31 protein-coding genes and 1 pseudogene (1 of these 32 running past the window's edge) are annotated in these 57,671 nt (G+C 67.4%); 13 read left to right on the forward strand and 19 right to left on the reverse strand.

What is annotated here, in order from left to right; translation table 11 throughout:
- Positions 1 to 127: 127 nt before the first annotated feature.
- A complete protein-coding gene (locus LAO51_01350) occupies positions 128 to 6,259 on the forward strand; it encodes a choice-of-anchor D domain-containing protein (protein ID MBZ5637382.1) in 6,132 nt (2,043 codons plus the stop codon).
- Between the two features lie 548 nt (positions 6,260 to 6,807).
- The gene (locus LAO51_01355; GenBank protein MBZ5637383.1) at positions 6,808 to 7,833 is read left to right on the forward strand and encodes a methylated-DNA--[protein]-cysteine S-methyltransferase; all 1,026 of its coding nucleotides are present in this window, start codon (positions 6,808 to 6,810) and stop codon (positions 7,831 to 7,833) included.
- Between the two features lie 126 nt (positions 7,834 to 7,959).
- Here LAO51_01355 and LAO51_01360 read toward each other — a convergent pair whose 3' ends face one another.
- From LAO51_01360 to LAO51_01395, 8 genes are all read right to left on the reverse strand, one after another.
- Entirely contained in the window at positions 7,960 to 8,601 is a 642-nt protein-coding gene (locus tag LAO51_01360) for a hypothetical protein (GenBank protein MBZ5637384.1), read from the reverse strand.
- A 266-nt stretch (positions 8,602 to 8,867) separates the two neighbouring features.
- Positions 8,868 to 9,089 (reverse strand): zinc ribbon domain-containing protein, encoded by a 222-nt coding sequence (locus LAO51_01365; GenBank protein MBZ5637385.1) that lies wholly within the window; start codon positions 9,087 to 9,089, stop codon positions 8,868 to 8,870.
- A gap of 209 nt (positions 9,090 to 9,298) precedes the next feature.
- Entirely contained in the window at positions 9,299 to 9,862 is a 564-nt protein-coding gene (locus tag LAO51_01370) for an energy transducer TonB (protein ID MBZ5637386.1), read from the reverse strand.
- 163 nt (positions 9,863 to 10,025) lie between these two features.
- The gene (locus LAO51_01375; protein ID MBZ5637387.1) at positions 10,026 to 11,489 is read right to left on the reverse strand and encodes a S1 RNA-binding domain-containing protein; all 1,464 of its coding nucleotides are present in this window, start codon (positions 11,487 to 11,489) and stop codon (positions 10,026 to 10,028) included.
- A gap of 107 nt (positions 11,490 to 11,596) precedes the next feature.
- Positions 11,597 to 11,986, reverse strand: coding sequence for a hypothetical protein (locus LAO51_01380; protein ID MBZ5637388.1), 390 nt, complete (start codon positions 11,984 to 11,986; stop codon positions 11,597 to 11,599).
- Positions 11,979 to 12,374, reverse strand: a complete 396-nt coding sequence (locus LAO51_01385; GenBank protein ID MBZ5637389.1) for a hypothetical protein — start codon at positions 12,372 to 12,374, stop codon at positions 11,979 to 11,981. Before LAO51_01385 ends, LAO51_01380 begins: the two co-directional genes overlap by 8 nt.
- On the reverse strand, positions 12,371 to 12,961 hold the full coding sequence (locus LAO51_01390) for an RNA polymerase sigma factor (GenBank protein MBZ5637390.1): 591 nt from the start codon (positions 12,959 to 12,961) through the stop codon (positions 12,371 to 12,373). The genes LAO51_01385 and LAO51_01390 overlap by 4 nt, the downstream gene beginning before the upstream one ends.
- A 120-nt stretch (positions 12,962 to 13,081) precedes the next feature.
- Entirely contained in the window at positions 13,082 to 13,567 is a 486-nt protein-coding gene (locus LAO51_01395) for a periplasmic heavy metal sensor (GenBank protein ID MBZ5637391.1), read from the reverse strand.
- 224 nt (positions 13,568 to 13,791) lie between these two features.
- On the opposite strand from LAO51_01395, the gene LAO51_01400 reads away from it, so the two are divergent.
- The 8 genes from LAO51_01400 (at position 13,792) to LAO51_01435 (ending at position 21,610) form a co-directional block, all read left to right on the forward strand.
- On the forward strand, positions 13,792 to 14,253 hold the full coding sequence (locus LAO51_01400) for a hypothetical protein (protein ID MBZ5637392.1): 462 nt from the start codon (positions 13,792 to 13,794) through the stop codon (positions 14,251 to 14,253).
- Between the two features lie 247 nt (positions 14,254 to 14,500).
- Positions 14,501 to 14,923, forward strand: a complete 423-nt coding sequence (locus LAO51_01405; GenBank protein MBZ5637393.1) for a DUF5668 domain-containing protein — start codon at positions 14,501 to 14,503, stop codon at positions 14,921 to 14,923.
- A complete protein-coding gene (locus tag LAO51_01410) occupies positions 14,916 to 15,671 on the forward strand; it encodes a cell wall-active antibiotics response protein (GenBank protein MBZ5637394.1) in 756 nt (251 codons plus the stop codon). Before LAO51_01405 ends, LAO51_01410 begins: the two co-directional genes overlap by 8 nt.
- Before the next feature lie 3 nt (positions 15,672 to 15,674).
- Entirely contained in the window at positions 15,675 to 16,799 is a 1,125-nt protein-coding gene (locus tag LAO51_01415; protein ID MBZ5637395.1) for a histidine kinase, read from the forward strand.
- On the forward strand, positions 16,789 to 17,550 hold the full coding sequence (locus LAO51_01420) for a response regulator (protein MBZ5637396.1): 762 nt from the start codon (positions 16,789 to 16,791) through the stop codon (positions 17,548 to 17,550). Before LAO51_01415 ends, LAO51_01420 begins: the two co-directional genes overlap by 11 nt.
- Positions 17,551 to 17,702: 152 nt before the next feature.
- Positions 17,703 to 19,043 carry an efflux RND transporter periplasmic adaptor subunit gene (locus LAO51_01425; protein MBZ5637397.1) on the forward strand — a complete coding sequence of 447 codons (1,341 nt, stop codon included), beginning with the start codon at positions 17,703 to 17,705 and terminating at the stop codon, positions 19,041 to 19,043.
- Between the two features lie 16 nt (positions 19,044 to 19,059).
- The gene (locus LAO51_01430) at positions 19,060 to 20,343 is read left to right on the forward strand and encodes an ABC transporter permease (GenBank protein MBZ5637398.1); all 1,284 of its coding nucleotides are present in this window, start codon (positions 19,060 to 19,062) and stop codon (positions 20,341 to 20,343) included.
- A 13-nt stretch (positions 20,344 to 20,356) separates the two neighbouring features.
- Entirely contained in the window at positions 20,357 to 21,610 is a 1,254-nt protein-coding gene (locus LAO51_01435) for an ABC transporter permease (protein MBZ5637399.1), read from the forward strand.
- A 16-nt stretch (positions 21,611 to 21,626) separates the two neighbouring features.
- Here LAO51_01435 and LAO51_01440 read toward each other — a convergent pair whose 3' ends face one another.
- The 3 genes from LAO51_01440 to LAO51_01450 form a co-directional block, all read right to left on the reverse strand.
- Positions 21,627 to 25,496 (reverse strand): hypothetical protein, encoded by a 3,870-nt coding sequence (locus LAO51_01440; GenBank protein MBZ5637400.1) that lies wholly within the window; start codon positions 25,494 to 25,496, stop codon positions 21,627 to 21,629.
- A 57-nt stretch (positions 25,497 to 25,553) separates the two neighbouring features.
- The gene (locus LAO51_01445; GenBank protein ID MBZ5637401.1) at positions 25,554 to 29,315 is read right to left on the reverse strand and encodes a hypothetical protein; all 3,762 of its coding nucleotides are present in this window, start codon (positions 29,313 to 29,315) and stop codon (positions 25,554 to 25,556) included.
- A gap of 123 nt (positions 29,316 to 29,438) precedes the next feature.
- Positions 29,439 to 30,281, reverse strand: a complete 843-nt coding sequence (locus LAO51_01450; protein ID MBZ5637402.1) for a helix-turn-helix domain-containing protein — start codon at positions 30,279 to 30,281, stop codon at positions 29,439 to 29,441.
- A 506-nt stretch (positions 30,282 to 30,787) separates the two neighbouring features.
- Here LAO51_01450 and LAO51_01455 point away from each other — a divergent pair.
- Both LAO51_01455 and LAO51_01460 read left to right on the forward strand, forming a co-directional pair.
- Positions 30,788 to 32,485 (forward strand): serine/threonine protein kinase, encoded by a 1,698-nt coding sequence (locus tag LAO51_01455; protein ID MBZ5637403.1) that lies wholly within the window; start codon positions 30,788 to 30,790, stop codon positions 32,483 to 32,485.
- Positions 32,482 to 32,892 carry an FHA domain-containing protein gene (locus LAO51_01460; protein ID MBZ5637404.1) on the forward strand — a complete coding sequence of 137 codons (411 nt, stop codon included), beginning with the start codon at positions 32,482 to 32,484 and terminating at the stop codon, positions 32,890 to 32,892. Before LAO51_01455 ends, LAO51_01460 begins: the two co-directional genes overlap by 4 nt.
- Before the next feature lie 20 nt (positions 32,893 to 32,912).
- Here the strand turns inward: LAO51_01460 and LAO51_01465 are convergent, their stop codons facing one another.
- The 7 genes from LAO51_01465 to LAO51_01495 all read right to left on the reverse strand — a co-directional run bounded on the left by LAO51_01465 (position 32,913) and on the right by LAO51_01495 (position 51,178).
- Positions 32,913 to 37,040, reverse strand: a complete 4,128-nt coding sequence (locus tag LAO51_01465) for an acyl-CoA dehydratase activase (protein MBZ5637405.1) — start codon at positions 37,038 to 37,040, stop codon at positions 32,913 to 32,915.
- A 129-nt stretch (positions 37,041 to 37,169) separates the two neighbouring features.
- The gene (locus LAO51_01470) at positions 37,170 to 37,484 is read right to left on the reverse strand and encodes a hypothetical protein (protein MBZ5637406.1); all 315 of its coding nucleotides are present in this window, start codon (positions 37,482 to 37,484) and stop codon (positions 37,170 to 37,172) included.
- Positions 37,485 to 37,596: 112 nt separating this feature from the next.
- Positions 37,597 to 38,019: a hypothetical protein gene (locus LAO51_01475; GenBank protein MBZ5637407.1), complete on the reverse strand. Its 423-nt coding sequence runs from the start codon at positions 38,017 to 38,019 to the stop codon at positions 37,597 to 37,599.
- A gap of 79 nt (positions 38,020 to 38,098) precedes the next feature.
- A complete protein-coding gene (locus LAO51_01480; protein MBZ5637408.1) occupies positions 38,099 to 39,901 on the reverse strand; it encodes a DUF4153 domain-containing protein in 1,803 nt (600 codons plus the stop codon).
- A 147-nt stretch (positions 39,902 to 40,048) separates the two neighbouring features.
- Positions 40,049 to 48,484, reverse strand: coding sequence for an Ig-like domain-containing protein (locus LAO51_01485; GenBank protein ID MBZ5637409.1), 8,436 nt, complete (start codon positions 48,482 to 48,484; stop codon positions 40,049 to 40,051).
- Between the two features lie 28 nt (positions 48,485 to 48,512).
- Positions 48,513 to 50,387 carry a recombinase family protein gene (locus LAO51_01490; GenBank protein MBZ5637410.1) on the reverse strand — a complete coding sequence of 625 codons (1,875 nt, stop codon included), beginning with the start codon at positions 50,385 to 50,387 and terminating at the stop codon, positions 48,513 to 48,515.
- A gap of 332 nt (positions 50,388 to 50,719) precedes the next feature.
- Entirely contained in the window at positions 50,720 to 51,178 is a 459-nt protein-coding gene (locus LAO51_01495) for a helix-turn-helix domain-containing protein (protein ID MBZ5637411.1), read from the reverse strand.
- 504 nt (positions 51,179 to 51,682) lie between these two features.
- Between LAO51_01495 and LAO51_01500 the strand changes: the two are divergent.
- Positions 51,683 to 52,933: pseudogene (locus LAO51_01500) on the forward strand (ISNCY family transposase).
- 981 nt (positions 52,934 to 53,914) lie between these two features.
- Here LAO51_01500 and LAO51_01505 read toward each other — a convergent pair.
- On the reverse strand, positions 53,915 to 57,671 hold the final stretch of the coding sequence (locus LAO51_01505) for an RHS repeat-associated core domain-containing protein (GenBank protein ID MBZ5637412.1). Its footprint extends 4,307 nt past the window's final position; the window shows 3,757 of its 8,064 coding nt (coding positions 4,308-8,064); its start codon lies off the right edge, out of view; its stop codon occupies positions 53,915 to 53,917.

The following is a 57,671-nucleotide window of genomic DNA, read 5'->3' on the forward strand; positions in this document are numbered from 1 at the left end:
CGCGTCGATGAACGGCAAGTGCGTCAGCAACGGCCGGCTCAACGCCTTTTTCACCATCGCCGCTCCGGACACCGTGCCGCCCGGGGCGATCACCGACCTCGCGACGATCGACCCCGGATCGAACACGATGGGGCTGACCTGGACGGCCACCGGGGACGACGGGAACGTGGGAACCGCGAGCTACTACGAGGTGCGGTACTCGGCGTCCGCGATCAGCGAGGCCAACTGGGCCTCGGCGACGCGGGCCGGCAACGAGCCGACCCCGCAGGTCGCGGGATCTCCTGAGAGCATGGAGGTCCACGGCCTCGACGCCAGCACGTTCTACTACTTCGCCGTCAAGGCGTTCGACGAGTGGGGCAATCCCGGACCGCTCTCGAATCTCGCGTCCGGAACGACCCTGCCTCCGCCGACCGGCAACGTGGATCCGAACTCCGTCACCGCGGACCTGCTCACCGGCCAGCAGACGGACCGCACGGTGGTGCTGAGCAACATCGGCACCGGGACCCTCGACTTCACGATCCCGTCGCCGGCGCTGGGTGAACCATTCAGCGTGCCGCAGGATCCCGTCATCTACGGGAAGGACCAGATCGATCCCCGCCAAGGTCCGCCGATCGCGCAGGGCAGCGGCGGTCCGGACGTGTTCGGCTATCGCTGGACCGACAGCGACGAGCCGGGCGGTCCGGCGTTCTCGTGGACGGACATCTCTGGGACGGGGACGGCGGTCGCCGGCGTGACTAGCGACGACTCCACCAGCGCTCCGATCGCCCTGGGCTTCAACTTCCCGTTCTACGGCACGCTCTTCAGCTCGATTGAGGTCTGCTCGAACGGCTGGCTCTCGTTCACCAGCTCGGCGACCTCGTACTCCAACCAGCCGCTGCCGAATTCCGGCGCGCCCGAGAACCTGATCGCCCCGTTCTGGGACGACCTGAACCCCGGTGGCGCCAGCCTGATCTTCTTCCAGTCGTTCGGCAACCGCGCCATCATCCAGTGGAACAACATTCCGCACTACGGCACCACGGAGCCCGGCACCTACACCTTCCAGGCGATCATCGACCAGAGCGGGGAGATCACCTTCCAGTACCTGACGGTCGCCGGCACGCTCAACTCGGCGACGATCGGGATCCAGAACGCCGCCAAGACGACGGCGTTGCAAATCGCGTTCAATCAGGCGTACGTGCACGACAACCTGGCGGTGCGGATCGCGGCCATCCCGCAGTGGCTGAGCGCGGCGCCGACCTCCGGAAGACTCCGGGGCGGCGAGTCCAAGCCGATCGTCCTCCACATGGACGCATCGGGGCTCGAGGGCGGCCACTACCCGGGCACGGTCAACATCATGACCAACGACCCGGCCCACGCGGTGCTGCCCGTGAGCGTCGTGCTTCACGTCACCGGGGCGCCGGAGGCCAACGTCCAGCCCTCCGCCCTCGCCTACGGCGACGTCTTCGTCGGCGTCGCCACGCCGCAGAACGTGATCGTCGCGAACGCGGGGACCGACACCCTGGTCGTGACGGACATCACCCCGAGCGGCCCGCAGATCTCGGTGACTCCGCGGGTGTTCAACGTCGCGCCGCACAGCTCGCAGAACGTGGCCGTGACGTGGACTCCCGCGACGCCCGGCGCGTTCTCCGGATCGGTCACGATCCAGAGCAACGACTCCTCGAATCCCAGCATCATCGTTCCGGTGACGGGCAACGGCCTCGTGGCCCCGCAGATGGTCTACGACCCGACCTCGTTCGCCCAGACGCTCTTCACCGGCCAGCAGGCCAACCTTCCTCTGACCGTGTACAACACCGGCGGGTCCAGCCTGATCGTCAACGCCGGGGCCGACCTCGGCAACGGGGATGTCGTCTACGCTTCCGAGGAGGGCGCGCTGGGCCACGGCGGCCCCGACGCCTTCGGATACCGCTGGAAGGACTCCGACGAATCCGGCGGCCCGACGTTCGACTTCGCCGACATCAGCGCGACGGGGACGACGATCTCGTTCTCGAGCTCGGACGACGCGCTGAGCGCCGCGATCAACATGGGAATGACGTTTCCCTTCTACGGGAGCAACTTCACCCAGCTCAAGGTCGGCACCAACGGGTTCCTGACGTTCGACACGACCGACACCGCGACTCGCCTGACCAACTCCACTCTGCCCAACACCAGCGGCGCCAAGTTCATGCTGGCCCTGCTCTGGGACGACCTGCACCTCCGGTCGGGCAATGTCAAGTACCAGTTCGATGGCGCTCGGTTCATCGTGCAGTACACGAACGTCGAGAAGTTCTCCCCGAGCGGGAACCCCATGACGTTCCAGGTGCAGATCTACCCGAACGGCAAGATCCTCTACATGTACAAAACCATGCCCACCGGCGGCACCTACAACTCGCTCACCATCGGAATCCAGGACGGAACGAAGACCATCGGTCTCGCGGCGGACTTCAACGCAAACTACGTCCACGCGAACATGGCGATCCAGTTCAGCCGCACTCCCGACTGGCTGGTGGTGACGCCGTCGTCCGCGACCATTCCCGCCGGTGGGAACTTCGTCTTCAACGTGAAGTTCGACTCCACCGACCGGCTCGGCGGCGTGCTGAACGGCGCGGTGGTCCTCACGAACAACCTCCCCGAGACCAAGCGGGTCCCGGCGCAGCTGACGGTGATCGGTGTGCCGATCGCCACCTTCGCGCCGGCCTCGTATGCCTTCGGCACCCAGTACGTCGGGTACCCACACCTGACCACGTTCCAGCTGGTCAACTCCGGGACCGACGTGCTCCACGTGACCGACGTGACGACCAACAACGGGACGCTGACCGTGCAAGCGCCGGCGACCGGACAGGTCTTCAGCCAGGCCGCGTTCGACCTCGCGCCCGGAAGCTCGCGGGTGTTCAACCTGAGCTGGTTCCCGACGCTTCCCGGAGCGTTGCCCGCCAACGCGGCGGTCCAGGTCCACAGCGACGATCCGGTGAACCCGATCAAGTCCATGCCGGTGAGCGGCACGGCCATCCTCGTTCCGGTCGCCGTCTGGTCGCCGCCGTCGTTCAGCGAGTCCCTGCTGGCGGGCGACTCCGTCCACCGCACGCTGCACCTCGAGAACCAGGGCGGTAGCGACCTGACCTACAGCACCGACGTTCATCTCACCACCGGCGCCGTGGTCCAGGCCTACCCGCCTCTCGACCTCAAGAAGGAAGAGCCGGATCCGCGGCCGGGCATCCTCGGCTCGGGCGGACCGGACACGTTCGGCTACCGCTGGCGCGATTCCGACGCGTTGAACGGGCCGACGTTCTCCTGGCAGGACATCTCCGGCATCGGGACGCCGGTCAACTTCACCAGCGGAACCCGTGACGACGGCAACGCGCCCGGCATTCCGCTCGGCTTCAGCTTCCCGTTCTACGGCGGCGCGTTCACGACCGTGAACATCTGCACGAACGGGTGGCTGTCGTTCACCAACTCCAGCACGAGCCTCTCGAACAGCCCGCTGCCGGGCACCGGCTCCCCGGAGAACATGCTCGCCGTCTTCTGGGACGACCTGGATCTGCGCACGAGCGGCAACGCCTACTACTACAGCGACGGCAGCCGGTTCATCGTGTCGTACGTCGCGGCACCGCATTACTCGTCGGGCGGGCCGTACACGTTCGAGGTGATCCTCTATCCGAACGGCCGGATCGTCTTCCAGTACCTCGACATGCAGGGGACGCTGCTCGATTCCGCGACGATCGGCATCCAGAACGCAACGATGGATGACGGCCTGACCGTGGACTACAACGCGAACTACGTCCACAACGGGCTCGCGGTCGAGTTCCAGCCGCCCGCGGGCTGGCTGAGCGTCGGGCCGCGCACCGGGACGATCCCGGCGGGCGGGTTCATGGATCTCGACGTCGCGATCGACTCGAGCACCCTGATCGGCGGCGACTACGCGGCGACCGTCGACATCACCACCAACGACCCGGCTCACGGCGTGATCTCGGTGCCGGTGGGTCTCCACGTGACCGGCATCCCGCTCGTCGGCGCGATCCCGGCGTCGCTGACCTTCCCGATGACCTACGTCGGCTACCACAGTACGCTGCCGCTGACGATCAAGAACGTCGGGACCGACATCCTGCACCTCAACAGCTACTCGGTCTCCGGCGACTTCAGTCTCAGCGGGCTGAGCACCCCGGTCGACATTCCCGTCTTCGGCTCCATCCCGGTGACCGTCGAGTTCTCGCCGACCACCGCGGGGAGCCTCGGCGGGAGCATCAGCATCGTCAGCAACGACGCGACGCACAACCCGTTCGTGATCCCGCTCGCCGGCACCGCGCTCATCGCACCGGTGATCGAGGTCGCGCCGGCTTCCATCGACGCCGTCCTCCCGCCGAACTCCACGACGACCCGGCCCCTCACGGTGTGCAACACCGGAGGCTCGGACCTCGTCTGGCAGTCCGGGACGAACATCATCTCCGGCGGCTCGGCGGCGAGCTACGGCACGATGGATCTCGGGAAGGACGAGCCCGATCCGCGGGTCGGTATCCTCGGATCCGGTGGCCCGGACCTCTTCGGCTACCGGTGGACGGACTCCGACGAGCCGGGCGGCCCAGTCTTCAACTGGGCGGACATCACCGGCGTCGGCACCCCGGTCGGACTGAATTCCGACGACCAGAGCGTCACCGGCATCCCCATCGGGTTCCCGTTCAAGTTCTACGGGAACACCTTCTCGACCGTGGCCGCGAACTCCAACGGGTGGCTGTCGTTCACCAGCACGGTCTCGAGCGGGCTCTACTCCTATGACAACCAGCCGCTGCCGACCGGTGGCACGTCCTACCCGGAGAACCTGCTCGCCCCGTTCTGGGACGACATGAACTTCAGCTCCAGCGCGGGCAGTGCCCAGGCGTTCTACTACAACGACGGTCTCCGGTTCATCGTGGAGTACGTCAACGTGCCCCACTACACCGGCGCCGGGCTCACCGGGCTGTACACCTACGAGACGATCCTGTATCCCGACGGCAAGATCGTCTACCAGTACCTGTCGATGACGGGCACGCTCGACTCGGCCACCATCGGCATCCAGAACGCGGCCCGGAACGACGGGCTGACGGTGGTCTTCAACTCGGCCTACGTCCACGACAACCTGGCCGTTCAGATCGCGTCCATCCCCGAGTGGGCCAGGCTCACGCCGGTCAACGGAACGGTGCCGGCGGGCCAGTGCCAGGACGTGACGGTGTCGATGGATTCCACCGGCCTCGGCCACGGGCCCCACGACGCCACGTTCGACTTCACCAGCAACGACCCGGCCAACGCCCATCGGACCGTCACGGTCCACCTGGCCGTCGACCAGAAGCCCACGGCCGTGGCGGGCGCGCCGCAGCAGGGCGAGTGCACCGGGAACCTCAGCGCCACCTTCACGCTGAGCGGCTCGGGAAGCGACCCCGACGGCGATCCTCTGACGTTCCTCTGGAGCGCTCCCGGGATCACCTTCGACGATCCGACGAGCCCGACGCCCACCGCGAGCTTCCCGCTGGGATCCACGGTGGTGACGCTCGTGGTCAACGACGGCTTTGAGAACTCGGATCCCGCGACCGTGACCATCACGGTCGTGGACACAGAGCCTCCGGTCATCTCGGCGATCTCGAGCCCCAGCGTGCTCTGGCCGCCGAACCACCGGATGGTGACCGTCAACAACGCGGTGATCGCCACGGACGTCTGCGATCCGAATCCGTCGATCATCCTAACGGCCGCGACCTCGAACGAGCCCGACGACGCCCAGGGCGGTGGGGACGGCACGACCACCAACGACATCCAGGGCGCCGCGATCGGCACCCCGGACTTCCAGATCCTGCTCCGCGCCGAGCGCGACGGCCAGGGCTCGGGGCGCGCGTACACCATGACCTATCGGGCCTCGGACGTCTCGGGGAACGCCTCCAGCACGTCCACCCAGGTCTCGGTGCCGCACGACATGCGTGACATGGCGGTCGAGCCGCTGAGCCTCCTCCTGCAGGATCGGAACAACACCAAGGTGATCTGGGGCCCGGTCGAGGGTGCCCAGAGCTACGACGTGGTCCGAGGCGACCTGGCGAACCTGAGAGTTTCGGGTTCGAACATCGACCTCGGCCAGGTCGTGTGCATCGACCACGCCACCACGGCCACGACGACCGCAGGATTCGAGGACACGGCGGTTCCGGCGCCAGGGCACGTGTTCTTCTACGCCGTGCAGTACTTCGACGGCATCCAGAGCAGCTCCTACGGATCGGAATCGACCGCGAAGGCCCGCGTGGTCCTGCCTGGCAACGGAGACTGCCAGTAGGCATTCCGAAAGGAGGGTGACGCCTCCTTTCCGACACGACCCTCTGGTTCGGCCCGCTCGGCCCAACGGCCGGGCGGGCCTTTTTTTTCATGCTCAGGTTCAACGGCTAGGCGTATATTCACGCCGTCGTTTCGCGGCGGTCGGCGGGCAGTCCGTGTCCCCGGAGCGGAACAGGAGCTTCTCCGACCGCCGGAGGAGGGTTTCGCATGAAGTTCATCGTTGCCCCGACGAGAGGGAGAGGCGGACCGCCCAAGCACACGCTTTGCGCTCAGTGTTCCGAGGATCCCCGTTTCTGCGGAGACCCGATCTGACGAGGCGGAGTCTCACGCCAGATTCACGGAGATCCGATCCTGGGGCGCGCCGATCCGGGGAGCGCGCCCCGGGACGCCATCGCCCACGAATCCGCCGCCAGCGCGCCCGGGGGCTCCCGTACGGCAAGACCGGGAGGCCGCCAGGGGAATTCCTCGTCTGAATTCCGGTTGCCCGTTTCGTCCGGGCCGGTATTCTCTCTCGTCATGAACGCACGAACGCTGCCCGACGACGAGACGATGTATCGCGCCCTGGTGCGGAAGGACCCGGAGTACGACGGGGTCTTCTTCACCGGCGTCCGGACGACGGGGATCTTCTGCCGCTCCGTCTGTACCGCCCGAAAGCCGAAACGGGAGAACGTGGTCTTCTTCGCGGGCGCGCGGGAGGCGCTCCTGGCGGGCTACCGGCCCTGCCGCGTCTGCCACCCGCTCGACGCCCGCGGTGCGCCGCCGGAGGGGATCAAGGCGATCCTCGACGAGATCGAGGCCGAGCCCGCGCTTCGTCTCAGGGACGCCGAGATCCGTGCGCGCGGCGTCGATCCGGTCGCCCTCAGGCGCTGGTTCAAGAAACACCACGGCTTCACGTTCCAGTCCTACCTCCGCGCGCTACGGGTCGGCGCGGCGTTCGGGAGGATCGCCCACGGCGACCGGACGATCGACGCGGCATTCGCGGCGGGATGGGAATCGACGAGCGCCTTCAGCGACGCCTTCAAGAGAATCGCCGGCATCGTGCCTTCCGGGGCCCGCGACGGAGCGCTCGTCAAAGTGACGAGGATCCCGACGCTGCTGGGCCCGATGGTGGCCGGCGCGACCGCGAAGGGGATCTGTCTCCTGGAATTCGCCGACCGGCGCATGCTGCCGACGCAGCTCGACCGCGTGCGGCGGCGCTTCGGCGCGGCGATCCTCCCCGGGACCAGCCCGTTCTTCGAGCGCCTCGCGGACGAGGTGGAGCGGTACTTCGGCGGGGCGCTCACGTCTTTCACCGTTCCGCTGGACGCCGCCGGGACGGAGTTCCAGCAGAAGGTCTGGGCGATGCTCCGGACCATCCCCTACGGCGAGACCCGGTCCTACGGAGAGCAGGCCCGGCTGATCGGAATGCCCGACGCCGTGCGCGCGGTGGCCCGCGCCAATGGCGACAACCGCATCGCGATCGTCATCCCGTGCCACCGTGTCGTGGGGGCCGACGGCAACCTAACGGGGTACGGCGGCGGCCTGTGGCGGAAGAGGTGGCTGCTGGAGATGGAGCGGGGACAGCGGACACTGTGAGAGGTCGGCGGGTCGAAGCGCTCGGCTTCGCACCGCCGGCGTCGCGGGCGACCGCTGCTGCCGCTCCCGAGGGAGAAGCGCGGTCCCGAAGAAGTCGGAGGCCGGTGCCCGAGCGCCGGACGCGGATCAGTCCACGCTTCGCACCTGGCGTAGGTCGGTCATGGCGAGGTCGTACCGCACGGACCCGCCGTGAACGAGGCGCTCGATCGTCAAGGCGTTCGGCTTCACGGCGACCAGCTTCCCCCAGACCGAGCCCCCCGCCTTGGCGACGAATCGCAGGTCCTCGCCGACGTGGCGCGGGAGGTCCCGTGGCCTGATCTCAGAGGGGTCGGCGAGCTCGGAAGAGGCCTCGGGTAGCCCCCGCCCCCCCCCCGCGCCGGCGAACCGGCCCTTAAGATTGCGGTCCCTCGAAGACGGGCTCGCCGCCGGTTCGACCACGGCGGGGCGCGCCACCAGGCGAGGCCGCTCCGTTCCCGGCGGGCTCGGGTCCGCCAGCTTCGCGAGCTGGGCCTTCGCCGCGGACGCGATCCCGATGCTGAGCACGAGGTATCCTGCGACTGCGATGCCGGAGCCCGCGAGCCCGACGAGGAACCCGCGCTTCGCCAGCGGCCAGAACTTCACGAGGAACACCAGGCCCGCGAACGGCACGAGCAGCACGAGAAAGCCCCACATAAGGCTGACACGGAACGCCGCGATGGCGAACATGACCGTGCCGGCCAGCGAAACGACGGCCGCGACCACGACGAGGAAGATGCCCAGTCCCAGCATCGGAGCCCCCTTTCGCCGACGGACGGAAACGTCGCCGGACGGTCCTCGCCCTGCCGTCGAATGTAGGTTCCGGGCCGGGCACCGGCAATCACCCCCGCGCGCCGGGGGCCGGGCTCACGCGCCGTGCGCCAGGATGGCCCGGTAGCGGACCTTTCCGGCGATGAGCCGATCGCGGACCTCGTTGACACGGTCGAGCGGTTAGTGCTCCAGCACCGGCTTGACCTTCCCGGCGGCCGCGAGGTCCGGGCATCGGCCGGAACGGTGGCTCAGTGGCAGGTAGAGCAGGAGCCGCGCTTGCAGCCGGAGCAGCCTCCGCCGCCGCCGGCGTGGGCGGCGGAATCCCCGCCGCCGCCGATTCCGAACGCGGAGGGGACGCGATCGAGCTTCCGGCTGTCGCACGCGGGGCATGCCGGGCGAGCGGACGCGCTCATCACGATCTTCTCGAAGTGCTCGCCGCACGCGCGGCACCGGTACTCGTAGATCGGCATCAGAGGTCTCCGCCGGGCTGGCGCGGGATCGTAGCACCGGCGCCGCCACGACGGCAATCGGCTTCACGCACGCACGGCGACACCCGGTGATCGGCGCCAGTGTTTCGCGTGCTGCGGTGCGTCCACGCCCCCTGGACATGAAACGACCCGATCGCGGAGACAGGCCCACGCCGATCGGGTCGCTTCGTCAGTCGATTCTCACCCGAGCTTCACTTCCTCGGGCCTTGCGTGTCGCGGCCGGTCGGCGGCCGCTGCTGGTTGCCGACGATCGGGGGCTGCAGGCCCCACGGCGTCACGAGGACGACATCGGGTCCTCCGGGCGACGTCCCCGGCGCGGGCCGCCATCCCGGGGGAGCCAGGTCGAATCGGACCTCGATCGGGACGCAGACCGCCACCGGCTCGCCTCGCCGGTAGGCCGGCTTGTACATCCTCAGCTTGACGGCTGCCACGGCAACCTCGGTGAAGATCCGGTTGGGCTTGATGACTCGAACCTCCGTCACCTTCCCGCTCGCGGCGATCACCGCCTCCACCTCCACTCTCCCGGTGATGCGGCCTCTCATGGCCAGCTCCGGGTACGGCGGAGAGCCCGCGTAGAGCAGCACGGGGAGGGTGATGCAGTCGTTGTCCGGGCTCGGCACGGCCCCTTCGGGGCACCACTCCTGGGGTGAGGGTCGGAGCACTTCCCCGGCCGGGACGGGCCGCCCGGGTTCTGCCGCCAGGGCCGGGACGAGAAGCACGCCGACTGCAAGGGACACAACCAGTTGCTTCCGCATGGCCTGCCCCTCCTTTTCGCGGTTATACCTAGCTTGTACTCCGGGCGGGGCGAGGAAGCAAGCACAATTCGCGATTCAACGCAAGCGTTTTCCGGGGCCCCAGGAAAGCGCGAGGAGGCGCGGTTTTCGTCCGAGGGCGGCCGACGGGACGGGGGTCTCCCGATTACTTTCCGAGTGCCGCGCGGAGCTTGTCGGCGAGCGAGGCGCCGAAGGCCTCGCCCTGCGGGCCCTCCTGCCGGTCCGCGTATTCCTTCGCCTCGCTCTTCTCCTCGGCCTCCAGTACCGCCCGGCGGCTCAGGCGTATCCGGCGAGTCGCGGCGTCCACCTCGACGACGGCCACTTCGACCTCCCCGCCGACGGGGAACGCTCTCCTGAGGTCCGCCTCCTTCTCGACCCCGGTCTCGCCGAGAGGGATGAGGCCGGTGCGGCCCGGAGCGAGGAACACGAACACGCCGAATTTCTCGAGCCGCTCCACCTTTCCCTTGATGCGAGCGCCCGCGACGATCTCCGGCTTCGGCTTCGCCTCCGCGGCCCGCGAGGAGCCCGCCTCGAGCATCGCGACGCCGATCCGCTTCCGGTCGACGTCCACGCTCAGGATCTCGAAGGCACCGAGGGTCCCCGGCGGGACCGAGGCCTTCCAGCCGTCCGCGGTCCCGGTGGGCGGAAACGTCGAGACGTGCGCCAGCGCCTCGATCCCCGGCTCCAGCTCGACGAACGCGCCGAAGGTCGCGATCCGGGTCACGCGGCCCTCGCTCACCTGGCCGGCCGCGTAGCGCTCATCCACCGTCGTCCACGGATCGGCCCCGAGCTGCTTGAGGCCGAGGGCGATCTGCTTCTTCGCGTCGTCCACGCGCAGGACCTTGACCGTGATCTCGTCGCCGGGTGCGACCACGTCGGCGGGATTCGATACGCGCGACCACCCCATCTCCGACACGTGGAGCAGCCCCTGGACGCCGCCGCCGAGATCCACGAACGCGCCGTACTCACGCACCGACACGATCCGACCGCGGAGCACCGCGCCCGGGACGGCGGAGAGCCGCACCTCGTCGGCCTTCTCGCGCTCCTCCTCCTCGAGGAGCGCGCGCCGGGACACGACCAAGTTCTTGCCGCCCTCCCGGTATTCGACGATCCGGAACGTGTAGACCTTCCCCTCGTGCACGGACGGGTCGGCCGTGAACGCGGTGTCCATCTGCGAGATCGGGCAGAACGCGCGCTGTCCCGCGATCTTGACCTCGTAACCGCCCTTGATCGCCCGGTCGACCTTCCCCTCCACCGGAAGCCCGGCGCGGAAGGCGTCGGCGAGCTGCTGCCTCAACGCCGCGCCGCGGGCCAGCCGGCGCGACAGCTTGAGGCCTCCCTCGGTCGACACCACCAGGGCCGCGATCCGGTCCCCGATCTCCACTTCGAGCTCGCCGTCGTCGCCCTTGAGCTCGCCGAGGTCGATGGTCGCCTCGCCCTTTCCGCCGATGTCGATGAACGCCACGTCGTCGGTGACCGCCACGACGACCCCCTCGACCGTCTGCCCCTCCTCGAAGGACCTCGGCTTGAGGGTGTCCTCCAGCATCGACGCGAAGTCCTCGTCGCCCAAGGGCGGGTTCGGGTCGGGGCGCTCGTCGTCTCGGGGCATCGCTCGGCTCCTCCGGGGAAGCGGGTATTGTACGTCGAAGGAGGTTCCTCCCCCACGCGGCGCGGAGCGGCCTCGCGCCTCTCGGGGCGTGCTCCGCCTCTCGAGCGCTAGCGGTCCGGAGGAGGCGGCCCCCTGCGGGAGAACGCCCGCCGTGCGGGCCCCATCCGGTCGAACCTCTCCCGCTGGTCGGGCCGCAGGAGGTCGCGGATCTCGTCACGCCCGCTCTCGAGGATCTCGCGGACCTCGGCGCGGCGCCTCGCGATCACGGCGCGGACCTGATCTCGCTGCTTCGCGTCGAGCCCGAGTTCCCGGGACATCCGCGCCATCGCCAGCCGCCCGTCGCGCGCCCCCACGCGCCATCCCAGCTCGGGGGCGCGCTGCAGCAAGCGCACGCCGACGAAGAACGACGCCGCGCCGCAGACCATGCCGAGCATGAAGACGACGCTCACGGCGAGCAAGCCGCCGGCGCGCCGCGGTGCCGCCTGCGCCTCAGCCATGATTCGTCTCCTCGCTCGTCACGAGGTCGAGAAGGACGTCGGGGGAATCGGCGCCGCCGGCCTCCGAGCCGTTCAAGATCACGGAATCGATGCTGCCCGTGCCATTGGCCGGCGGCTCGGGCTCGAGGAACACCGCGGCCGCGGCGACCGCGACGACGGCCGCGGTCATGAAGGCGAGCCTCGGGATCGCGCGCCGCGCGCGCTCGGCCAGCGCCGGCCGCGGATCCTGCGTCGCGGGCGCGCTCCTCCGGCGTCGCGCCTCGGTCATGAGGTGCGGCACGCGCTCGAGCAGGCGCGCCACGTCGGGCTCCTCCGATCCCGGCGCGCGGCGGAGCGCTTCACGCACCAGCTCCCGGTCGTCGTCGCGCCTCGAATTCCCGTCGCTCATGACCCGGCACCCCCCTTTCCCGGCGGCATCCCATCGGGGCCGCGGCCCGCGCGCAGCACACGGCCCAGCTTGCGACGGGCCCGGACCGCCCTGATTCTCACCGCCACCGACGTCAGGCCGAGCGCGCGGGCCGCGTCGGTCATCGACCAACCCTCGAGATCCACCAGCGTGAGCACCGCTCGATCCGCCGGCGACAGGCGACCGAGCCCTTCGCGGACGGCCAGCACGTCGATCCGCGAAGACGTCCCGCCTTCCACTCCGAGCCGGCCCGTCGCGTCGTCCGGCTCGACGAGCGGCGCTTCTCTCCGCCGGCGCGCGCGCCGCAGCCAATCGAGCGCCTTGCGGGCGGTGACCGCGCGGAGCCAGGCTCCGAGGTCACCGGTCGGAAGAGCCGTCGTCGTGAGCGCGGCGATGAAGGCTTCCTGCACCACGTCCTCGGCCTCGCTGCCGCCGTACCGCCCCAGCACGTTGCGCGCGGTCCGGACCATCGAGGGACCGTGCTCCGCCATCAGACGCCGGCCCGATTCCTGGCGGCCCTCCCTCGCGGCGGAGAGGAGATCGAGTTCCGTGCTGGAGGGTCCGGCCACCTGGCACGCATCCATCCGTTCCGGCGATTCGGCACGCCACCGGCCCGCGGGCGGATCGGAGTCCCGCCGCGGGCCTTCCCCGAAGACCGGGGCGGAGGGACGCCCCGCCGCCCCGGGCCGTCACATCTCGGCGGGATCCTCGGGAGGAGGACTCCCCTTCCCGGCGTGCCGCCGGCCGCGGAGTGCGGCGGCCTTCTGCCGCTGCTCGGGGGTCAGCACCGCCGAGATCTCCACCGCCATGTGGTGCCCCTCGAGCGCGACCAGCGCCGCCTGGGCCGAGACCGCGTTGACGGCATCCTTGACCTGTTCGTCGGTCGCCGCAGGGTCGCGCACCAGAGCTTCGAGATTCCGCCGCGCCTGGCGCAGCGCATCGCGGTCGTCGCCCAGCGCGCCTCCGAAGTACTTCGCGCCGATTCCGCGGATGGCCGAGCGCTGATCCGCCGTGAGGTCGAGTTGCCTCGCCATCCTCTCGACCAGGCCTTCACCACCACCGCGACCGTTTCCCTTCCATGCGCGGCCTCCGGGGGCCTGGGCCATCGCGGCGACGAGGCTCAACGCCGCCACTGCGACGCCGAGAGTCCAGCCGCCGAGCCTGATTCTGTTCATTTTCGCCTCCATCGCGATTCTACGCGTTCAATCGGGAGACGACGAGGAGCGCCCGGTTGTGTCGCCCCGGGGCTCGCGACGGCGCTCGTCGCCGGGTGGCCGACCCGGGCATCCCGTGGTACAAGTAACGGGTTGCCGATCGCCGACCGGCCGAGGATCCGCCGCGCTCCCCGGCCAGGCGTCAGACCCCAATGCGCGGACACGGAGAAGGGGAGGAACCCTCCATGAAGCGTTTCCTGGTTCTTTCGGCTCTGATCGCGTTGCTGGTCTCACCGGCGGTCCTGGCCTGCGACAAGGATTCCGCGATGACGGCTTCCATGGGTCACTCGTGCCCCGCCGCGATGAAGGGCGTCGAGCGAACGGTGACCAACCTGGACAACGGCGTCCGGATCGAGATGACGGCCAGCGATCCTACGGTCGTACATACCCTCCAGGCCAACATGGCCTCGGAACTCAAGTCCGGAGGCTGCTGCAAGGACTGCCCGTTGGCGAACGCCGCGTGGAACCACAAGGTGGAGAACACCGACAAGGGCGTGATCCTGGTCGTCACCACCACTTCCGGCGACGATGTCGGCAAGCTCCAGACCGCCATGGCCAGCATGGCCAAGGGCGGCTGCTCCAAGGGGAGCGAAGCCGGCAAGGGCGAGTGCCCGCACAAGGCCGCGGCGAAGACCACCAAGGCCTGATCGAGATCCGTTCTTCGGGGACGGCTGCCGGTCGCCGTGGGCGGCGGGCAGCCGTCCCCGTTGTATTTCCGGCGTCCCTTTCCACCCTCTTCAACTCCATCCGGGCCGTCGCGAGATCATCGGCGCCTCCCCTGGGCGCCGTTCGCCGGAAGAGCGCGCCCGTTCGCCGAAAAGTCGGAGCCGCCCCTCCTCCGGGGCCGTAGAGTCCTCCACGAGAGGCGGGGATGGACCCCGATGGAGGCGCGCGATGGAAATGGAAGAACGATACCGGCCCCGCCGGCAGATCCTGTGGGGGCTCTTTCTCCTGGCGCTGGGCGGCGTCCTGCTGCTCGACAGGACGGGGCTTGTCCATATCCCCTCGATCTGGCGCTTCTGGCCGTCCGCCCTGCTCGTGATGGGCGTTTGCCAGATTTTCGAGGGGCGGTTGGGGTCCGGCGCGATGCTGGTCCTCATGGCCCTGGCGTTCTTCGCTGCCGAGTTCGGCTGGGCCGGGCTCGCCTACCACACGTTCTGGCCGCTCCTGCTCGTGGCCGTCGGCGTCGGGATCGTGATCAAGGCGATCAGCCGAGAGGATGAACGGCCCGCGGGCGACGACTCCCCCTGGCTCGTGGGGATTTCGCGCCGGGGTCGTCGCGAGCGGCGCGCGCGCGAGGAGGCCTCCCATGAATGACGGCGAACGGTTGCCCGTCGACGAGCCCAGGCAGCGGGATGGCGTGAAGCTGGTCTACGGCGTCGCCGTCCGGGGGCTCGCTGGAAGGATGATCGTCGGCCTGATCGTCGCGGCGCTCGGCATCGTCCTCCTGCTCGATCAGCTGGAGATCGCGGACGCGTCGGTCGTCCTCCGCTTTTGGCCCGCGCTGGCCCTGGCCTACGGGCTGATGATGCTCACCGGCTTCTGCTGCCGGCGCCACGTCACGGCGGGACTGCTCGTGTCGTTCTTCTCGGGCTGGCTGTTGCTCGAGAGGCTCGACGTCGTGCATCGGAGCCCGTGGGAATTCTGGCCCGTGGTGATCGTCGTTCTCGGGGCTTCGATGGTGATCGCGGCACTCCGCGGGCCGTCCTCCGCGGCCCGGCTGGAGGAGGGCGCCTCGACCGTCCGTGCGTTCGCCTTCTGGTCGGGCTCCACGCGCAAGGTCGTATCGGAGGACTTCCGCGGCGGCGAGATCACGGCCATCATGGGGGGGCACGAGATCGATCTCCGCCCGGCGAAGATCGCCGGTGGGACCGCGGTGATCGACGTGTTCGTGTGGTGGGGCGGCGTGGACCTCCGCGTCCCCGCGGACTGGAGAGTCTCGAACGAGACCCTCGCCCTTCTCGGAGGGGTGGACGACAAGACACGGGCGCCCGAGGGCGAGGCGAAGGGCCACCTCGTCATCAAGGGCCTGGTCGTCATGGGCGGTGTGGAAGTGAAGAACTGAGCCATGCACCCGCTGCTCGCCGGCAGGCTGAGGATCCTCCTCTACCTCGTCCTCTGGGCGGGCATCGGCGCCCTGCTCACCGGCCTCTTCTCGCTCCTGGGCCGGCAGCCGGTCGCGGACGCGGCCGTCTTCGCGGGCCCCCTGACGCTCGTCTACGCGTTCGCCTGCCTCTCCGCGTGGTGGGTCTGCCGGTCGCGCCCGATCGGGAGCGCCCCGCCGTGGCGCCTCGGCGCCCTGCTCGCGGGGGCCGCGCTGCAGTCGGCCTCCGTCTGGACAGCCGTGGGCGCGGGGTGGGCGGCGATCCTCAAGGCGCGCGCGGGGATCGGGCCGGATCGAGGCGGGATCGTGCGCGAGCTCGCCGCGCTGTTCGTCTCCGGAGTCGTCCTCTACGCGCAGTCCCTCGTCGCCCATTACCTCGCCCTCGCGTTCGAATCCGCCCGCGCCGCCGAGCGACGGTTGCTCGAGTCCGAGCTCTCGGCGAGGGAGGCCGAGCTGAAGGCCCTCCGCGCCCAGCTCAACCCGCATTTCCTGTTCAACAGCCTCAACTCGATCAGCGCCCTGGTCGGGTCCGACCCCGAGGCGGCGCGGCGCATGTGCCACCTCCTCGGCGATTTCCTGCGAACGAGCCTTGCGCTCGGCGCACGCCCCCGCGTCGCCCTCAGGGAGGAGCTTGCGCTGGCCGAGCACTACCTCGCGGTGGAGAAGGTGCGCTACGGGCCGCGGCTCGCCGTCGAGCGCGACGTCGAGGCGGCGGCCGAGCGGTGCCTCGTCCCGCCGCTCCTCCTCCAGCCGCTCGTCGAGAACGCGGTCAAGCACGGCGTCGCGAGCCGCGTCGAGGGTGGGACGATCCGCATCACGGCGCGGCGCCGCGCCGGCCATCTCGAGGTCACGATCGAGAATCCCTTCGACCCGGACGCGCCACCCCGGCGCGGGCAGGGGGTCGGCCTCGACAACGTGAGGCGGCGGATCGAGGCGCTCGATCCCGGCTCGGCGGGCCTTCGGGTCACCCGCGAGGGCGGGCGATTCCGGGCGATGCTGTATCTCCCGGCATTCGAGCCGGAGGCCGACCGAAGGGCGCCGGCCCGCGAGGCGCGACGGGTCGGAGGGGATGCGCGCGATGAAGCGTGACGCCGAGTCCCTCCGGGTCGTGATCGTGGACGACGAGGCTCCCGCGCGCGCGCTGCTGCGCGAGTACTGCGGGGCCCACGACGACGTCGAGATCGTCGGGGAGTGCGAGAACGGGTTCGAGGCGGCGAGGACGATCACCGAGAAGGCGCCCGATCTCGTGCTCCTCGACGTCCAGATGCCCAAGCTGGACGGATTCGAGGTGCTCGAGCTCCTCGACCGCCCGCCGATCGTGGTGTTCGTGACCGCGTACGACGAGTTCGCGCTCCGCGCGTTCGAGGTGCACGCGGTGGACTACGTCCTGAAGCCCGTCGGGAGGGAGCGCCTCGACACGGCGCTCGAGCGGGCGCGCGTGCGGCGGCGCGCGATGACGCCTCCTCCCTCGCTCCGGCCGGCGGCGCTCGCCGCCGCGGCCCGTCCGCCGGGGGAGCATCTCGCCCGCGTCATCGTCAAGGACGGGCCGAGCGTGCACGTGATCCCTGTCGCCCGCATCGACTGGATCGAGGCCCAGGACGATTACGCCGCGATTCACGCGGAGGGGCGCACGCACCTCAAGAGCCAGACCCTTCAGGAGCTCGCGGAGGGGCTCGAACCTGCCCGCTTCGTCCGCATCCACCGCTCGTACCTTCTCAACGTGGACCGGCTGGCCCGGCTCGAGCGCGAGGCCAAGGACAGTCACGTCGCGATACTGAAGGACGGGAAGGTGCTCCCGGTCAGCCGAGCCGGGTACGCGAGGCTCAAGGAGCTGATGTAATCGATCGCGTCCACCGGCCCCCGCGGCGTCCTCGTCGCCGCGCCGAAACCGTGTGATATGTTCCACGTACTCTTCTGAGGGCACGCCGCCGCGGGGGCCGAAGACGGGCACCGGCGTCGCGTCGGCGGGCGTCTTCCCGGGGGGCTCGGAACATGACCAGGAAAGCGAAGATCGCCGTCGGCGTCGTCGCCCTCGCGGTGCTCGGCGGCGTCGTCGCCGTGTCGATCAAGAGCGGGCGCAAGGGAGGCGTCGAGGTCAAGACGGAGAAGGTCGAGAAGCGGGACCTCACGTCCATCGTGACCGCGAGCGGGAAGATACGGCCGAAGCGGAAGGTGGACATCTCGGCGGACGTGATGGGGCGCGTGATCGAGCTCAAGGTGGACGAGGGGGACCTCGTCCAGAAGGACGATCTCCTCCTGCGGATCGATCCCACGCAGTACGAAGCGGCGGTGGCGCGCGAGGAGGCTGCGATCGAGCAGGCGCGGAGCCAGCTCGTGCAAGCCGAGGCCGGGCTCGACCAGGCGAAGCGCGCCCTCGAGCGCGCCAAGCAGCTCCACGCCAGCGGCAGCGATCTTCTGAGCGACGCGGACCTCGAGGACGCGCAGACCCGCTGCGACATCCAGCAGGCGACCCACGAGGCCGCCCGTCACGGGGTCGCGGTCGCACGGGCCGCGCTCGACGACGCCCGGCAGAACCTGGCGAAGACGGTGATCCGCGCGCCGATGGCGGGAAAGATCGTCCGGAAGAACATCGAGCAGGGAGAGACGGCGATCATCGGGACGATGAACAACCCCGGCTCGCTCCTCCTGACCATCGCCGACCTTCCGGAGATGGAGGCGGTCGTCACCGTGAACGAGACGGACGTCCCGTCGATCCGGCTCGGCGACCCCGCGACCCTGGAGGTGGACGCGTTTCCGGGAGTGAAGCTCGCCGGGAAGGTCACGCGGATCGGCAACAGCGCGATCCAGGCCACGGCCACCTCGGAGGCCGTGGACTTCGAGGTCCGCATCGGCGTCGACGCGCCGCCGGCGACGCTGCGTCCCGACCTCTCCGCCACCGCGGACATCGTGACCGCCGAGCGCAAGGGGGTCCTCACCGTCCCGATCATCGCGTTGACGGTCAAGGAGGTTCCCAAGGAGAACGCCGCGACCGCCTCGGGGGGGATGAAGGTCGAGGACACGAAGGCGAAGGCGCGGGCCGAGCGCGCGAAGCGACAGCAGGAGCAGGAGGGCGTGTTCGTCGTCGACAAGGAAAAGGCCGTGTTCCGGCCGGTCAAGGTCGGCATCGCGGGCGACAACTACTTCGAGGTCGTGTCGGGCGTCTCCCTCGGCGAGGAGATCGTCTCGGGGACCTACCAGGCGATCCGGTCGCTCAAGGACGGCGACCGGATCCGGATCGCCAAGGCGACCGAGAAGAAGGACGGGGAGAAGGCGATCGAGAAGAAGGAAGCCCCGCCCAAGGAGCAGGCCTCGGAGGCGGCGAAGAAGGGCTGACCCGGCGGAGGCTCGCGTGGCACGAGGGACGGTGGAGCGCGGGAGGGGCAGCAGGCTCCGTCTGGCGGATGCCATCGCTTCCGCGATCGAGATGATCCGCGCGCAGAAGCTCAAGAGCTTCTTCTCCCTGCTCGGAATCGTCATCGGCGTCACCTCGCTCGTCGCGGTGATCTCCATCGTCGCCGGGATGGATCGCTACGTCCGCGAGGATTTCGCGGCGAAGGTGTTCGGCGTGAACACGTTCACGCTTCGCCGCCGCTCCGCGGTCGTCTTCTCGAGGCCGGACGACGAGACGATCCGCGCGTGGCGCCGGCGGCCGCGGCTTCGCGTCGAGGACTATCGCTACCTCCGCGACCAGGTCCGGCTGCCGGTGATCATGGCCGCGGAGTCGAGCGACATGACCGCGATCCGATACGCAAGCCGGGTCGCCCCCGGCGTCCAAATCGTGGCTGCCGACGCCGACTACTTCCGGATCCGCGCTTACGAGATCGAGAAGGGGCGGGCCTTCACCCAGATGGAGGCGGATCTCGGCAGGCCCGTCGTCGTGGTCGGCAGCGAGATCGCGGACAAGCTCCTCGAGGGGAAGGACCCGATCGGCCAGCCGATCTATTTCGGCGGGACGCGGTTCACGGTCATCGGCGTCGTCAAGTCCCAGGGGAAGCTCTTCGGCTTGTCGCTCGACAAGTTCGTGGTCGCCCCGTGGACGAGCGCGGCGAGCCGGATCGTCAACCTGCCGCGGCTCCTCGACGCGATCACCGTGAAGGCCGCCGGCCCGGAGGAGATGCAGGACGCGATGGGCGAGGTCGAGGCGCTCATGCGAAGCCGGCGACACCTCCGCCCTTCCGAGCCGAACAACTTCGGGATCGACACCTCCGCGGGGATCCTCGACGCCTGGGCGAAGATCAGCAAGATCCTCTACGCGGCGCTCCCCGGCCTCGTGGGGATCTCCCTCGTGGTCAGCGGAATCGTGATCATGAACATCATGCTGATCTCCGTCGCCGAAAGGACCCGCGAGATCGGGATCAGGCGGTCGGTCGGCGCGCGGCGCCGGGACATCCTGGCGCAGTTCCTGCTGGAGGCCGGGGCCCTTTCGGGGTTCGGCGGAGCGATCGGGATCCTGCTCGGTGTCGCGATCGCGAAGACCATCGAGGCGACGACGCCGCTTCCCGCGGCGGTCTCGCCTCTCTCGATCGTCGCCGGGCTCCTGCTCGGCTGCGGGGTCGGCGTCGCCTCCGGCCTGTACCCGGCGTGGCACGCCGCGAAGCTCGACCCCATCGACGCCCTGCGGCAGGAGACGTGATGCGGACGGCGGCATGAACGTCACGAGCGTCGCCGAATCGTTCTGGATCGCGCTGGCCTCGATCCGCGCCGCCAAGGTGCGCGCCGGCCTGACCATCCTGGGCGTGGCCATCGGGGTCACCGCGGTCATGGCGATCTCGGCCCTCGTGCAGGGGATCAACCAGGGGGTGGCGGAGGCGCTCAACCAGCTCGGGGAGGAGACGTTCTTCGTGATGCGCCACTTCTCGGCCGGGATCGTGGTGTCCGACGGCTCGACCCCCGAGTGGGCGAACCGGCCGAAGCTCGAGGTGGCGGACGCCGAGGCGATCCGCCGGCTGGACGCGATCCGGCTCGTGAGCTACCGCAGCAGCGACACCGGGACGGCGATCTACAAGGGCGAGCGCGTTCCGAACACCCCGATCATCGGCTCGACCGAGGAATGGGCGGAGATCGATGGCGGCGAAATGGTCGAGGGAAGGAACTTCACGGCGGCCGAGGAGCGCGCCGGGAGCGCCGTGGCCGTCGTGAACGAGGCGCTGGTGCGAGGCCTCTTCCCGACGGGCGCGGCCGTCGGGAAGGAGCTTCGCGTCACCGGAGTGGGCGGCGGCGTCCGGCTGCACGTGATCGGCATCTATCGGGAGGCCCCGAACGCTTTCCAGGAGCTCGGCGAAAAGCAGCCCTGGCTCGTCGTCCCTTACGAGACGCTCGCGCGCAACTTCAGGATGTTCTGGGAGGATTTCGGGATCCTCATCAAGCCGTCGCGGGACGTCTCCCAGGACGAGGCGATGGACGAGGTCATCGCGCTCATGCGCCAGCGGCACTCCCTCCGGCCCGCGCAGCCCAACGACTTCGACGTCGTCCCCCAGGCGAGGCTCCTCGAGTCGTTCCAGTCGTTCACGGGGACGTTCTTCCTGGTCATGATCGCGCTCGCCTCGATCGGGCTCATGGTCGGCGGCGTCGGCGTCATCGGGATCATGATGATCGCGGTGACGGAGAGGACGCGCGAGATCGGCGTGAGGAGGGCGACCGGCGCCAGGCGCGCGGAGATCCTGGTCCAGTTCCTGGTCGAGGCCGTGCTGCTGACCCTCGTGGGAGCGATCCTCGGCATGCTTGCGGGCTGGGGGATCGCACGTCTCGTCGCCGCGATGACGCCGATCCCCGCCGCGGTCCCGGTCTGGGCGATCGTCGCCGCCCTCGCCGCCGCGGCCGGCACCGGCGTCGGATTCGGCCTCTATCCCGCGATCCGGGCGAGCCGGCTCGACCCCGTCTCCGCGCTAAGGTACGAGTAGCCGCCCGGCCGGCGCATCAGGGACAGGCGTTCGGCGAAGCGGCGATGCCGGCATCCCGCGGGCCGGCCTGGGACGGCGACAGGTCGTCGTACGTCCCGGTCCCGCAAGGGCTCCAGGCGCGGACCTGGACCCAGTATCCGGCGCCCACATCCGGGACATCGAATTCGTAGAGGAACGCGTCGCCCACGTGCTGGCCCAGGCAGACCTCGGTCGCCTCCGTGAATCCGCCGGATCGCAGGGTCGAGAGCGATCCCCGGACGATGTCGTAGCCGGTCGTCAGGTCGACATCGAACCAGCGCAGGAAGTCATCGCTGTCGAAGACGAGACCGGTCGTGTCGGCCGGTCCCGGGATCGGAGCGCCGACGCAGGTGCCGGCCTGGCAGTTGTCGCCGTCCGTGCAGAGGATCCCGTCGTCGCACGAGGTGCCTTCTGACTTCGGTGGATTCGAGCACAGGCCGGTGCCGCCATTGCAGGTGCCCGCGTCGTGGCACGGATCGAGAGCCGTGCAAACGACCGGAGCGCCGCCTACACAGACGCTGGCCTGGCAGCCATCACCCACCGTGCAAGCGTTACCGTCGCTGCAGCCGGCGCCATCGGGCTTCGCGGGATTCGAGCAGGCGCCCGTGCTGGAATCGCAGGTTCCCGTGTCGTGACACGAGTCCATCGCCGTACAGATCAGCGGCGTCCCGCCGACGCAGGCACCGGCCTGGCAGGTCCCGCCCTGTCGGCAGAGGTCCCACGGGCAGCTCGTGCTCTCCGGAGCGACCGTCACGTCCGTCGATCCGTCCGCCACATTAGCGCCCGTCGCCGTCACATGGTAGGTCCCCCCGGACGCCATACCCGCACTCGGAATCGAGGGATTCCGCAGACCGGACGTGAACCCGTTCGGACCCGTCCAGGAGTACGTCGCCCCGTCCTGGGAGTAGCTCGCGGTCAGATTCAGCGTCGCCCCCTCGCAAATGGGGCCGTTGCTCGAGACCGTCACGGTTCCCAGGCCGGTCGTGCAGGCGCTCCCCTCCAGGATGGCGTTGTCGACGGTCACCGTGTCCACGTACCAGCCCGAGGAGGCGTTGATCGCATCGTCGCCTTCGTGCCACCGGAGCTGAACGGTGTGGTTCAGGAGGTTGGCGTCCCCGCCGAGATGCACCTCGACCCGGCTCATGGTGCCGAGGGTCCCCCCGCACCAGGCTCGAAGACCCTTGATCCAGTTCGTGCCGTTCGTATCGACGGTCCCCGTGAACCCGCCGGCCGTGAAGTCCGAGTCCGGCACCACCGTCCAATAAGCTTGCCCTGACGTGCGGTACTCGAGCGTTCCGCCGTCGTGGCACTGGCCAACGGTCCCCTCGAACTTGTACGTGTGCCAGAAGCTCAGGGTCGTAGTGGAGCCGACGCCGAAGGCGGGGCTCACCAGGACCTTCGAGGACGTGCTCGCCACGTCGGCCGCGAACCAGGAATGAGCCCCGTCGTGTTTCCGGGCGGTGGACCAGACCCAGTCCGTGGAGCCGGACTCCGCGCGGTGGGTCCAGCCGTCCTGGTCGAAGCCACCGCCCGACCCCGAGCCCTCGAAGGTGTCCGTCCAGCTCGTGTTGTTGAGGGCTCCGGTGGGCGTGCCGACCCGCTGGACGCGGTTCCCGTCTTCGAACCCGTCGCTGGCGTCCACGGCGCGGACGAAGTAGTAGTAGGACGTGCCGTCGATCAGATCGACGCTGTCGCTGAAGCTGGTTCCGAGGAGGCCCGTGGCGATCCGGTTCTCCGGGGCCGGCAGGAAGCTCTCCTTGGCCCGGTAAACGTCGTACGTGACGGTCCCCGAGCAGGCGGAAGTTGCTGGAGCCCAGCTCAGATTCAGCGTGCACGTCGAGGCGCCCGGATTCACCACGCTCGCGAGGCCCGCGAAGGTCGGAGCCAACCGGCACTCTCCGGTCGCAAGCGTACCGACCTCGGGGCTCGCCGCGCTGCACGCGCCGCCGTCGGTGGACTTCACCACGTAGTAGTACCGCGTGCCTCCGCTCACCGCGTCGTCGTGGTAGGTGTACGAAGGACCGTCGGCGACTCCCGGGCTGGAATCGGCCACCGCTGCGATCGGCTCGTAGGGGCCGTCGGAGACCGTCGAACGATAGACACGATAGTAGGTGGTGGAGGCAGAGCTCGAGTCGTCCCAATTCACGTCGATCCGGTTCTCCTGCGGAGCCGACGCGGACGCGCTGGGAGCCTCCGGTGCGACGGGGCACCCGCACGCGTCGAACCGCATCGCCGCCACCCGGGTCTGCCTCGAGCCTCCGAACTCCGTCGTGAACCAGAACGTGCACTCATCGGTCGGGTCCACGCCCATCGAGGCGTAATCGCCCCAGCGGAAGGAGTTGGTCTGGGAGTCGGTGGCGTCCTGGATCACGTGCTCGCCCTGGGGCATGGCGCCGAGCGGGTCCGACGCCAGGCGACCCGTGTAGTAGATGGAAGGGAAGTACGGCGCGGAGTCGCCGGTTCGGGTGTAGCCGATCGCGACGTCGCCCGAGCCGTCCATCGAGATCGAGCCTACCGAGCGGTGCACGCCGGACTCGCCGCCGACGACTCCCTCCTGGTAGAGGCTCCAGGAGCCGCCGCTCGGCTTGCGAAGCTCGAACCACCGGAGAGCCGCGTGGTCCGTCCCGTCCACGTCCTCCGCGAAGGTGCCGACCAGCGTCTGGTGGTCGCCGAAGTTCCGGTACACGAAGGGATGAAGCAGCGGCTCGCGGATCGGGTCGATCTTCTCGGTCGTCCCGGGCTGGGGCATGCAGGCCCAGCCGTCCTCTTCCAACCCGCACAGGGTCATGTCGTAGTCGCCGATGGAAATGGGAGGTAGCGGGTCCAGCGTGGAGTTTTCGGGCGTCGTCCAGTCCACCGAAAGAGCCCACATCTCCATGAGGTCCTGGGTCGGCGTGCTCGCGCCGTCCTGCACCTCGTCGTCGCGAGGCCGCGCGAAGATCGCGGGCTCCCCGTCGGGCGGAGGCGTGCTCCCCTGCTGGGTGCCCGGCAGGACCACCTGGAACCCCAAGTTCGGCAAGGCAGGCACCGAGAACTGCTGAAACGTCGCCGGCTGCCCCGCGAGCATCTTGGCCCTGTCGAAGGCGAAGAGGTCCCTGTGGTCGACGGAATCGACGTTGTTGACTCCCAGGAGGTAGGACCCTGCGTTGCCGTTTTGAGGCCACACCGCGTACTTGGGATAGTCCGGCAGGTCATGCAGGGGAAAACTGTACGAGTACCACGCGCCCGACGGGTCTCCCGACGCCGAGATGGCGACGCAGAGGGCTCCTGAGATCGACGCATCGCTCGACCCTTCGCTGACCAGCCAGCGGTCGGCCATTCGGTCGTAGAGCACGATCGAGTCGCAGAAGCCGCTGTTGCAGGGGGAAGCGGACGCCAACGATTCGATCGTGAAGGTCTTCAGGGGAGCTCCCGTGCTCTTGGCATAGATGCGAACCGTGGAGACCCCCTGGTTCATCGCCTGAACGAAATGGGCGGGGCCGACATCGCCGTTCGTGTCGGGGGGATACACGACGGAGGACTGGCCGGCATAGTTATGAAGGGGGGTGCCGAACGAGTCGGGCAACCCCGGCGCCCCGCGGTGCTGCCGCTCCAGCAGCGGATCCACGGACGGCTTCAGCGGGTAGAGCATCGGAATGAAGCCATTGTGCCCGCGATCCTTCACCTCCAGACCGAAGAGGTCGGGATCGGGCGTCCAGTCAGGAAGATCCCTGACGGCCGGCGTGACCGTGGGCACGACCGGCTCGCTCACGTAGACCGGCCGGCGGTGCGGCTCCGTCTTGGACTCTTCCCCAGCCACGGCCATCACCGGGACGAGGGCGAGCAGCAACACCCCAGGGAACAGCGCCCTGTTCGTTCTGGCCCGCATGTCCGCACCCTTCCAGGGGTCGGAGGGCGCGCTCGCGCGCGCTCCCCTAGTGGCCGATCACGGACACGCGTTCGGTGAGGCCGCGATGGCGGCGTCCCGCGAGCCGGCCTGGGACGGCGACATGTCGTCGTAGGTCCCGAGCCCGCAAGGACTGTAGGCGCGGACCAGGATCCAATATCCAGTTCCCACGGCAGGGAGATCGAAATCGTACAGGAACGTGTCCGGGATCTCCTGGGCCAGGCACACGCTGGTCGCCGCCGCGAACCCGCCGGATCGAAGGGCCGCGAGCGAGCCCCGGACCACGTCGTAGCCCGTGGTCAGGTCCACGGGGTACCAGCTCATGTAGGCGTCGCTGTCGAATTGGAAAGCGGTCGTATCGACCGGTGGGGGGATCAGCGGTCCGCCCACGCAAGTGCCGGCCTGGCACGTGTCGCCGTCCGTGCAGAGGATCCCGTCGTCGCACGCGGTGCCGTTCGGCTTCGCCGGATTGGAGCAGATGCCGGTGCCGGTGACGCAAGTGCCCGCGTCGTGGCAGGGATCGGGCGCCGGGCAGATCACGGGGTTGGCTCCGACGCAGCCGCCGTTGTGGCAGGTGTCCGTCTGGGTGCAGGCGTTGCCGTCGCTGCAAGCCCCCCCCTCGGCTATCGCGGTCGCGGACAGCTCGTTGCCGTAGCCCGATTCGGTGACGCCGCCGAGATCGCACGCGCCCCGCAGCACGTAGTAGTAGGGAGTTCCGCCCACGGCCGTGGCGTCGGTGTACGACGTTCCCGTCATCGGCAGGCCGTTCAGCTTCGTGTAGGGGCCGCCCGCCGCCGTTCCCCGGAACAGGTCATAGGCGACGGTCGAGCCCGACCCCGCGTCCCACGACAGGCTCACGCCCGCGCAGTTGCCCGTGGCGGCCGTGAGGGTCGGCGCGCCGGGAGCCGTGCAGATGATTCCCGTGAAGCAGGTGGCGGCCGTCCGCGCGTTGGCGACGGACACGGTGTCCACGTACCAGCCCGAGGAGGCGGTGGTGGAATCGTCGCCCTCGTGCCACCGGACCTGAATCGTCTTGTCCGCGAGATCGGGGTCGCCGCTGAGGTTCACCGCAACCTGGCCCATCGGGCCGATGGTGCCCCCGCACCAGCCGGGCGCGCCGCCGATCGGGTTCGAGAAGTTCGGGTTGATCGTGCCCGTGTAGACCCCGGAGGTGAAATCCGCGGTCGGAAACACGGTCCACGATCCCGCCCCGGCGATCAGGTACTCCAGCGTGGCGCCGTCGAAGCAATCGGTCCTCGAGCCGTCGAAGGCGTACGTGTGGAAGAAGGTGAGGGTCGTGCCCGTCCCTACCCCGAACGCGGGGCTCACCAGCACCTTCTCGGATCGCGTCGCCACGTCGGCCGCGTACCAGGAGTGCGACCCGTCGTGCTTCTGGGAGGTGCTCCAGGCCCAGTTCGTTGAACCGTTGAAGATGAAGTGAGTCCAGCCCGGCTGGTCGAAGCCGCCGCCGGACTGCGGACCTTCGAACATATCCGTCCAGCTGGTCACCGAGAACGGTCCCGTCGGCCAGTCGTTCTTCTGCGTCGTGTTGGTATCCTCGGCACCGTTGACGCTCTCCACCGCGCGGACGACGTAGTAGTAGGTCGTGCCGCTCGCGATGTCGATCGCGTCGGCGTAGGTCGTGCCGGAGACGCCCGTGGCGATCCGATTCGCGGGAGCGGGCACGAAGCCTTGCGTCGTGCTCCGGTAGACGTTGTAGGTCGCGCTCCCGGAGCAGACCGAGGTCGCCGGGCTCCAGCTCAGGTTCAGCGTGCAAGTGGTGTTCCCGGGGTTGTCCACGGTCGCGAGGCCCGTGAAGGACGGCGCCAGGAGGCACTGCCCCGTCGCTTGCGCGCTGGCTTCGCTCTGGACCGCCGACGTGCACGGGCCGCCGTCGTTCGACCGCACCAGGTAGTAGTACCAGCTGCCTCCGCTCACCGTGTCGTCGTGGTACGTGTACGAGGGGCCATCCGCGACGCCGGGGCTCGAATCGGGCACGGTGGCAATGAGGGCGTACGGGCCTCCGGAGACGGTGGAGCGGTACACCAGGTACTGGGTGATGGTGGCGGTGTCCGAGTCGGTGAAGCTCACGTCGATCCGATTGTCCTGCGGGGCAGTGACCGACACCGCCGGGGCCGCTGGTGTCGCGAGGCATCCGCACCCGTCGAACCTCATGGCCGCCACCCGGGTGGCGCCCGAGCCGCCGTATTCCGTGGTGAACCAGAAGGTGCAGTCATCCACCGGGTCCACGGCCATCGCCGCGTAATCTCCCCAGCGATTGTTGTTCGTCTTGGACGTGGTGGCGTCCTGGATCGCGAACTCCCCCTGCGGCATGGTGCCGAGCGGGTCGGTCGACAGCCGCCCCTTGTAATAGATGGAGGGGTAGTAGGGAGCCGTCCCCCCGGTCCGGGTGTAGCCGATCGCGATGTCGCCCGAGCCGTCCATCGCGATCGAGCCCATGGAGCGGTGAACGCCGGGCTCGCCTCCGATGACACCTTCCTGGTACAGGCCCCACGCGCCGGACCCGGTCTTCCGGACCTCGAACCAGCGCACGGCCGAATGGTCGGTCCCGTCCACGTCCTCCGGGAAATTGCCGACCAGCGTCTGGCGGCCCAGGAAGTTCCGGTACTGGAGGGGGAAGTGGAGGGGCTCGCGGATCGGGTCGATCTTCTGACTGGTGCCCGGCTGGGGCATGCAATCCCAGACGCCCCCCATGCCGCACAGGGTCATGTCGTAGTCGCTGATGTGGATGGCCGGGAGCGGGGTGAGCGTCGAGTTCGACGGGGTGCCCCAATCCACCGAAAGCGCCCACATCTCCAGCAGGTCGTACGACGGCGTGTTGGCCCCGGTCTGGGCCTCGTCGTCGCGGGGGCGCATGAAGATCGCGGGCTCGCCGTCCGGAGGAGGATTGCTCCCCTGGACGGTGGACGGGAGGACGATCTGGAATCCGGAATTCGGCAGGTTCGCGACGGAGAACTTCTGGAAGGTCGCGGGCTGCCCCGCGAGCATCTTGGCCCGGTCGAAGGCGAAGATATCCCGGGAACCCGATCCCGCGTTCGCCCCCATGAGATACGATCCGCCGTTCCCGTTCTGGGGCCAGACCCCGTACTTGGGGTAGTCCGTGAGGCCGGACTCGACCGGGAACGAGTAGGCGTACCAGGTCCCCGTCGGGTCACCCGACGTCGACATGTAGACGCAAACGTTGCCGGTGCTGCTGGGCAGCTCCGTGATGAGCCAGCGATCGGCCATCCGATCGTAGAGGACGACCGGGTCGCAGAATCCGTTCCGGCACGGCGAGGCGGTGGTCAGCGACTGCATGGTGAACGTCTTCAAGATGGCGCCCGTGGCCTTGTCCAGCACCCTGACCGTGGAGACGTTCTGGTTGACCGACTGGACGAAGTGGCTGAGGCCCACGTCGCCGTTGGTGTCGGGCGGCGACGCCGAGGAGGTCTGCCCCGCGTAGTTGTGGACGAGCGCGTCAAAGCCGTCCGCGTGCAACCCTCCCTCGAGCCGGTTCAGTTCGAGCAGCGGGTCCACCCTGGGCTCGATCGGGTAGGGGAACGGGATGAAGCCGTAGTCGTCGCGCCGCTTCATCTCCAGGCCGAACAGGCTCGGGTCGGGCTTCCAGTCGGGCAGGTCTCTCACCGCCGGGGTGAGCGTGGGAATCACCGGCTCGCTCACGTACACCGCCTTGCTCGGCGGTTCCGTCTTCTCCTGCTCCTGCGCTTGCGCCATCGCCAACCCCTGCGCGAGAGCCAGGAGAAGACCACCCACGGTCAACACCCTCGTCGTTCGGTTCATCTAAGAAACCTCACTTATAGAAATTCAAAGATTCAGTCCATGCTCGCGCAGCTTATATATACGCTGAGGCCTCTCCCCTGCCACCCGCCAATCTTCGCAGGAGCCGGGATCCCCGCCCCCCCGTCAGCTTCCACCACGGATGGTCACCGCGAGGGACCCCGCGACGAGGCGCTCCCACGGCTCTCCTGGCGGGAGGTCCACCACCTCGACGTCGCTGCGGCCCTCGGACGGGAGCAGGAGGAGCGAGTCCCGCTTGGCAAGAACGCGGCTCAGGATGACTCGCTCCCGGAACCGCACGGCGTGGACATGCTCGGCCGCCAGCTCCTTTGGGCGCGAGTCGAGAACGACCCAATCTCCCGGCTGGAACAGGTCGCGCACCCGCGCTATCGCTTCGTATCTCGGGCGATAGGCGAAGGGGCGAACGGGAGGCTCACCGAAGATGAGGGGGTCCAGCCGGAGGACCGCCACGACGAGATTGGGCGGGATCTGGTCGTCACCTGGATCGGCGCACTCGCGGAGGACCGGCACCTCTACGAGGGCCGGCCCAGCCTCGGAAACGGGATTCGTCGAAAGACTCAGCACCGCCTCGGCCCCCACCAAGAGAGGCGGGATGTGCCTGGCCTCTTGCGTGAACGGCATCTCCATCGCGTACGCTGGTCTCTCGGATTCGGCGGCCGGACCCGGCGATAGGTGCGCCACGGCGTCGAGATCCTCGCCGCTGCTGAGCCGACGCCTCAGCGCCGGACTGCTGGCGTACTGTCTCGCCCTGTGGAGGCGAGCCCACGCGCCCTCGAGGTCCCCGATCCGGCCGGACTGAACCCAGGCGCGGTAGAGCTCGATGCCGTCTCCGAGCGCGACCGCGATCGCCTCCGCGACCTCCTCGGTCGGTACCTTGACGCCATTCTCGATCAACGAGATGTACGACGGCGACACCCGGGCTCGGTCGGCGAGGTCTTGGCCGGTCATGCCGAGGGCCCGCCGCCGTCTTGCGATTCGGATGTGAATCGGAAGGCTGCTGTCTGGAGAGAATCGCTTTCGAGGAATCCTCGGCTTTTTGGAATCCATGGCCGCATCTTAGCACTTGTCGCGCTTTCTTGACCGGTAAAGAAAGTCCTGCGCCGAGCCTACAATGTGTTTACCATGAATTGAATTCTGTCCTTCCAACCGTCGTGGTCAAACTCCCATACAATTTGTTTTTCTAACTTGGTTAGGTCTTTTCAGTATATTTACTAATTAGTAAATAATCCGCTGCCCTAACCGGAAAATCGGAGTGCGAGGAGGCCGCCATGGATTTCCTTCGCGAGACGATTCGCTCGTTCACCCCTAAACCGGCAGCCACTCATTGGTCCGACGGCTCCGGGACAGGTGAGGTTGCGCGACGGCTGACCCAAATGGGTGGCGGCTCCGTTGCGCCTTGACCGACGATTCCGAGAGCCTAGATTTCCTCTCGGGATTCGTCCCGAGAGGTCAGGGTGTCCGCGAACGTCACCGAGGCCGCTTCGGCCAGAGCCGATCCGGAGGTCGCCGCCCACCCCGCAATCGGTCGCTTCTCCCTTCTGGAGAAGATCGGCGCGGGGAGCATGGGCGAGGTTTGGAAGGCCAACGATCCTCGAATCGGCCGGACGGTGGCGGTCAAGCTACTCCGGGTCCCCGACGGCCTCGATCCCGCGAGGCGCGAGGAATGGGAACGGCGATTCCTCCTCGAGGCGCGCGCCGCCGGGAGGCTCGCGCACCCCGGCATCGTCGCAGTTCACGACGTCGGCCAGGCGAACGACGGCCGTCCCTTCATCGTCATGGAATACATCGAGGGGCGCAGCCTCGACGCGTACCTGAAGCGAGGGGTCCGCCCCGACCCGGCCAGGGTGCTCGACTGGGCCGCGCAGGTCGCCGACGCGCTCGACCACGCGCACCGCCAGGGGATCGTTCACCGCGACGTCAAGCCGGCGAACATCCTGATGGACGGCGCCGGCCGGGTTCGGCTCGCTGACTTCGGCATCGCCCGGCTCGGAGACTCGGACCTCACCCGGGAGGGCGCCTTTCTCGGATCCCCGGCGTACGCCGCCCCCGAGCAGATCCGCGGCGGCGCCGTGGACGGGAGGGCGGATCTATTCTCCCTCGGCGCCGTCACGTACGCGCTCCTGACGGGGGCCCGCCCCTTCGACGGAGCGGACCTCCCCTCCATCGCCTACGCGATCTGCCACGTCGAGCCGACGCCGCCCCGCCGCCTGCGCCCCGAGCTGACCGCGGCCATGCAAGCCGTGGTCATGAAAGCCCTGTCCAAGGACCCGGCGCACCGCCATCGGTGGGGACAGGAGATGGCGGAGGATCTCCGTGCCGCCGCGGCGTCGGCCACGGCGCCCGCCAAGAACGGCGGCCGGCTCGAGAAGACCGTCGTGGAGCGGACGGCCGTGGATCGGGCGGCCAGGCCCGCGGAGGGGACCGCTCCGGATTCAGCGGTTGCGATCGAGCATCGGGCGGCGGCATGGGGCTCCGCCGCCGCGGTGGGGGTCGTACGCGCCGCGGCCGCGATCGCCGGCGGCTCGAAGCGGGCCGGCACCCGCGCCGCCGCGTGGTCGGCGGTCTGGGCACCTCGGATCGCGGAGGCAGCGAGGCGCGCGGTGGTAGCGTCCGCCGCTTCGTGCCGGGAGGCGAACTCGCCTCGGCTCCTCGCGGCCGCCGGGCTCCTGCTCGCCGTGGGAGCCTTGGGCGGCGCCATCTGGTTTCGGTCATCGGGCCGGACCCCCGACGTGGAAGCCGCCCCGAGCGCTGCGGCTCGCGTGCGCTCGTTCATCCACGAGTCCGTGCTGCGGGAGAACATCGGCATGCGCGTCGAGCACGGCCTCGGGGACGGGCGCCTGACGGTCTGGTCCGACGGCAGCGAGGTCAAGAGCCGGGCCCTTTCCGCGCGCAAGAAGAAGGTCGCCATCGCGGGAAGGAGCCTGATGTCGTACGGACGGGAGACGGACGAGGACTCGCTCAGGCTGCCTCCCGGCCCGCACGAGCTCTCGGTCCGCGTCACGAGCGGCGACGGGAGGCTCGATCTCGTCCGGAGGCTCTCCGTGGAAGTCGCCGCCGGGGAGCGCTACGCGCTGGACGTGTCGGTGCGGTCGTGGCCGCGGCCCAAGCTCGACCTGGAGTGGCGCCGCGCCGTGCAGAAGGAGGCATCGTGAGCCAGAAGGAAGATCCCCTCGACGGGACGGAGCTCGACCCGCGGCTCCACGCACCGCGCCTCAAGGCCGGGATCGTGCCGGGCGACACGCGGATCTACTTCCGCGTCGTCGAGGGCCCCGACGTGGGCAGGGTGTTCGACGTGTCGAAGGGCGGCTGCTACGTCGTCGGCCGTGGCAAGGCCGACCTGGTCCTGTCCGACCCCAAGGTCTCCTCTCGCCACGCGGAGATCAAGATGTTCGGCCCGGAGCACTTCTACCTCGTGGACCTCGCCAGCACGAACGGGACGTTCCTGAACGGTGTCCGCGTCGACCGCCGCAAGTTCGACCACGAGGACGAGATCCGCGTCGGGGACAGCCTCCTCAAGGTGTCGATCCTGGACGGGACGGTGCCGGTGTCGGGGAGCTGAGCGGAATCTCGCCCCGGCGCTCAGTTGCTCCTCGCCGCGTGCTCGAGCACCTGCTGGATGTGGACGTCCACCTGTCTCACGAACGACGGCGGGACCGGGTAGCCGTCGCTCTCGTAGGTCAGGATCGGCATGCCTCCCTTCAGGCTGAGCGGCCTCAGGATGGCCTCCGAGATCCGGTAAGGAAGGCAGTTGAACGGACCGACGACGATGATCCCGTCGTAACCTTCGCCCTCGGCCTCGAGGCCTTTCCCCACCGTCGGGATGGCCTCGCCATAGATCCTCGGGGAGACGTGCTCGGACGCACTCTCGAACAGCGTCGAGACGTCGTTCGCCCCGGCCACGAGGAGCCCGCTCCGGCGGAAGAGCCCGCGGTAGTAGTCCTCGATCCGTCTCGCCAGACGATAGGCGAGCCAGTCCCTGAGGTACCGCTTCCCGTCGGCCTTTAAGATCCTCGTGCAGGCCTTGGCCATCGCCAGGCTGCCCGGCTTCATCCCCCACCCCTGCGCCGCTCCCGCCACGCCCTGATAGGTGCCGTAGAAGACCAGGTCGCTCAGGTCGACCGGCTTGAGGATGATGCCTCGCTTCGCGTAGAGCTCGTGGACGCCTTCCATGAACAACGGGCTGAAGCGGGTGAAGAAGTCGCCGGTCACCACGACCCGCGGACAGGCGAGGGGATCCCCCGAGCGCGGCAGCGCCGCCAGCCCATCGACGAACGCGGGCAGCCCGGCGTGGAACTTCTCGAGAGACTCGGCCCCGTTGACGAGCCGCAACCACTCCCCCCGGAGCCGAGCGACGCTGCCGGGCGCCCCGACGACCGCCAGGACCTGCTCGATCTCCACGAGGATGTCCGCCGCCAGGATCGCCGCCGACAGATGCCGTGCCAGAGCCGCCTCGGCGAGCCCGAGGAAGCCGTTGTCCCGCCCTGGATTGAGGAGGAAGAGGTCCGGCAGCCGCTGCTCCGCGATGAACCGCTCGAAGTACCCCATGTAGCAGTCCACGACGCAAGGCGCGCCGCCGCGCAGCATGTAGAAGCCCGCGATCTCCCCCGGCCGGCGCCCCTCGTGGACCCGAAGGAGCTGGCCGATGCAGATGGGAAGGGGGAGGCACTCGCGGCCCGACGTGTGCTGGAGGCCCCGGTCGAGCTGGCCGCGGTCCAGCGGCATGATCTCCCCCGCGTTGAGGCCGAGCCAGCGAGCGGCCGCGCCGATGGCCTCGCCGTGGTACCGGGAGAAGTTGGGGAAGTACAGCTTGACCCGCGGGTCGGTGAGCGGAACGATCTCGCCGTTCGACCTGACGATCCGCCCGTTCGACGCGAGCCGGCACGGGGTGAAGGGCCGTGAGCGGGTGGCCTGCGACTCGCGGTAGTTCCGGACGATGTCGAGGAACGCCTCGAGGCGGGTCTGGACCCCGGCATCGGCGGTGTGGGCGTCGATCTCGACGATCAGGTGCGGCTTCGAGCCCAGCTCGGACGCGAGCATCGAGTGGGTGAACGCGTCGATGGTGCAGCTGTAGTTGCCCACGCAGACGAGGAAGACGTTGGGATTCCGCTTGGCCAGCGCCACCGCGTTCATGATCTGGTTGGCGAAGTGCCACGCGGTCGGCCCGTCGCCGACCGGCGCGAGGCAATCCGCGGGGATCACCCTCACGCCCATGCTGGAGAGCTTCTTTCCCACCGACTGCGAGGCCGCCGCCGAGAAGGCGTTGTAGCTGTGCCCCGCGAGCAGGATCGCCGGCCCCCCCTCGGCCACCGCTTCGTCGAGCGCCCGTCGCCCCAGCTCGTTCAGCGCGCGCTCCACCTCCGTCTGGGCGCGCACCGCCGCCGCCCAGGCTCGCTCGGCCGCCTCGCGGGGGAACCCGAGATCGCGCACGGCCGACTCCACGAGCGCCGAGCTGGACCGGTAGCCGCCGGCGAAATCCAACACCGGTGAGAGGAAGCGCGTGTCGGGAAACGCCTTGGCCAGGAAGTAGGGGCCGGCCTGGGTGATCGGGCACAGGAAGGAGTCCCTGCAGGGGCCGGTCTGGGGCATGCGCACCACGTGCGGGAGGAAGACCAGGCCCACCCCCCGGCGCGCGAGGTCGAGCACCGCGCCGTGCGCGATCTGCGCGGGAAAGCAGAAGCCGGAATAAGACTTCAGCTCTCCGCGCCGATCCACGTCGGACAGCACGACCTCCATGCCCAGGGCGGCGAAGAACGTCGAGTACAGCGGGAAGAGCGAGTGCGTCGTCAACGCCCTCGGAATGCCGATGCGGTTCCCCCGCTCCACCGTCCCGCCTAGGGAGCGGCCGAACAGCAAATCGGCTCTCGCTTCGACCAGGTCGGGTGCAGCGGCGGTTCGAGCCTCCCTCTTCCACACGCTCTCGAACAGGCTGCAGCGGCCGCCGAACGGGAATCGCCGGCCGGCCACCTCGAAACGGTCGATGCCGCAGTACAGCTTGCAGGCTCGGCAGGTGAACCGGCCGGCGAGCTTCATCTCCGGCGCGGCCAGTGCCAGGAGGTCGGTCGCGTCGCCGAGCGAGCCGCCGGCGCGCTCGAGGGCCAGTAGCCCGACGCCGAGCGCTCCGAGCAGCTCCGGGGCGGGCGGGACCACCACCTGGCGGTCGACGATCTGGGCGAAGGCGTGCCCGACGGCGCGGTTCAGGGCGACCCCGCCTTGCAGGAACACCTTCTTGCCCACGGGGCGCGGCCCCTTGACCCTGTTGAGATAGTTGTCGGCGATCGCGTAGACCAGGCCGGCGACGACGCTCTCGCGCGAGTGGCCCTGCTGCTGCGCGGCGCGGATGTCGGAGTTGATGAACGCCGCGCAGGTTCCCTTGAATCGCGCGGGGAGCGGGGCGCCGAGCGCCACGCCGGCGATCTCGGAGACCGGGATGCCGAGATCGCCCTGGGCGCTCTCCTCCAGGAAGGAGCCGGTGCCCGCCGAGCAGGCGTCGTTCATGGCGTAGTCGACGGGAACGCCGTTGCGCAGCCGGATGTACTTGGAGTCCTGGCCGCCGATCTCGAAGATCGTGTCCACCTCGGGGTCGAAGTGCGTCGCCCCCGCCGCGTGGGCCGAGATCTCGTTGTAGACGTGGCCGGTGCCCAGGTAGGCGCCGGCCAGCTCCCGGGCCGAGCCGGTGGTGGCGGCGAGGCCGACGGGGCGATTCCCGACCTCTACGGCGAGAGCGCGCAGGCACTCGCGCGCCGCCGAAACGGGGTCGGCGAGCGTCCGCGCGTAGTGCGATGCGACGACGCGGCGGGTCGCCGGATCGAGCAGGACCGCTTTGGTCGTGGTCGACCCCGCATCCACTCCCAGGACCAGCGGGCCGTCGGGCGGTGCCTGCCGGGGGGGCGCGGCGATGAACTCCACGCGGTCCGCGTAGCGGCGGAGCGGCGGGAGGCTGCCGAGATCCGGCTGGCGCGCGATCTTCGGCGACCGGTGGAGCGGCTCGTCGCGAGCCAGCAACGCGCTCCCCCAGGCCTCGAACCAGGGGCTTTCCGGCAGCACGACGAACCGCGTGGCGGCGAGCTTCTCCCGCAGCGCCGCCACGAGCGCCGCGCTGCGCGCCACGCCGCCGATCAGGAGCACGCGCCGGAGCTCGCGCTGCCCTTTCTCGAGGAGCGCGATCACCTTGCTCGCCATGCTGTCCTGGAGGCTGTGGAGGATGTCCTCGGGAGCGGCCTCCTTGCGGTTGAGCTTGTGCGTGATGTCCGACTTGCAGTGCACCGAGCAGCGCGAGGCCAGCGGCACGACCTTGCCGGAGAACGAGAGCCGGATCGCCTCGTCCAATCCCAGCCCCATCCGGCCGATCTGCTGCACGAAGAACTCGCCGCTCCCCGCCGCGCACTTGTTGTCCGAGAGGACGCTCGTGATGCTCGCACCCTCGAGCAGGTAGACCAGGAAGGACTCCCCCCCGAGCGAGGCCACCGCGTCGAAGTCGCCCTCCGCCTCGCGCAGCGCCCGCTGGATGGCGGCGACCTCCGGGATGTGCCCCAGGTGGCCGGACACGCCGAAGTACTCGGCGTCCCTGAATTCGGCCCCTGCGAGCAGCTCGTCGAGGACCTCGAGCGGGCGGCCCTGGTGGGGCACCACCTTGGCGTCCCTGGCGCGGCCTCGCACGACCGCCACCTTGACGGTCAGGCTCCCGATATCCACGCCTACGTAGGACACACGAAGCCTCGCGGTATCGTCGGTCGCTGGAGGAACCTGCTGCTCCGGAACATACGCCGGAGTGCTCCGCCCGTCCAACCGGGATGCGGGGCTAGGTCTGATTCGAGGATCGGAGGTGGATTCCCCTCTTCACTTCAGGAATTGCAGGAATTCGACGGGCGCGCCATCGCACACGACAAAGGCCACGAGGACACCCGGCGAAGGGCTGTTCGGCTGGATGAGGATCTCCTGCCCGGCGAGAGCCCGCTGCAGATCGTCCACCTCGAACGCCACGTGCGGAACCGTCTTCACCAGCTCCGGGAGCGGACAAACCTCTTCGTACCGCATCCACTGAATGCCGAAAGGGTTGCTCTCGTGATCGGTACAGAACACCCCGTAATTCGCAAGGTACGTCTCCCCGCGTTGCGGCGTCCGCGTGGGAATCCCGATGTGGTGGTACTTCATCGACGGGATACCTCCATCGATTCCATCGAAGCGGTTCGACGAATTGGCCATGGCCGAGGCGAATGGGCTCATTCCGGGAGGAATGTTCTTTGCCGCCCGGGGAGGCGGCCCACTACGCCGCCTTCCGGGGAGCGACCCGCGCACCGGCGCAGGCCGCCGGGAGGAACACGACGAGACCTGCGATCCAGAACCAGAGCGGGGGAGGCAACATCAGGTTGGTAGCGATGCCTGCCAGCGTGAGGAGTCCCCCGACGACCAACGCATGGAGAACGGGAGACCGCTTGCCGATCCAGGCCGCGGCGAAACCGCCCGCCAGGCTGCCGAGGCCCCAGCCGAGGACCACGACGAGGAGGGCACCGACAGGAGCGCTTGCGAAGAGGCTTCGGATCGCCTCCCGGTCCGTCGTGCCCCTCGCGAGCTTGCCCATCTCGGGATAGAGGAGGTGGCCGTTGATCGACTCGACCACCATCATGACGACGCTCGCCAGCACGAAACCGACAACGATAGCTACGATGCTTCTAAGAATTGACCGCATGTGATTCCTCCCCGACCGCCCGAGGCCTGCGTCGTTCCGGCCCGAGGCCCGCGGGTAGATCTTAACCCGCGGGGAGCCCTCATCGCCTCTTCAGGAGGAGGATGCCGCTTCCGTCGATGGTAGCGGGCGATTTCTCCTTCCCCTTCGGACCGCCGTTCAGCGATTGAAAGCAGACCTTCATTCCGTTTCCTTCGGTCGTCATCAGCTCCTGGGGCACGTCCTCCTGGGAGCCACCGGTGGGGTACTTCTTCGCCAAACGCCTCAGCATGTCGTCCAGCGGCGGACCCAGCTGCCCCGCGCCTTCCCTGCAGAGCCGGATCGCCGTGGTCGAGCCGGAGACGACCGTCACCTGATTTCCCTTGGTGGGGCAGGGCTGGAACGTCCCTCCGTAGAAGTAGTCGAAGCGGTATACGGTCGCATACCCCTCCACGTCCAGCGGCTCGCCGCGCTTCACCTTGTAGCTGAAATGCTTCCCATCGCCCGGGGAGGCAGCCCTCGCCGCAACGTACTCGACGCCCAGAGGACCCATGACCTTGACCGTGGCGTCGCTGGTGTTCCCGTAATGCCCTTTGAGCTTGTCGGCCGCGGGTCTCAGGTCTTCCCGGAACAACGGCTGGAGCCGCATCAATCCGTGGTATTCGCCCACGTAGTCCAGGCAGGCGCTGATCTGCTTGCGGTCCTCCCACGACACCTCCTTCCCGGCCTTCACGGCTTTCCCGGCGACCCACATCCCGTTCTTCTCCAGCAGGCCCATGAGCCGCGCCCTCTGGCTCCTGAACGACACGTCGTCGGCGCCCCAGGGACCGGAGGAGGTCAGCGCCGCCACGGCGCAGAAGGTGGCGGGCACCCAGCGAATGTCCGGTGGCTTCGAGAAGATGAAGTACAGGAACATGCCGACGAGCCACAGGGCCAGTACGACCAGGAAATAGCGGCGCTCGGTGAGCCCGTACTGGTCCGTGCGCTTGTAGATCGAGACGAGGAGCATTCCGAGCAGGGGCAGGGCGCTGATACAAAACCCCTTCGAGTACTTGGCGATCCAGGATTCTCCCTCCCGATCCCTGGCGGGGAAGAAGAGCAGGAGCGTGACGAGCCCCAGGATGGAGGCCGACGTGGTGAGCCATGCGACCCAGCCCGAGGGCCATTGCTGGGTGATGAGGATCTTGCCCAGGTACGCGTACAGGATGGCGAAGTAGACCGTGGCCAGCGGGACCAGCAGGTACTGGGCGAAGACCTTGACGGCCTTCGGGTAGGAGCCGTCCCGCTCCAGCTCCCCGAAGTCGCGGGGGACGCCCGCGAGGAAGTGCCAGGGAAGGAACACGTACGCCGCGAAGATCCAGAGCCGCGCGTAAGCCTCGGGCTTGATTTCCACGCCCAGCAGCTTGTCGAGGAAGAGCAGGACCACGGACACGCCGGCGAAGAAGACCAGGGTGTAGAGCCCCGACAGCAGGACCCGGGTCACGAGGCGCTCGTTGAAGTGCCAGAAACCGTTGGTCTCCCCGTATCCGAAGTACGCCGCGAAGGAGACCAGGACGACGGAAGGGACCAGCCACTGGAAGTAGTAGATCGAGAAGTTGGGGGCGTGGTGCCGGTACAGCGTGACGAGCAGCACGCCCATCAGCAGGAATCCGAGCGGCCCGTAGACGATGGAGGGGACCCGCTTCGCGAAGGGCGGCCTCTCCTTCATGAGAGTGAGGGAGAACGTCAACGGGACGCCCAGCGACAGGGTCAGGAGCAGCTTCAACCAGGCGAGGTCGAGGTCATGCTGGCCCACCAGCCACCAGAGAAGGAGGCACGCGGAAGCCGCGACGACAAGGGGGTAAGGGAAGCGGAGGAAGGCCTGCGCTGCGTTGTCGATGAGGTACCGCACCGAGGGGAGCTTCATTGGAACCCTCTTGAACAGCGCCCTACCAGTCCTGAATCCGCCGGTCGACGTACGCATTTTCGGAGAAACGGACCTTCGGAGGTCGGGCCCTACGGCACAGCTCGATCGCCTACCGGCGAGCCCCTCGCTCCGACTCGGGCGGTCGGCCTATCCGGTTCGACCTCCTCGTCTTCTGGGCTTGAGATCCCCGGGAGGTGGCAAGACAACTGGAGGCATTCTCACCTTGCAACTGCCATCTCCGGTGCACCTCATGAATCCGGGGCATCCGCACACGGTGCAATCCTCCAACGGGCCGCTCGCGGAACAAAAGAGCGGTCGCTGAATGGAGCATGCTCCGACGGTCGTGCCGTCCGGACAGCGATACTTGTCGCTGAGCGGGTGGCGGTCGACGTTGCAGTTACAGCCATGGTCCTCCAAGTAGTAAGGATCGTCGCAGAACCCATCCGTGTCCGTGTCGGCGCAGACCTCCGAATAGCGGGTCCAGTAGTTGCCGCCGATCTTGGATCCGGGAGAGTAGATCCGGCTTCCGTCCTCTGGGGTCGTGTCCCAATATACGGTCGGAACGCCCAGGTTCCACATGGAGAAGAAGACGTTCGTTCCTTCGTCGAAGTAGTTGTTGTAGATGGCGTTGCCACCCGACAGAGCGGTGATGGTCATTCCATCCACTCCGCTCTGACGAACGAAGTTGTTGACGATCGTGTTGTAGGAGGATCGGTCGATGACGACACCGTCGTAATGGCTGTCCCGAATGGTGTTCCCGGTGATGGTGTTCCAGCTCGAGTGGATCCAGACGCCCGTCTCGTTGTCCTCGAACGTGTTGTTGGCGACGGTATTGTAGGCGTAATCGCCATCCAAGAGGACTCCTTGATCCAAGCACGATTCGATCATGTTGTCCTCGACGAGACTGTCTTGGTGATCGGCTCCGGCGACGACGTGGACCCCACGCGGGAAGTCGCGAATGACGCAGTTCCGGACGGTGACGTTCTTCGCATCGGCCGCTACCTTCACGCCGATACCGCAATTCGGAACGGACGGAGGCGCGGTCCCCATGATCGTCCTTCCGCCGCAGTCCAGCACGACGTCGCTCGCGGTGATGTTGACGCAGGCATTCACGCAGTCGGTGCACTGGATATCCCGCGCCAGGCCGTAGGTCCCTCCATCGCTGATCACGTCGGGGCCGCCCCAGATGTTGTTGGTCGCCAGCCGATAGACGCCCCGTCCGTGGGTGAACGAGAGGATATCCGTGGGGCTGCCTGGCGCGGGGGGGCTGGCGACGAGGTCGAAGACGGCCACGTTCGGGTGGCCGAGCATGAAAGTTCCCCAGGTGACTCCTCCATCCGTGCTGCGGAAGATGCCGACGTCCGTTCCGATGTAGATGATGCTCGAGTCGTTCGGGTCGATGAGCACCGCGTTGACCGGGTTATCGGGGATTCCCGGGTCGATCGCGGCCCACGTCACCACCGCGGGTGACGCGAGGGCGTTGGTCGTGCGATAGACGTGGCGCGTGCCGAATCCGGAGAGCCCCACGATCACGACCCCGGCGGCGTTCCGGTCCACGGCGATGTCGTTGATTCCCCCTCCGGCCGGATTGACGGGCAGTGTCGAGGTGATGTCGTCCCATTCCCGTAACACGCCGAACAGCGCTGTTCGGCGATACACGCGTCCCTTGTCGGTCCCCGCGAAGTACGTATTGCAGTCGCCGGTCGATTGAGCGAAGGCCATCGCCTGTATCAATTGCCCATCCGGAAGATCACCGTCCCTGTCGCGCGACCAGTTGCTTGCGCCATCGGCGGTGCGCCAGGCCGTTCTGCTGCCCGCGATGAGGATCCGCGGGTCGTTCGGACACATCACGAGCGGAGAGATGAACGCCGTGCGGGTCCGGTTCGCGGCGTCTTCCAGGCCGTTATCGGCCTGCGTCCAGGATGCTCCGCCGTTGGTCGTTCTCGAGACGCAGAGGTTCTCGGTTGATGTGAATCGCGTTGCCGGTGAGAGAAAGTCGATCGCCTGGAAAGCACCATCGCCCGCCATCGCTTCGTACCACGTGGGTTCGGACAGCGAGCCCTCGTGACTCAGGGAGCCGTTGTCCTGGCTGCCGCCAAGAATCTCCATGGGGCTCCCGAAGTAGGCCGCAGCGCCGGGGTAGAACTGCGTGAGCGCCAGGCCGCCGCCGTTGCGGCTGGTCCACGTCGCGCCCCTGTCCGAAGTCGTGAAGACGCCGCCATCGTTCCCCAGCCAGACGTCGTTTCCCCGGAATGCGAGAGCATGCTGGTCCACGTGCACCGGATCCGGACAGACGCTCGTCCAAGTGATCCCGGCGTCGACGGAACTCCAGAGCCCGACGCCGCCGAGCCATACCGATTGGTCCGGCGCGACCGCGATGACGAGGGCGAAATTGCAGAAGCCGGCGCCGGGGCCGGCGTACGTACAGATGTCATCAAGGACGTTTCCCTCGCACGACGAGCTGCCTTGAACGATGTTGGGTAGCGAGGTCCACGTTTCGCCGCCGTCGTCGCTCCTGTACGCGCCGAGCTGTCGCTGGTCGGTGATGCTCTCGAAGACGGCGTACACCGTCTCCGACTCGGCCGGGTCGATGGCGAGCGCCACCCGCCCCATGGCGGACGATAACGGCAATCCCGCCGTCTTCTGCGTCCAGGTCGAGCCGCCGTCGGTCGACTTCCAGACGCCGGCGTTATAGACGCCGGCTATGAGCGTGTCCGGGTCGTCGGGGTCGATCGCGAGGTCGTTGGTTTCCGTGGTCTCGGTGCCTGTCTGGACGTTGCCAAGAACCCTGTTCCAGCTCAGCCCGCCATCGGCAGACTTCCAGACGCCCCACGGGTTCCAGCCAGTGGGTCGAGGCGGGACGCTGGGGATGAAGCCCCCCGATCCATCCGTATTGGCAGCCCAGAGGACGCTCGAATCCGATGGGTGGACGATGATGCGACTCACGCTCGTGCCCCCGAACGTCTCCTGGCCCACCAGAGCCCAAGTCGTACCTCCGTTCGTCGACTTGAGGATTCCGGCCCCGTAGTAGCTGTCGCCGCTCAAGTTGGACTCGCCCGTCCCCGCGTAGACGATCTCCGCATCGCGCGGATCGATCGCGAGCGCCCCCGTCGCGAGCGACGCCTGGCCGTCGGTGAGCGGTGTCCAGCTCTCGCCGTGGTCGGTGGTCTTCCAGACACCTCCCCGTGCCCCTCCGATGTAGGCCACGTTCGGATTTGTGGGATGGATCGCGATCGCCGTCACCCGCCCCACCCACTTCCTTCCGGCGCTGAAGAGCGGCGCAGGGCCCATGGGCATCCAGCTCTCTCCGGGGATCCGGCGCACTTGAGACGTGCGCAAAATACCCTTGCGGACGTTCTCGTCGATCTGCGCGAGAGCGAGATTCCGCGCGTCCGGTGAAAAGCGGCCGTTCGGATCGAGTCGGTGGCTCGTGAACCACCGTTCCCGCTGCATCTGGAGGTCGGCTCCTTCGTGCTCTCCGCAGACGAACGATGGGCAGGTGTCGCCCGGTGTCCCGCCGCAGGTTCCGCCGGTGCAGACATCGTTTGCCGTGCAAGCGTTGCGGTCGTCGCAAGCGGCACCGTCGGCCTTCGCCGGGTTCGAGCACACACGCGTGGCCGGATCACAGATGCCGACGTCGTGGCACGGGTCGAGCGCCCTGCACACCACCGGGTCCGCACCGGTGCAGACACCCGACTGGCAGCCGTCCCTCCGCGTGCAGGCATTGCCGTCGTCGCAAGCGGAGCCGTCGGCTTTCGCCGGGTTGGAGCAGACGCCGGTCTCCGGATTGCAGACGCCGGCGAGGTGACACGGATCCGAAGCCACGCATACGATCGGCGAGTGGGCGCACACCCCAGCGCTGCATGAATCCTGGGTGCATGGATCGCCGTCGTCGCAATCGACGGGAACGCAGTTGACCCCGCAGGCCGCCACGGCGGCCAACTCGGGGGTTGCAGCCCCGCTCGTCGTCGTCAGCGTCGCCCGGTACTGGAGGTAGCGGCCGATCGGAGTCGGGATTGAAGTGCCGGACACCGCGGCGAACGACGACCAGGAGATGTCGGGAGTCGGGGTCGCGCCGGTGCGAGTTTCGAACGCATACGCCGTTCCTTCGGGTAGGTCGCCGCTCGGGGTCAGGGTTTGCCACGTCGCCCCGGCCCCCCCGTCGAAGACGCGGGACACGAACCAGCCGGCGGCGGGATACGGGCTCATTCGCATCCAGTCGACACGGATGACCGGTCCGCCGAAACTGTAGTCGCTCGCCATGGGCCGCATGCTCGTCGTCGGCACGTTCGCGGTTTCGGTATGGACGACGGCTCCGTCGATGGAATAAACGACGCTCGCGGCACCCCAGTCGATCCGGAACCTGTGGGTCGCCCCGACCCAGCTTCCGGGATTGAGCACGTCGTGGGACGATGCGCCGCTGTTCGTCCGAGCGTAGAGTTGACCCGTCGTGGGCCCCGTGCTGAACATCGCCCACGGCTCGCCGCCGTTGAACGCGACGGCGAATCCGGCCTGCTCGAAGGTCTGCGCGCCGAAGGTCGCTGAGAATTCAAGGGTGTGATCGGGCGCGTAGACCGCGTTCGCCCGGAAGTAGGCCCCGTCCACGGTCGCCACGCCGTTCGAGATCGTGGTCGTGCCGCCGGTCCACGGAAGGCTCGACCACCCCGTCGGAACCGCCGTTCCCGAGAACTCTTCGCCCAATGCGGGCTCCAAGGTCACCTCGCCGTCGCCGGTCTGCGCCACGTACGTTCCGCCGCCGGCGTCTCCTGCGGCGAAATCCGGAGCGGTCGTGTCGGTCTGGCACGAGACCTGGACGGCGGTCGTGAAGGTCCAGACGTCGTCGGCGCCGAGAGCGTTGCCGGCCAGATCCTCGACCATGTGCTCCACGGTCACGGTGTACACGGTTGCGGACATCAGAGGTGCTATGGGCGTCAGCGCGGCGGTTGCTCCGGAGGGGGTCACCGTCGCGGACACGTCGATCGCGGCGCCTTGCGCTCTCAGCCGCACCGTGGACGCCGTGAGGGTCGCGCCGTTCATCGGCTCGCTGAACGTCACTACGACCTGTGTTCCCACGGGGACATCGGTCGCGCCCGGCGACGGCGAGCGCGCGGCCACCGACGGCGGCGTGAGGTCGGGAAGCGTCTCGCAAGAGATCGATACCTCCCGCAGCGCCGGCGTCCGATCCGGATCCGCGGTGCTCAGGTCGGCGCGGTACTGCAGGTAGCGCGAGGCGCCGCCGATCGTCGATCCCGACGAAGGCACGAGCACGTACGGCGTCCAGGTCCCGTCGGGCATCGACGTGTTGCCGGTCCGCACGTAGATCCACAGCCCGGTCGCCGCGGGCAGATCGGCCGTCCACGTGATTGCTCCCCAGTTGCGCACCGTTCCGCCGTCGAATATCCGGGACCCATAGGTTCCCGACGCAGGGTAGGGACTCATCCGAATCCAGTCCAACGTCAGTGTCGGTCCGCCGTTGTTGTAGTCGCTCGCTCCCGGGCGCATCGCCGTCGTGATCGCTTCGTAACCCGCACCGCTGTGCGACGAGACGAGGGCTCCGTCGATCAGGAAGTCGACGAAGCCGTCCGTCCGCCACTCGATCCCAAAGCGATGGCGCGCATTGAGCCAGTTCGCGCCGAGGTCCACGTCGTGGAACGAACCACCGTTCCAAGTGCGCGCGAGCAGGCTGGCGCCCCCGCTGCCCGTGCTGAAGATCGCCCACGGCGAGATGTCGAACATCCCGTCGGGGAGGACGTCGTTTCCGCCACCGAAGCCGGCATGTTGCCACGGTGCGGCCACGAACGTCGCGTCGAACTCGAGGGCCCGCCCCGGCCCGTAGCGCGGCCCGCCACCCGGCGTCAGGTCGCCGACGCGCGATGTATTGATCCGCGCACCGTCCACGACGACGACGCCCCCGAAGACGGTTGCCCCGCCGCCGGTCAAGGGATAGGTGAACCAGCCGGCCGGCATGCTGGTCCCCGAGAACTCCGCTCCCTCGGACGGCGCCAGGATCACTTCCCCGTCGCCGGTCTCGGCCACGGCCGTCGAGGCGCCGGTCGTGCCCGCGGCGAAATCGGCCGACGTGGCATCGGTGAAGCAGATCTGCGCCGGCGTGGCGAAGCTGAGAGGATCCGACGTCACGAGGGGTTCCGTGACGGAGTTGTTCGCCGCGTCCTTCGACGTCACGCGGTAGTAGTACGTGGTGGCAGGCGAGAGGCCGCCGAGCGTGATGCTGTGGCTCGTCACCAGCGTCGCATCGCTCGCGTTGAGCGCGAGCGAAACTTGCGCCGTGCCGTAGTCGACGCGCGAGTCGGATGCTTCGTTCGTCGTCCACCTGATCGCTGCCGTGCCGTCGGGGTGAGGCGTCGCGCTCACTTCGGTGACGCCGGGTGGCGTCAGGTCGGGCGCATAGGTTGCCTGGTAGCTCCCGGTGGTCGCCGGGAAGAACGCGTACTCGATCCCCTTGATCGTCTCCCTCCGGAAGTCGAGGGGCGCCGCGTCGCGCACGATTCCCGTGAGGACGCCGACGGCCGACGCCGTCGGGACCATGGCCTCCATGTTCCGGGCGCCGGCGCCCGCCGAGACCGTGAATCCCAGGACGCCTCCGCTCCAGGTGATGTTCCCGAACGAGGAGCCGTTCCGCCCGTCGAGCCAGTCGAGCATCTGCTTGGCCGAGACCACCGGCACCCCGTGGGCCTGTGCCGACGCGACGATCGCGTTCGAGCCCGCGTGGCTCGCGTGGTCGAAATGCATGTTGGTGGTGAAGACTCCGTAATACCCCTCGGGCCCGGTGGCCCTGTCGAGGAGCGCGTCGCAGAACGCGGGGAACGTCTCGCCCGACTCGTCCGGCATCTCGGTGGACGCCTGGAAGCAGTCGATGATCGTCCCGTCGAGCTTCGCGAAGCGCATCGGGAACCCCGATCCCGTGAACATACCGGGGCGGTCCTGGATCCAACTCGAAGGCCAGTAGTAGTAGTTCGTGTCGAATCGGATGCCGTTCTGCGCCTCGACCTCGGCGGTCATGCTCCAGTCGCTCCACGCGACGCAGTGGTTCCGGTTGGTCGCCGGCAACGGGATACTCGGGAACCGCTCGTGGAACGTGGCCATCTGGCTCGTGATGAAGTCCTGGTACTGCGCCTGGGTGAAGTTGACGCAGTCGGTGTTCACGTGGAGCGCCACCTCGAATCCAGCGTTGGTGTAGGAGAGCGCTTGCGCGTCCGTGAACGTGGATCCGACGTACAGGTAGCCCGTGGCGCGCACGCACTCCCAATCGGGCGCCGAGCAGTTGGCCGGGCTCTCGCCGATGTAGGTGTCGAAACGCGGCTGCATGCCGGCGTCGCCGTGGTCGTCGCCCGTCTCGACGATCGCCGCCTTGAGGCCCTTGGGGAGGTACCAGAATCGCGGCAACGGCTTGCGGTGCAGGTTGCCGAGGGTGATCGCGTTGGCGAGCAGACGCTGCTGCTCGTCGGCCTGCGGAATCGCGACCTTGCCCAGGTCCACCCAGTCGGCCCGCGGGTCGAACGACGCGTTGCCGAAGAACTGGTCGTCGGAGCGGATCGGCGGAATCTGGCCGTCGCGCTTCTGTCCCACCCGCGCCGGGTTGCCCTGGCGGGTGTAGACCACCGAACGCGCGAGGTCGTAGGTGAACGCGATCGCTTGCCCGCCGTTCTCGCCCACGGCGCGCAGTGTGACCGCCGGGTTCGCCGTCGCGGTCGTCGCGTCCGAGTAGAGCGTCGCGACCGCGGTCGCTCCGCTCTGGGTGTACAGGTCCGCAGTGCCGTGGTACTGGATCGTCTGCCCGACGATCCCCAGGCCCGGACCCGAGGTCGTGTCCACGAGCAGGTACTTGTCGGAGAGCGTCCCGGCCGCCGGCGTGATGCCGAGCAGCCCGGAGAGCTGCGCGTCCGGCCGCATGGCCACGAGGGTCCCGCCAGCGTTCGTCCAGTCGGTGAGCATGGTGACCTGCGCGGTCGTGAACGACATCTCGCCGAGGATCGCGATGTCGTAGTCCGCGAGAACGGCCGGCGTGATGTCGGCGATGCCCAGGACAGCGAACTCATCGAGCCCTTCCGTCCTGAGAATCTCGGCGTAATAGTAAGTGAACGGGTTGATGGAGGAGGCGATCACGAGGATCGGTCCACCCGGTCCATCCTGGGGTGTCCGCGGTGGAACGGTCCTGCTTATGGGGGACAACCCCACGTCTGCCACGGGAGAGCCCCCGGCGAAGTTCTTCGCCCGAGGCTCGGCCACGCTCTGATAGTCGCCGTGGACGCGTTCGTAGCCCGAGTGGGCCCTTCCCGGAGGGTCGAGGTAGGAATCCCGAGTGCCTTTGCCGTATTGGCGGCCGGCCAGGCGAACCGGTACGAGAAAGCGATACAGCGCATCGAACTCCGTCAAGGTCTCTCGGAGCGAAGGGAGCCGGTAGAGCAACTCAATGCTGCCGACCTGATCTGAGCAGCAAACACGATCGATCCCATCCTGCGCCTTGACGCGTTCCTCGAAGGTGAGGACGCGGGCGGAGGCGGTGGACGCAGCCATCCACACGGCGGCCAGGGCGAGCGTGAGACGCACGACTACGTCTCGCATGGGAGCCCCCCGAATGCGTACTGGAATGTCAATTACTCGTCGGGGAGGCGCGAGTCAAGCGAAAAGCGTCCGGCGGCTTCCGGCTTGGTAAGGAACGGGATGGGGTCAAACGGGCGGGGTGGCGATCACGATCAGCGCGGTGGACGTGCGTGCCCAGGCGGCGGACGAGGCGACAGCCGAATGGCGCAGCGGACGTCGCGGGAACGCCTGCAGGGCCGGCCCCGAGTGGGGCACCTCCGGTCCCGGAGGCCACCCAACTCCTCGTTATTGGATCTGACGTTGAAAACCATTTGTAATACGGAGACTTGGCTCCGCAGACCCAACCCAAACCACAACTTCCTGACACTGGCAGGGCCAGGTGGATCTCAAGGCGGTGTCCCGTGACCACCACCTTCTCGACCACGAGCCGGAGGATATTCTGCCGGGTCTCGAAGTTTGCGTCGGTGAGCTGTGTCCGGAGCTCGGCTACGATCGCTTCCGCGCTCTCCGCTTGCCGCATGGCCAGCTCCCGCCGGGCCGCCCACGACTGGAGGTTGGCCAGTTCCTCTTCCGCCGCGAGGATCCGCTCCTCGACCGCCTTCTTCCGGGGGCCGAGGTCCTCCAGACCGAGCGACCCACCCTGGTAGGCATCGATCAATCGTTCCCGCTGCCGTCTCGCCTCGGTCAGCCGGGCCGTCGCCTGGTGCAGCCGTTCCGTACCGGTGGGATCGGCCGTCGTGCGTTTCAGCCAGGACCGAAGGTGCTCGATCAAGGCATCGCTGTCGACCAGGAGGTCCCGGACGGTCGACCACACGATCTCTTCGACTCCCGCGGCCAACAGACGGTCGTTCTGGCAACGCTCGGCGCCCGTGACCGCGCCCGCGTACCCGCGGCACATGTAGTAGCGATGTTCGAGAAACCCGTGCCGCTTCGGCGTCCTGGTCAGTGCATACCCCGAGTACGATCGCCCGCAGGCCCCGCACTTGAGCAGCCCTTTGAGCAAGTACATGCGCTGTGGGTACTGGCGGCGCCCGGCGAATTGAAGATTCTCTTTCAGCCGCCGCTGCGCCCGTGCGAAGGTATCGTCGTCGATCATCCGCGGCACCGGTACGACGATCCACTCCGACTGCGGTCGCTCGGTGTGAATGATCTTCCGCGCCCGACCGTCGCCCACGGGACGCTCCTGAAACTGCATCACTTGGCGGTTGGAGTATGCCCGCCCAACGTACCACTCGCAACGGAGGATGCTGCGGACGATCGCCGGACACCAGTGGCTCTTCCCTCTCCGCATCCTCCATGGCGAGGCGTCGAGCCGTTGCCGAACGCCGTACAGCGAGGCACCCTCGTCCGCGTACCACGCGAAGATCTGCCGCACCATCGCGGCCTCCTCCTCGTGGATCCGAATCTGCCCGTCGCCCCCGTACTTCCTCGCGGCGTACGTGTATCCGTAGGGCACCGCCGGCGGCGCCAACTCGCCTCGCCGCGCCCGGTGGAGGCGACCGCGACGACACCGCTCGAGGATCTTGGCCCGCTCGTACTCGGCCATGGCCCCCTGAATCTGCAGCAGCAACTGGTCGTCGGGGTTGTCGTTGATCGGCCGCTCGCAAAACAGGATGTCCACCCCTACCCGCTTCAGCTCATCGAGGAGCAGCACCTGATAGGCGTAACGACGCGCGAGCCGGTCCGGGCACAGCACCACGACCACGTCGAATCGCCCTTCCTTTGCGTGATCCCTCAGCTCGTCCAATCCGGGCCGGTCGAGTCGCGTCCCCGTGTACCCGTCGTCCGCGTACGTCAAAGCCGGCGAATGGTGCAGACCGTTCTTCTCAGCGAACCGCGTAACCGCGGCCAGCTGGCTCTCGATCGTCTGCTCCTTCTCCTGCAATTCGGTCGATACCCTCACGTACAACGCCGCTCGCCGCATCTTCCCCTCCCTGCGGGTGCCCTACCATCGCCGCGAGAAGCGCACAGAGCCGATCCATCCGGTCTTCGGCATCCTCCGCCCCGATCGGGACGATCTCGATCTCCCAATCGCTCGGAGCAGCCCAACGACAGGTGTGCTCCACGAGCCCAAGCAGTCCGAAGCGATGGGACCGGCGCAGATCGAACTGGGCCGGACTGACTCGTGGACGCTCCACCGGTTCCGTGAGCATGTAGGCCCTGAGGCGTTCGTACCGCGACTGCGCCACGCCACCGGCCGAGGCAAACGGCGGTAAGGCAACCGCCCGCGCCAGACCGGGAGGGTGCTCTCCCTCGTCAGCCGTTTTTTTTTCCTGCCGCCACGAGAAGCCGTTCGATCGAGCGACGATGGACTTCGATGCCCCTCTCCTCGGCCAATCGCTCCGAGATCTCCCGTCCGCTGAGCCCGGGCTGCCGTCGATGCAGCGCCTGGACCCACGCCACCACGTCGTCCGTCAGCTTCAAGGGCCCCGGCCGCCCTGCCTTCCCGTCCACGAGCCCCGGCACGCCATGCGCCCGAAAGGCCTCCAACACCGTGTAGTAGGTCTCCCGAGAGAATCCGAACTCCTCCGAGACGGCCATCACGCTGCGCCCTTCCACCGCGTGCGCCCGCAACATCTCGTACTTGACCTGGACCTTGTCGAGCGGGTCGAAGAACCGGTGCTCCTCGAACACCGCTGCACGCACGCGCTCCGGTGCGCGATGCAAAGCACCGACCTCCTCGAGAAACCGGCGTTTGGCGTGAGGCTTGGGCATGGGCCTCCCCCTCCATGGAGGAAGCGTGCACCCAACCCCGCGCGTCTGTCAATAGATAATGGTCGCCATCGACCGACGACAACGAATCAATCGAATTATGTCCAACGAATAGCGAGAACCGTCCGACAACCTCCACGATAGCGGCAATAATCACATGACACATTACTTGCAAGCACCCAGCTCCGGCGCCACCGCCAACCGCCTGTGGCCTCTGTACTTACAGATTCGCCGCCACCACGATCCGTAGCCGTCGGTGGCGACAACGAACCGGATTGTATGCTTTGGGTTGGGTCGAGATCCCCAGAAAGTCACGAATCACAAACGCGATTCAGGTCGAGGCAGCAAGGCTAACAGCGGCATGTTCAGCAAGTTGCGAGGAGAAGCTCTCTGGTTTACATAATCCAGGACGGAGAACAGACCGCTGTAGGACCAATGTGGAAATGTCGGGTTTCCGCAACTTAGAGATGTCGCCTTCTGGGACCCTGGTGGGACCCGGAGGTCGACATGAATTTGGAGCGAAACCTGACGATGAGCCACAGAGAGTTGAATCGCCTCGAGGTCGTCGGTCGAGTCATCGAGCGACGTCTCTCCCAGTGGAAGGCCGCGGAGCAGCTCAACCTGACCGTCCGCCAGGTTCAGCGACTGTGCCGGAACCTCCGGCAGCACGGTCCAGCCGGCCTCGTCTCCCGGAAACGTGGAAGACCGAGCAACCGTCGCACGCCCGCGGCCGTTCGCGAGCACATCGTGGAACTGGTTCGTTCGCGCTACGCCGATTTCGGGCCCACGCTGGCGTGCGAGAAGCTTGTCGAACTCCATGGCGTCAAGGTCTCGATCGAGACGGTGCGCACGTGGATGATCGAGACCGGTCTATGGATCCCCCGAGCGAGGCGAAGCGGTCTCCCCCACCAGCCCCGCGACCGGCGTTCGTGCCTCGGTGAGCTCGTTCAAATCGATGGCTGTGAACACGCCTGGTTCGAGAGCCGCGGTCCGAAGTGCGCGCTTCTGGTGTACGTCGATGATGCGACGAGTCGGTTGATGGAACTTCGATTCGTCGAGTCGGAGTCGGCGTTCAACTACTTCGCGTCCACGAAGACGTACTTGAGGCGATACGGCAAGCCCGTGGCGTTCTATAGCGACAAGTCGAGCATCTTCCGGGTCACGGGCCAGCGGCCGGCGCCGAACAGGGCCAGCATCACCCAGTTTGGACGCGCGCTCGCGGAGCTCAACATCGACATCCTCTGCGCCAATTCCCCGCAAGCAAAGGGTCGGGTCGAGCGAGCCCACCAGACACTCCAGGATCGCTTGGTGAAGGAGCTTCGCCTACGGGAAATCGCGACGCCCGAGGCGGGTAACCGGTATCTACCCACGTTCATGAAAGCCTATAACGAGCGCTTTGCCCGAGAGCCCCTGAATCCTCACGATGCTCATCGCGCCGTTCGCGACGACGAGGACCTGGACCGAATCTTCACATGGCAGGAAGAGCGCCGGCTCACGAAGAACCTCGCCGTGACCTACAAGCGCGTCACCTACCTTGTCGATCCAGGAATTGAAACCCTCTCCCTGCGCGGCCAGAAGTGCCGCGTCCTCGAGCACGACGACGGACGCGTGGAGATCCTCTCCGGTGACCTCCGGCTCCCCTACAGGGTCTTCTGCGACCGCACGCAGCGCGTCCCCCCCGCAGCGGTCATCGAGAAAAAGCGGCTTGGCGCAGTACTGCGCCACATCAGGGAACAACAACGGGAGCGAGACAAGAGCCCACGACCGAGCCGCCCCCTCTCCCTTCGAGAGAAGCGCCTCATCAGACTCGCCGAAAGACAGACGGCCGCTCTCGGAAGGACGGCCGTCCTCGGGCGAGCACCCTCACCCGACACTTCTACTTTGGAGAAAACACGACATTTCTAATTGGGGTTGACAACCGCTTCGCTCCCTCGGCTCGCATTCGCTGGTCCCGACGACCGCGATTCATGCGACAGGGCTGCCCGGGTCCGTGGCCGGCCAGGACCCCGCGTCGAGATCGAGGTCCGGTGTGCCCACCCGACCGTTCCGCAGGCCTCCGATCGTGCCGGAGCCAGCGGATCACGGACAACCCCCGAGCCGCGCAGCCGAATCCTCGCCGTACCCGCTTCCAAGAGGCCATTCAACGAGCATCGAGGTTTCGCTCGTGCGGTACACCATCCTGCGAGCAATCCTCCCTTACTTCTTGCAGAACCCCTCGAAACTCCTCGCTCGTCCGCGAGGGCTCAATGAGAATTCGAGAAGTCCCATAGTCACGCGACGGATCGTACTCCGTTAGCGCGATCGTGAGTCTCGTCGACGATTCATTTAGGTCACCGAGAATCACAAGAAGATACTGCTCCCGGGTCGTGCTCAGCCATACTGCGCTTGGCCGATCGACCCGTCGCGCGAATAGCTCGCAAGCTCCCCCCGTCGGCGTCGCACAAGCCCAACCGATATTGTGTAGCGAATCATTTAGCGCCTTCTCCACGCACTCCCGTCGGCTTGCAACTACATCCGACACCACGGGGCCTGGAGTGCCGCATCCAGCCATAATGCCGGGAGCATCGTTTCGCCATCGATGACTCCCTGCGCAGGAGATAGCAGCGCCCACCACACAGGCCACAGGCAAGAGGCAAATCAAGACTCGGATCGGTGCGATGCTATTGTGTTTCATCGTCCCTCCTCCAACCCATGGCCAGGACTTTTCGCTGCGCAAAGCGCATCGCGCCCTCAACTTCTTCAATGGGGCGTTGGCGGCTGTGGTTGTGGTTTCGGTTTTGGTTTTGCTTTCTTTTCTTTCTTGTGAAGTTCGTCATGCTTCTGACGAGCTTTCTTCGCGAGCAGGTTTCTCACACGTGCCCACTCCCACTCCATTTTCCAACGCGCCCACGAGAACGATCTCTCCGGTGTCCAGCCACTCTTATTTCCTAGTTCGACATATTTGTTCCGTATCTTCGTGAGTTTCTGGTCGAGATCGTCGTAGCCCTCTTCGTGGCGGACCTCGAAGTAACCCGCAACACCAGCGTCTTCGTGAGCCTTTACCTCGGGTTGCTGCGCCGGATCGAGTCCCTTTTCGAACAACACAATGGGGCTGTACGTGATATCAAGTTCGCATGTGTCGTCGTTCCATACTGGTGGCCCCATATCCACAATCCACGCCCCCTCTTTGTAATAGGATCCCGTCAGGTCCCTGATCTTGCTCTCGTCGACATCCGCCTGGTACGTCGTCGGCGCGTCAATTGTGGCCTCGCCGAGGAGGTCGATAAAGCGCATGGGGTTATTGCGAGCGTAGCTGTAGCGATTCCAAGTCTGGGCGTCTTGGACGTCGACGCTGTCAGTCGTAGGGTCGACGTTCACGAAACGTCCTAGGACGCTTGCGTAGTACCTACCCAACATGTAATCCAATCCTGTCCCCGCGTCCCGCTCATGCCCGGTGAACATATGCGTCGTGTAGTCCAACTGCGGGGGGACTTCGTCGCCGAAGGGAACATAATCGTGCTGTGCAATCACGTTCCCTTCATCGTCGGTTACGAGCCTCACCGAGCCCAAGTGATCTGTGTGCAGATCATACAGCGCCCACGGCGGGTCCGGGAAGCTCCCCAGCTTCGTGAATGGCGCGACCGCTGGCATCGACCCCGCGCTGCCCTTGGGTGAACCGATCGCCGAGTCCTGGGCCCTTGGTGCGTCCGGCAACCCGTGGCCCTCGAGGCCGAGAAGCCCGCCGACTCGATCGTTGAATAGCAAGGGGGTCTCGCTACACACCGGCCCGTTCATCGCGCCGGCACCCATTGAGGCGAGCAGGACTTCGTCTCCCGTCTCATGATCTGGCGTCCACAGTCTAGAGTATCCCAGATCGCCAGCACAGTTCCAGAACACCACGTTGGAACGTGGTGATTCCCCGCCCACTGCGTTTTCCGCCGTCACGTAGTACGCCTCTAGGTGCCCCGTAGTGCAGTACGTTGTCGTGTCCCCGACGCCTTGCCAGAAGGGACAGGTGTTTTCGGTCGTAGTGTAGTAGTTCCGATTGTCCTGCTCGCCTGCTTCGATGTACGACTCCTCGGTTCCGCTCGCTTCGTGCTGTGCGACGGTGACGGTCGCGGTCTGTATGTGGGTCCGATAGAAGTAGTATCCCTCCATCAGGACCATCCGATAAACGTTGTACTTGCTCGCCCCATCGACCGGGTCCCACTCCAACTTCGTCGAGCAGGGGGTCGCTGCCTGTGCTGTCGACGCGTGGAGGTTCTCGGGGGCGGTGGGCGTCGGCGTGCTACTGCAGGTCGCCGAGGGATACGTCGAAACCCAATCCCAGTAATAGCTCGAAGAGCTAGGAGTGGCCGGCCAATATTCGGTCCCGCTCTCGTCTACGGAGATCACTCGGAAGCGCAGGCAGCGTGCGTGGCCGTAATACTGGCTTACCCAGTCGTGTACACCAGCGTTGTAGATCGAGAGCTTGACGTCCTCTCCCATGCTCGCCCAGTGGTTCTCCCACCACGCCACCGGATGCTGAGTCACCCGCGTCCAGGGCCCGTTGTCGGAGCCTGCGACTTCGATGTAGAATCCGGCCAGGTCTGGCCAATTCCGCGTCGGAACACGGTCCCATGTCACCCACACGTACACTGAGGGCTGCTGGGAGTTGAGGGCGGCTTTCTCGTACCAATGAACCTGGACGTAATCCGGTGCCAAGGTTCGAGGCTGCCCGTTAATGCGGGCCATGGCGTTGTCGTTGCTCCAGTCGGGCTGATTCCAGGTCGGATCGTACTCGTCCCAGCCCCCAGCTAGGCACGTGCCGGAGAGGTCGGTTTGCGGTGAGACGTTTGCTTCGAGGATCTTCGTGACATTGCCTTCCTTGAAGTCCGGTCCGACGGGTCGAACCGCGTAGTCGTAGCAGCCTTTCAGCCCTCCGATCGTCCGGTCGTCGAATACCCGGAGATTGTCAGATACGGGGCCGTCCGTGAGCCGTACCCAGGTGGGCTCGCACGAGAACGCATCGACGCGATGCTCTTGAGGGCCCCCAAAGCCGCAGTAATCAAACAGCTTGCACCGGCGGTAGACGTGATAACCGACCAGTTGGGACGTCGGCACGCGCGACCAGAAGAGTCTCACCAATCGGCTGGCATTGTTGTAGGTGCCGTATTCGCCGACTCCGTAATCGGCCTGCAGGTTTCGGACGCTGGAGTTGGTCGAGAAGAAGTCCGTCGCTTCGATGGTACCAGAGCCACCGGACTCCTCTTTGACGACACCGATCGTCTTGGTGGCGACCACGTAGTAGGTGTAGTCGGCGGCCGAGGCGTCGGTATCCGGGTACGAGGTTGCGCTGTTCGGCACTTCCGCGATCTCGTAGAAGCGTCCCCCGGCTCCTTCCGCACGGTAGACCCGATAACCTTCGGCTAAATTCGTCGCCGTCCAAGTGACGACGACCTGAATGACGTCGTCATCTTCCGAATCCACGTTGCAACCATCTGGGTTCGTGTGCCCAAGTGGCGGATCGTACGTATAGCCATCGATACTCGTCGTACCCTTTTGGTCTACCCCGTATACCGCCGACTGCAGAGTCGGCGCCGAAATGTCCGCCCGCCGCGGCCTCGCCGAGACCTCACCCGAGAGCTCAGACGCGTTCCCGGAGGAGTCAAGCGCCCCGATCCGGTAGTAGTGGGTCGCTCCCTCGGTCACCGGATCGACATACTGTTCAGGATCCGCCGTGGTCTTCGCTCTCGTGGCTACGAGAGGTCCGACTACACCCTGCGTCTCGCTCCTGTAGATCAGGTAGCTCGCGACGTCTGGGTCGAGGACCGCCCGCCAGAAGAGCCTGATTTTTCCTGTCTCTCGATCCGCTTCAGCTTCCACCCCAACCGGTTTCGCCGGGGGAATTGTATCATGAGGCCTCGCTGACGCAGTCGTCGATGGCGACGATGACAGCCGCCCAGACGTATCGACCGCCCAGACGCGATACGAGTACGTCGTCCCGTTCGAAACCTGAACGTCCAGGTAATTGGCTTGCCCCACGACGGAGCTCGTCAATCGAACCCACGCACCCCCAGAGGAGCGATCGACGTAGTAACCGCGGATGTCTTCAACTTCTTCCGCGGTGATGGCGTTCCACAAAAGCTGTACCCTTCGGTCTCCCGCCTCGGCCGTCAACCCGGTCGGCGTGGGTGGGCCATTTGCCGCGCCTGGGTGAACGATGAGTGCCGGCGACGGATCGCTCACATTGGCGGCCGTGTCCATTGCCATAACCGTGTACGTGACCCTGGTCTCGGTACCCGCCTCAAATGGAAACGTGTCCGTTAGCGTCATCGAGCCATCGGTGATCTCGTAATCGAAGGTAGTCGCATGGTACTCAAGAGTCTGCTGATAGGCCGCCTGCACGACGTATCCGAGGATATCGGGATCAGGACCTGCCTTCCACTTGAGCGTGAGTCCTGTCGAGGTGACTTGCTCCGCCCAAGGTTCTGCGAGTGTACGTGGCACCTCGTTCTTTACGAGCCCGAATACCTTC

The organism is Terriglobia bacterium, from assembly GCA_020073205.1.
Lineage (GTDB): Bacteria > Acidobacteriota > Polarisedimenticolia > Polarisedimenticolales > JAIQFR01 > JAIQFR01.

What these genes read in the sequence shown, in the direction of transcription:
- LAO51_01415 (MBZ5637395.1), top strand. Translation starts at nt 15,675, where the DNA reads ATGCACCCGCTGCTCGCCGGCAGGCTGAGGATCCTCCTCTACCTCGTC.
- LAO51_01475 (MBZ5637407.1), bottom strand. Translation starts at nt 38,019, where the DNA reads ATGCGGTCAATTCTTAGAAGCATCGTAGCTATCGTTGTCGGTTTCGTG.
- LAO51_01425 (MBZ5637397.1), top strand. Translation starts at nt 17,703, where the DNA reads ATGACCAGGAAAGCGAAGATCGCCGTCGGCGTCGTCGCCCTCGCGGTG.
- LAO51_01470 (MBZ5637406.1), bottom strand. Translation starts at nt 37,484, where the DNA reads ATGAAGTACCACCACATCGGGATTCCCACGCGGACGCCGCAACGCGGG.
- LAO51_01400 (MBZ5637392.1), top strand. Translation starts at nt 13,792, where the DNA reads ATGAAGCGTTTCCTGGTTCTTTCGGCTCTGATCGCGTTGCTGGTCTCA.
- LAO51_01385 (MBZ5637389.1), bottom strand. Translation starts at nt 12,374, where the DNA reads ATGAGCGACGGGAATTCGAGGCGCGACGACGACCGGGAGCTGGTGCGT.
- LAO51_01485 (MBZ5637409.1), bottom strand. Translation starts at nt 48,484, where the DNA reads ATGCGAGACGTAGTCGTGCGTCTCACGCTCGCCCTGGCCGCCGTGTGG.
- LAO51_01395 (MBZ5637391.1), bottom strand. Translation starts at nt 13,567, where the DNA reads ATGAACAGAATCAGGCTCGGCGGCTGGACTCTCGGCGTCGCAGTGGCG.
- LAO51_01375 (MBZ5637387.1), bottom strand. Translation starts at nt 11,489, where the DNA reads ATGCCCCGAGACGACGAGCGCCCCGACCCGAACCCGCCCTTGGGCGAC.
- LAO51_01480 (MBZ5637408.1), bottom strand. Translation starts at nt 39,901, where the DNA reads ATGAAGCTCCCCTCGGTGCGGTACCTCATCGACAACGCAGCGCAGGCC.
- LAO51_01495 (MBZ5637411.1), bottom strand. Translation starts at nt 51,178, where the DNA reads ATGCCCAAGCCTCACGCCAAACGCCGGTTTCTCGAGGAGGTCGGTGCT.
- LAO51_01420 (MBZ5637396.1), top strand. Translation starts at nt 16,789, where the DNA reads ATGAAGCGTGACGCCGAGTCCCTCCGGGTCGTGATCGTGGACGACGAG.
- LAO51_01435 (MBZ5637399.1), top strand. Translation starts at nt 20,357, where the DNA reads ATGAACGTCACGAGCGTCGCCGAATCGTTCTGGATCGCGCTGGCCTCG.
- LAO51_01350 (MBZ5637382.1), top strand. Translation starts at nt 128, where the DNA reads ATGGGGCTGACCTGGACGGCCACCGGGGACGACGGGAACGTGGGAACC.
- LAO51_01440 (MBZ5637400.1), bottom strand. Translation starts at nt 25,496, where the DNA reads ATGCGGGCCAGAACGAACAGGGCGCTGTTCCCTGGGGTGTTGCTGCTC.
- LAO51_01370 (MBZ5637386.1), bottom strand. Translation starts at nt 9,862, where the DNA reads ATGCGGAAGCAACTGGTTGTGTCCCTTGCAGTCGGCGTGCTTCTCGTC.
- LAO51_01490 (MBZ5637410.1), bottom strand. Translation starts at nt 50,387, where the DNA reads ATGCGGCGAGCGGCGTTGTACGTGAGGGTATCGACCGAATTGCAGGAG.
- LAO51_01365 (MBZ5637385.1), bottom strand. Translation starts at nt 9,089, where the DNA reads ATGCCGATCTACGAGTACCGGTGCCGCGCGTGCGGCGAGCACTTCGAG.
- LAO51_01380 (MBZ5637388.1), bottom strand. Translation starts at nt 11,986, where the DNA reads ATGGCTGAGGCGCAGGCGGCACCGCGGCGCGCCGGCGGCTTGCTCGCC.
- LAO51_01445 (MBZ5637401.1), bottom strand. Translation starts at nt 29,315, where the DNA reads ATGAACCGAACGACGAGGGTGTTGACCGTGGGTGGTCTTCTCCTGGCT.
- LAO51_01355 (MBZ5637383.1), top strand. Translation starts at nt 6,808, where the DNA reads ATGTATCGCGCCCTGGTGCGGAAGGACCCGGAGTACGACGGGGTCTTC.
- LAO51_01405 (MBZ5637393.1), top strand. Translation starts at nt 14,501, where the DNA reads ATGGAAATGGAAGAACGATACCGGCCCCGCCGGCAGATCCTGTGGGGG.
- LAO51_01410 (MBZ5637394.1), top strand. Translation starts at nt 14,916, where the DNA reads ATGAATGACGGCGAACGGTTGCCCGTCGACGAGCCCAGGCAGCGGGAT.
- LAO51_01360 (MBZ5637384.1), bottom strand. Translation starts at nt 8,601, where the DNA reads ATGCTGGGACTGGGCATCTTCCTCGTCGTGGTCGCGGCCGTCGTTTCG.
- LAO51_01450 (MBZ5637402.1), bottom strand. Translation starts at nt 30,281, where the DNA reads ATGACCGGCCAAGACCTCGCCGACCGAGCCCGGGTGTCGCCGTCGTAC.